The organism is Salibacterium aidingense DSM 18341, from assembly GCF_000429685.1.
Classification (GTDB): Bacteria; Bacillota; Bacilli; order Bacillales; family Marinococcaceae; genus Salibacterium; species Salibacterium aidingense.
This window is the reverse complement of record NZ_AUCI01000025.1, coordinates 1-47,981: the sequence shown is the minus strand read 5'-3', so window position 1 is coordinate 47,981 and position 47,981 is coordinate 1. Positions and strand designations below refer to the sequence as shown.

The window sequence follows — 47,981 nt, the reverse complement described above, 5'->3', positions numbered from 1 at the left end:
GTCTGGAAGTGATTCTCCCGGTCTCTTGGAACCTGCAGATCCGAGATTCGCCCGTATTTCGTATCCAGGTTGCGGTTATAATACCCATTTTTTTGATACGTTTGTTCCGGATGCTCCACCTCAAAATATTGTTCCATTTCCTCTCTCATGATCATTTCCATTTTTTCTTTAACGAAAGGGCGTATCATATCATCCAGTTGATTTTCGATCCAATTCTGTCCTATACTATGACTCATAGGTAGGGTTCCTCCTTTTGATGAATTTTCGTGTTATTTCAAAGGGTACCCTACCTTTTTTTATGCTTTCAAGTCTTACACAAAATATTTTACGTCATCCTTCAGTCCCCTCATTCCTTACACAAAATATTTTACGTCATCCTTCAGTCCCCTCATTCGGCCATGTAACGGAACAGATGTCCGCAAGGCGCTCTTTCTGTATTATCCGCTTTGGCATGAGAGAAAAGCAGGAGTATGTGAAAGGACGGATTTTGGACGGTATTCTAAGGTCCGTTTTACTTAACAGAATAAAGCAGGATTGTCCTCAGCGTCAAAGCTGTAAAAATCCTGCTTTGTTATCGTGATGGCTTCCATTATATATTTAAATAATCAATATTCACTTCAATGATTTCTTCTACTTCATCCACGCCATATTCATCATCCACTTCTCCGGTAAAGGTCAGCTGAATACGATCTGCCTCCTCTGGAAACTCCACTCTATAATAATCCGTATTCTGTTCCTGTTCCCCCGGGGCCAGGGTGGTTTGAAGCATTTCTTCTGAGTTTGTTTCTTCTTCCGGCATTGTTACAGAATTTTCAAGAACTTCGCCGTTTTTATTCAGCACACATACTTTTATAAAATTTCGGCTGTGTGTCAGGGTAAGATCGGACGAAGGATTCGGATTTTCAATATAGGGGTGAAAATATACCGTATTTTCCTCCGGGTTTGTATATTTCAACCCAACTTCTACTCGTTCTGTCAACTGTTTATAGTCATGACTGAATGTAGGAGTAACGAAAAAATATACCACTGCAGCAGCAAACCCAATGATGAACAAAGGTACCAGCCATTTTAATAATTTATAGAAAAACATTGTTCCCAACACCTTTTTTAGAAAAATCCTAGTCTATTCAGCGTTCCAATATCTGTCTTTTTTTATTATAAAGCAGTGAAAAACAAGCGGGAAGGTAATTGTTAAACCGTTAAACAGTTTTAATATCACTGTCACAAGGGTGAAAAATAATTAATAATAAAGGAAAATTCTCTCTTCTTATAAGACGAGGGGAAATGAATTTTCGTTTCAGAAAATAAAAAAGTTTCACATGAAACATTTACCTGTTATTAAATGGAAATCAATTTTTTTAAAAGAAATCTAAAATAAAGGGTTGAAAAATGTATACGCTTTCTTTTACACTGAGGTCAAATTGGTTAGTAAAACGATTTACAAAAACGATTTACTGAATAGAAGGAGGGGGTCGTCATAAAAAAACCAACACTCCAGGATGTCGCGAAGCTCGCTTCGGTTTCTCAAAGTACTGTCTCCCAATTTCTGAACGGCCGCTACAAACATATGGGAAAGGACACAAAGAAAAGAATAGAAGAAGCAATTATTTCTTTGGAATATCAGCCAAATGCTGTGGCGAGGGGGTTAAAGCAGAAAAAAACAACGACCATCGGTATTATCGTGGCGAACATTTTACATCGATTTTCCACACAGGTGTCCCGGGGCATTGAAGATATCTGCCATCAATATGAATACCATACGATTATTTGTAATGCGGACGACGACCCGGAAAAGGAAAAAAAGTATGTAGACATGTTGAAAGCGAAGCAGGTAGACGGATTTATTATTATTCCTACCGGTTTAAATGAGGGACTGTATAAGGACCTGGTAAAAGAGCGGTATCCCTTAATCTTTTTGGACAGAAAAGTGGAAACGCTTTCGGTTCCGACGGTGACTCTGCGTAATGTAAAAGCCGGTTATGAAGCGACGCTGCATTTACTGGATCAAAATCATGAAAATATAGCATTTATCAGCTCTCCTCTTACCGTAAGTACAAGAAAAGAGCGGTATCAGGGCTATGTCAAAGCGTTAGAAGACAAAGGTGCCGGCATAAAGGAAAACTATGTATTCGGTGGTGATATGAACCATTTAAAGGATAAATTTTCGGCTATGCTGGAGGCAAAAGACCCGCCTACAGCTGTAATTTGCGGGAATGACAGAGTGCTGAAAAGCGTTCTGCCGGTTTTAAAACAGCAAAATATCTCGATGCCAGATGAACTGGCCCTTATCACGTTTGATGAGGTGGAGTTCTCAGAGTTCTTTACGCCGGCGATTACGACAGTGGAACAGCCTGCATATGAGATGGGAGAGAAAGCAGCAGACCTATTACTTCAGCGGATTAATGGAAAAGCAGAACAGGCTGTAGGAGAAACGCAGGAATTTGAACCGAAACTTAAAATACGTGAATCTTCTCTATATAAAAGATGAAGGAGGTAACATGATGAATACAAAGTGGTTGGCAGTATCCTTTTTAACAGTAAGTGTCCTGTTGTTTGGAGCATGCGGCAATGAAAACAGTAGCGGTGGATCAGAAGGAGAAGCAGAGGGCGGAAACGGCACAGAAGATCAGGTTAACTTAATTGCAGCGACACAGCTGGATTCTGAGAGTGCATTTGCTGCCGGCTTTGAGAAATTCAAAGAAGTAGTGGAAGAGGAAAGTGACGGATCCGTTACTGTAGAAGTGCATACGAATGGCGATTTGGGAGGAAATGAAGACGAGCTTGTACAGAATCTGGAAACTGGTTCTGTGGATTTAGTTGCCGCTGCACCGGGATTTATGGCGCAGTCCGTCCAGGAAGTAGACTTTTTCTCCATGCCTTATCTCTTTGAAAGCAGAGACCACTGGGAGTCCGTTATTGATGGAGAGGTGGGGGATACCTTAACGAACGAAATTGAAAGTAACACCAGTTTTGATGTGTTGGGCTACTGGACAGCGGGAGTCCGGAATTATTATGGGGCAGAACCCATTGAAACCCCATCGGATCTGGACGGCATGTCCCTGCGTACACAAGATTCCCCTGTAGTCACTAATACATGGGAGGCTCTCGGGGCACAGCCCACCAGCGTAGCATGGGACGAAATGTATCAGGCTCTGCAGAACAATGTGGTGGATGCGGCAGAAAATGATTTCACTAATATCTATTTAGCTAGTCATCATGAAGTGGCAAGCAATATATCATTAACGCAGCATGATTATACCACCCGTCTTTTCTTTACGTCTGACCAGGTGATGGATCAATTAAGTGAATCCCAGCAGGAAGCAGTCATGACAGCGGCGGAAGAAGCTACGCAGACAGAACGGGAAACGGATCAGGAACTGGCGGAAGAATCGAAAGCAGCGATGGAGGAAGCGGGAGTAGAGATTAATGAAGTAGAACAGGAAGCGTTTTTTGAACAAACCGAGGAGGTCCGGGAAAACGCTGCGGAATCTCTTGATCTGGTAGAAGAATATGAACAAGTCGTGGAAATGAAAGAGAACTAGGCGGAAGTGGAAATGGGAAAAGGCGGATTGCGATGGATTGCCTTTTCCCTTATGTTTCTCTTTAGAAATGAAGGCAGGTAGGAGGGTGAAAAACGTGTTGAAGATTGTTTCCCTGGTAGAAGGGCTATATTTACGATTGGCTGCCTTATTTTTCTTCCTTTTTTTTGCGTGTGTCACGATGCAGGTGGCATCCCGATATATTCCCGGTATTGAAGTACTGTGGGCTTCTGAAATAGCGACCTACGCTTTTATCTGGATGGTATTTTTGGGCACGGCCGTCATGGTCCGGGAAAAAGGGCATTTTACGGTAGAATTGTTGATCGATAACATGAAAGGGCTGCCCCTTGTGATGGTTCAATCCTTGATTCATGTTCTGATAATAGGTTTTGGAATCGTCATGATCACCGATGGATACACGTTAACCACACAATTTTGGGGATGGACGCTGAATAACCTTCCGCAGGTAAGGCAGGGGTATACATGGCTCGCCATCCCAGCTGCTGGAGTAAGTGTTATCCTTTTTGCTCTTCAAAATTGGCTGGAGGACATTCAGGCGTATCGGAAAAACAAGAAGGAGGAACCATCATGACCGGCTTATTTTTGGTTTTATTATTTTTCGGGTTAATGTTCCTAGGTGTTCCCATAGCATTTGTGATTGGCATTGTCAGCTATATAGGTTTTTTTCTGTTGGATGCCATTCCCCTTCAAGCTGTAGTCCAGCAAATGTTTTCCGGACTGGAATCTTTTATTCTGCTCGCTGTACCGCTCTTTATCTTTGCAGCTAATATTATGAACCGCGGGGAAATTTCTGAGAAGCTCGTTCAGTTTGCCGTAGCCCTTGTCGGCCACATAAGAGGCGGGCTGGCTCATGCCAATATCGTGGTTTCCATGTTTTTCGGGGGAATCTCCGGAGCTTCTACAGCCGACACAGCCGGTATCGGGAAAATTATGATTCCCAGCATGCATAAGGAAAACTATCATAAAGAAACCGCTGCAGCGGTAACAGCAGCTTCCTCTACGATGGGGATGATCATCCCCCCGAGTATTCCGATGGTCATCTATGGGAGCCTGGCCGGAGTGTCTGTAGGAAAGATGTTCTTAGGAGGCATTATACCAGGAGCAGCTATTGCCCTTGGGCTGATGGCCTTAGTCGGGGTTATTTCCCATCGCCGGAATTATCCAAAATACCAGCGTTTGAAAGTAAAAGAGGTTTTGGTAAAGGGTCTTCAGAGTATTCCACCTCTTCTCACCCCATTTATTATACTGGGAGGTATTGTTGGAGGCATTGTGACACCGACAGAAGCAGCCGTTTTGGCCTGTCTGTATGCCTTTGTTCTCTCTTTTTTTATTTACCGAACTATTTCATTGAAAGAGATTCCAGGCATTGTCTACGATACTTTGAAATTGAGTTCCCTTACTCTGTTCGCCCTTGCAACGGCTACATCGCTCGGACGACTGATCAGTTATTATAGTGTACCAAGAACGATTGAAAACTTTTTTGCCAATGCGCTGCCGTTCGACTGGATGTTTGTCATTGCTGTTATATTGCTGTTTCTACTCGTAGGAATGTTTATGGATACGATTCCTTCCATTGTTTTATTCGTCCCGATTGTCCTGCCTACAGCGACGCAGTTAGGGATGGACCCGATACATTTTGGCTTAATTGTCATGATGTGTCTGGCTGTTGGATTAGTAACACCACCGTATGGATTGTGTCTGCTGCTGGCCAGTAAAATAGCTGAAATTTCCATTGGACGCTCGTTTTACGCCACCATTCCGTATATTACGGTGATTCTCCTTGTTATAGGCATCATTGCCTTTATCCCGGAGATTGCAATGTGGCTCCCTGAGTCATTTAATTTGTAGAAAATGTTGTAATGATAAAAATAAGGATGGATCAATCATGCTCGATGTTATTTCAATTGGTGATGGAATGATAACAATGAACCCGAAATCCAAAGGCCCTCTCATGTTCTCTCATGAATTTGAAAGAAAAATAGGAGGGGCCGAATTAAATCTTGCCATCGGCTGTGCACGACTCGGACTGCGGTCTGGCTGGATCAGCCGTCTGGGAAACGATGGATTCGGACAGTATGTGTTGAACTATATGAGGGGTGAAGGAGTCGATCTTTCTCATACAAAATTACTGGAAAACTACCGTACTCCATTAAATGTAAAAGAGATTATGGAGGATGGCTCTGGCAGCACCTTTTATTATCGATTCCCTTCCCCGACAGAAGCTATCACGGCAGATGATATGCAGGAAAGTTATATTAAACAGGCTCGAGTCTTATATATCAGCGGGGTTTTTTTATCCCTGGCTCCAAAGAATCCTAGTATTATCAGGCGGGCTATTGAACTGGCTAAAAAGCACAATGTCCTGATCGCGCTGGACCCCAATATCCGTTTGAAACTGTGGAGGGAAGAAGAAGGAAGAGACACACTGCTTTCCATTCTTCCGGAAGTGGATATCATCATGAGTGGAAAAGAAGAGGCAGATCTGTTATTTGGGGAACAGTCTGATGAAGAGCATCTTCAAACGTTTCAGCAATACGGTATTTCCTATATCGCCTTGAAAAAAGGCGGAAACGGAGCCACCGGACTCTTCCCGGCAGAGCCGGTTACTCATGTGGAAGCTGAGTCAGTGAAGGTGGTGGACACCGTCGGAGCAGGTGACGGATTTGATGCTGGATTGTTATATTCCCTCCTGAAGGGTTTTGACGTAGAACACTCCCTGCGGTTTGCGAACACGGTAGGGGCTCTCGTAGTAGGAGTATCCGGGGACAATGAGGGGCTCCCCTATCTGGAGGCAGTCGAGACCGCCATGGGCGAACGAAAACATATTGAAAGATAGAGGATGATCAGCATGAAACTTCAATTAGCATTAGACCGTTTATCCAGAAATGAATGTTTTTCTTTGATGGAACAGGTGGAAAAACAGATGGACTGGATTGAAATGGGAACAGGAGTTATCAAGGAATACGGTATGCAGATCGTACGGGATATGAAGGAAGCCTACCCGGAAAAAACAATTGTGGCAGATATGAAAACCTGTGACGCGGCTGCTTCAGAGACAAGGCAGGCCCTGGATGCGGGAGCGGATATTACGACAGTGATGGCTTTTTCAGCTGATGCAGCGATCACCGCAGCTCTGGAGGAAGCTTCGGTCTCTGATAAAAAAGTGATGGTCGATTTGCTGGGAGTGAACGATTCCCGACGATTATCGGAGCTGGATGGTCTTGGCGCAGATCTTGTTTCTCTGCATATCGGCAAGGACATGCAAACAGAAGGCGGCGTCTCGGGGGAACATTTTTCCGTACTACAGGATTATTCCCACTGGGACGTGGCTGTCGCCGGCGGAATTAATGAAAAGACCATACCGGACCTTCTTCCATATCGCCCGGACGTATTTATTATCGGCGGAGCGATTACCAAGGCGGATCAGCCGGGAGAAGCTGCAGAAAATATAAAAAGGCTGGTGAAAGAATGAACTCCTTCTCGTCTATTTTGGACAAGGTAAGCACCGAAATACAGACTGTCTTAGGAAATATTAATACGGAGCAGTTGTCTTCTGCAGCAGAGAAGCTCAATAATAATGGAAGAATTTTTGTTCTGGGCGAAGGCCGTTCGGGCCTGGCTGGAAAAATGTTTGCCATGCGGCTGATGCATGGCGGATACGAGGTATACGTCGTTGGAGAAACGATTACTCCGAGTATTCAACAAGGAGACACGTTGATTGTTCTGTCGGGATCAGGAAAAACAGCCGGCTTGTTAAATGCTGCGGAGAAAGCGAAAGAAACGGGCGCCTATGTCCTGCTTTTTTCGACGGATCCTGCATCTCCATTAGCCCAGGTCAGTAACGAGACGATAAAAATCCCCGCCGCTACCAAATACAGAAAAAAAGAAGAACCAGATACGATACAGCCGCTTGGAAATCAATTTGACCAAAGCCTGCATCTGCTGCTGGATGCTTTTGTCATTTATGCCCAGGAACAGACGGGGACAGAAACAAATAACGATTATTTCGCCAGGCACTCCAATCTTGAATAAAGGCTGCCAACGACCGTTGAGTAACCCGCTTTTCCTCTGTTCTAAGACATCTGGCTGAGCTTTGATAATCCATTTGGCGCAGAGAAATATTTTTCGCCAGGTTTCGAGTGATATAACAAGCTGAGCCCCATACGGACATTTATTCCGTTAAATGGCAGAATGACTGGTCCGTGGCATTTTTTCGGACATTTATTCCGCTATCCGGGCTCCAGGCCCCTTTTTTCACGATGGAAAAGGGAAATAACGGCACAAATGTCCCTTTCCGCCTTCAAAAGAGAAAAAATCTAAGCAATAACGGAATAAATGTCCGCACACCGGGAACTAAGTCCGCTTCGATACTCGATCCCCGGTTTGGATTTTTTCGCAGAATTCAAAAAACCCGGGGACGCTTTCCATTTGAAACGCGTGAATGCTTTCGATACAGGATAATCTCAGCTCCTGGCGTAAATCTTCTCTGTCCTGTGGATTCGTCTGTTTGAGGGATTGCTGAATAAACGGTTCGAATTGCTCTACAATCTGAAATACAGCATCTTCATTGTGCTGTTTGGCCAGTGTAATCAGTTCCATGGTAATCATTAGGTTAGTCCTCCTTATCGTAAAAATGGCGGTGGGCTCGTTCTGCATTTCGATGAAACGCTTTTTCCATCTGTTCCAATCTTTTTTCAAACCGGAACAGCAGATAAAAAGTAATGACGATCGGAAATCCAAAATTGGCAAGCACCTGAACAAATCCAGCGGCATTCATGACATTCATCATTCGCATTCTCCCCTTTTCAGGTACGTTCTTAATTTATCCAGTGCAGCTTGTCTTGTTTTATAAACCGCCTGCTGCGAAACATGCCATTCTTTTGCTATTTCGGTGTCAGACCAGCCTTCTTTATATTTTTTTTGCAAAATCGCTTCCTGGTGATGGGTCAAATGATTAAAAGCCATATATAAAGAGGGGTGGGTAATAGAATGTCTTAAATCCAGGCTTTGTTCCAGCATATCTTCTTCCATATGAAGGGTATCCATCGAAACGATAGAATCCCTTCTTGAGCCGGCCTGTTCCCCTCCGGCGGGCTGGTCTAATATTAACGGCTGCCGGAAAGTCGTTTGCTGCTTTTTTTGGTCATAACGGACAGCGCGCCAATGCAGGGTTTTTATGATATAGGACGTTAATTTGGCTTCACCGTAAAAGGAATAAAAGGCTTGGTTTAACAACTCCCTGTTCTTTTTCGTTGGTGTACACACTGCGGCCGCAAGTAATGAGCGGCGGTGCGGGTCTTTGATGAATCGGCGGATCACAGAATGTTCCCATAATGAAGGATGGTCTTCCATAAACTGATCAAGCTGTCGGCAGCGTCCGCGCAATTCGGAAAGTTCTTTTTCCAAACATAAGACCCTCCTTTCGATCATTCTTATTATCAAAAGACAAAAGCCCCCGGTGAAAAACAACCAGGAAATCGAACGTTTGTTCTTATATTAAACCAAAAAAAGCTGTGGGATGCAAAAGGATAGAAAAAAATACAATATTTTCATGGCATGGTCCTATGAGAAAAGAACGAGAAAAAGCTGACCAGGAAAGGTCAGCTTTTTAGAGACTCTGCAGCATCGGCAGGTTTTTGAGATCGTTCTTTTTCCCGTTCGGAAATTACAAATATCGAAGCAAGCACAAGCAGGATCCCAAGAATCTGCCACCCGCCAAGAACGTCGCCAAAAACAGTGACACCAATGATAATGGCAACAACCGGTTCGATCGTGGTCAAAATAGAGGCACGACTTGATTCAATATATGTCAGCCCGCTTGTGTATAAGATATAGCCAAGCACGGTCGGCACAAACGCAAGGCCCACAGCATAAAGAATGACTGCCGGATCGGCGAACAACGGGAGCTGATGCATCAAACCGCCGGCAGGTATCATTAAACAGCTGGCGCAGATAAAGGAGTAGGCCGTGATGGTCAGCGGCGAATACCGGCGGCTGACATATTTTCCAAAAACGCTGTAAAGGGCATAGAAGAAACCTGAACCCAGTCCTGCCAGAATAACAAAGAAGGAGAGGCTGGTTTCAAAAGAGGGAAGCAGGCCGACGGTGAAGGCACAGCCGGTCATGGTTAGAAAAAGAGAAATCATTTTCCGATGTGTCAGCCACTCTCTAAAAAGAACACGGGAAAGAAGGGTGACAAATAAAGGGCCGGTGTATAAGAGAACCACGGCCAAAGATAAGGAAGCCTCCTCCATTACCGTGAAATAACACCAGTTAAAGAACACAATACTGATAATGCCGGTTCCGATAAAATAGGGGAGGTCTTTTATGTTTATTTTCAAGAGATGAGGGCGGCGAACAGCAAGAAAGCCAACGATTAATAAAGCGGAAAAAACAGCCCGTACCGCGACGGTCTGCCATGGAGTGAAGCCTGCGTGGTAAAGGGCCTGTACGAATAAGCCAATGAGGCCCCACATCGCTGCTCCCGCGGTAGCACATACATAAGCCTGCTGTCGTGACATCGTACCATCTTCCTTTTTCATCCTTTTTCTTCATTCATTTTCTCACAGAGGCAGAGAAAAAGAAACGCAAGAGAAAAACACTCCAAAAAGTGGAGTGTTTAAGATTATTCCTCTACGGTTACTTTTATGGGGGACCATTCGCCTGTGACGGTTTGGCCGTGAACGGATACGCTGCCTTCAGGGGTTAGGTCTTTTTCGGTCATAATGCCGAGAGCTACAGTGAATTGGTTGAATTTAAGGGGAACGTTTTCCTCCCGCCGTACTTCTTTCCCATTTACGCTGTAAATCACTTCATCGTTCCCGCGGTTATACGTAATCCTGTAGGTGTTAAAGGCCTGCTCTTCAAAATGGGCGGTGTCTTCCTTGAAAATACAAAAGTATTTGGTCTGACTGGTTTCCGGAACTTCTACATTTGGAAACGGAAGGACGCCGTAGACGGAGGAATACTGATCATTTGAAGCAAAGAAATCGAGCGCAGCTCCGGTCGTGAAATCAAGCAGGTTGACCGATACATAGCCGTCATACAAATCGCCGGGGACGGTGTCCTGGGTGCGGGCCCGGATCTGAAATTCAAAGCTGACTTCTCCGTTTTCGGGAACCTCTATTGGCTCTTTTGAATAGTACATATGTTTTGCATTGTCGAGTATTTGAATTTGGTCATGCTTTCGGCTGAGCGGGGCCCGGACATACAGCATTCCATTGCGCACAATAACGACGGCTTCCGGCTCTCTATATGTCCAGAAGGAACCGTCGGGCAGAGGAAAGCCGCCAATCTGCCACGGCCCTCCTTCCGAAAGAATCGTATCAAAATCACCAAGAGTTATTTCTTTTCCCATGTCTCTGCCTCCTTATTGTAAAAATCCATGAATGATTAAACAGATGATCTGCAGGCCGCCGCACCGGGTGGATGCTTTTAAGGCAGCCCCCATAAACGGCGGATAAGCGTCCGGTGGATTGGTTTCTTCCAATGTCCGAAGCATTTGGATTAATGGAATAAAACCGGCCAGACTGATGAGTCCGTACCACGGCAGGGCCTGTATAAGTATGCACAGAATAACGGCTGCAAACGCCAAAATGGTCAGCCATTTTGCAAGGATCAGGCCCTTTTTTTCTCCAAGCACAACAACAAGTGTTCGTTTCCCTGCCGCCTCATCGGCGCGGGGATGGAGAAAGTGGTGATTATACAATACCAGGGTGGTTAAAATTCCGACAGGAAAGGATAATACGAACGCCCGGATATCGAATGTCCCGGTCTGGACATAATAGGACCCCATTAATGGAAGTACCCCGAATGCCGCAAAAATCGCTGCTTCACTGTATCCTTTGCCACGGTATCCGAATTTAAGCGGAGGTGCTACGTAAAAATAGGCTATTAATCCGCCACTACCAGCAATAACAAGCACCGGCCAGCCCTTGAACCCTGTTATAATAACCCCGCAAAGTACGGCTGCAGCAAACAGCCCCCAGGTTACAGCAGCAAATGTCCTTTCAGAAAGTTGTCCGCTCGGCAGCAGCCTGGAATTAGTGGGGATGTCGGTTTCTACCTTTTCTGCTTCTTTATCTGCACCATTGCGGTAATCCCACAGATCATTAATCATATTGGAAAATAAGTGCGCCGAAATGGCTCCAATTAATGTGATGAGAAACCATCCTGGATAAAAGCTCCCCTTCCAGGCATAAGCGGCAGCTGCCCCTAAGAGTACCGGTACGATAATAACCGGAAGAGCAAAAGAACGCGTAGCCTTCATCCAGAACGATAATGTTGAGTTCACCACCAAGTCCCCCTTTCGTAGAAAATTGTCGAAAACTGTTCCACTTCCATCATTGTACGGAGCCAACACTATTTTATCAATGAAGGAGGGATGGGGAAGGAAATAATTACCTGTACGGAACTAGTTTTATGGTAAAAGAATGAAGGTATGGGTAATTGTCGGGCTGGATGAGAAAGAGGACTGAGAGGTTACATGAAATCAAAAGACGCACAAACATTTATTGAAACATTTAAAGATGAGGCATTGCGGGAGCAGCTGGAATGTATGATTGAAGCGGCGTACCGTAAAGGCTATGAAGAAGGGTACAATAAGGCAAAAGAAAAAGAAATGATGTAACGGCAGTAATCTCCCAGCTGCTGCCCAATCAGGAACGAAATCCATCCGCCCGATGAAAATGGAAGCTGTTCCGGCGGCTCTCCGTCCAGGAACAGCTTCTATCCACAGGATGTGCTCCCTGCCTGGAAAACGGTTGTTACGGCCCGCGGTGTGATATAATTAAGGATACAGTGACGGAAGGGAATTTGGTGAAAAAAACACCTGAGGGGGGTATCTGTTTGGCAGGAATACATACGTTTTTAACTGTTAGTCTTATTGGGTTTATAACGATAATGGCCGGCATCCTCTATAAAATGGTGCAAAAAGCTTCCCATTTTAATGATAAAAGATGAGCGTTCTTTCTTGATTTTTTTGAATTCTGTTATTAGAATTAAAAATACAGGGGATGGGTATAATAAATAATGAGGGGTGACGGGAATGGAAGAGCAGGTACATTCAGATAAGCGTACAGTGCAGCCAAATAAGCAGCAGATGCTCAACCGGTTAAAACGGATTGAAGGGCAGGTCCGCGGCGTTCACAATATGGTGGAGAATGACCGCTACTGCGTGGATATCCTGAATCAAATCGCGGCTATCCAATCTGCGGTGGATAAAGTTTCAATCAATTTAATGGAAGACCATACCCATCACTGTGTCTCCAATGCCATTAAGAGCGGAGAAGGAGAAGAATCCATCAATGAATTAATGGACGTAGTGAAACGGATGATAAAATAACAATTTTCATTCACGTTGTTTTTTTGATTTAAATATACAATACCAAGGTATAGTATAAAAAAGGAGGAATGAACCATGACAGCAGAAACACTGAATGTAAAAGGAATGTCTTGCGGCCATTGTGTGCAGGCGGTAGAAGGAAGTGTCGGCGGACTGAGAGGGGTATCGAATGTAAAGGTACACCTTGATCAGGGAAAAGTCGACGTCGAATATGATAAAGAGGTTACTTCCCATGAAGATATTGTAGAGGCGATTGATGATCAGGGCTATGATGTGGAAGAATAATTTCCCTGGGCCCCTGCTATGAAAGGAGGAAAAGGGAAATGAACAGACAAGCAGAAACGACGCTGCAGATATCAGGGATGACATGTGCAGCCTGTGCGAACCGGATTGAAAAAGGGTTGAACAAGATCGACGGCGTACAGGAAGCCAGCGTCAATCTGGCGATGGAACGTTCCAATGTAACGTACGATCCGGAACAGACCAATGCAGCGGAGTTTGAAGAAAAGATCAAAAAGCTCGGCTACCAGGTCGAGCATGATAAAGCGGAATTTGAAGTGGCCGGGATGACATGTGCGGCTTGTGCCGCCCGGGTGGAAAAAAGGCTGAATACACTTCCGGGTGTGACGGAAGCTAATGTCAATCTGGCGATGGAAACTGCTTCAGTTGAATATAACCCGGGGGCGGTATCTACGGAAGACATGTCCCGGGCCATAGATAAAATCGGCTATCAACTGCATGAAAAAACAGAGGACAGGGAGGGAGAAGACCACCGCGAAAAAGCCATCCGGAAGCAAACGGTAAAATTTATATCAGCCGCGGTTTTATCACTGCCGCTGTTATGGACGATGGTGACGCATTTTGAGTGGACCTCGTTTCTGTGGATGCCGGACGTTCTCATGAATCCGTGGGTACAATTTGCCCTCGCCACACCGGTACAGTTTGTTATCGGCTGGCAGTTTTATGAGGGTGCCTGGAAAGCGCTCCGTAATAAAAGTGCCAACATGGATGTGCTCGTGGCGATGGGGACATCGGCGGCATATTTTTACAGTATTTATTTGGGCTGGCAGTGGCTGAATAGCTCCCGGACTGGCATGCCGGAGCTTTATTTTGAAGCATCGGCGATCATTATTACCTTGATTCTGCTCGGAAAACTATTTGAAGCGCGGGCAAAAGGAAGAACATCACAGGCGATCCAAAAACTGCTCGGCATGCGTGCCAAGACAGCGGTAGTGTATCGTCAGGGTGAAGAAGTGGAAATTCCGGTCGAGCAGGTGCAGATTGGTGATACCGTCCTTGTGAAGCCGGGAGAAAAAATACCGGTCGACGGAGAGGTGCTGGAAGGCGCGTCCTCCGTGGATGAATCGATGCTGACCGGGGAGAGCATGCCCGTGGACAAGACGGCGGGGGATGATGTATTTGGTGCCACCATCAATAAAAACGGTGTGCTGCAGGTGAAAGCCTCCAAAGTCGGAAACGATACGGCGTTATCCCAAATCGTCAAAGTGGTGGAAGAGGCGCAAAGTTCCAAAGCCGCAGTCCAGCGCCTTGCCGATCGGGTTTCCGGCATCTTTGTCCCGGCGGTCATCGCGATTGCCCTGCTCACGTTTGTGGTTTGGATAACCCTGGTCCGTCCCGGAGATGTGGGCAGTGCACTAATTCCCACGATTTCTATTCTTGTGATTGCATGTCCTTGCGCGCTCGGGCTGGCCACCCCGACTTCTATCATGGCCGGATCAGGACGGGCCGCCGAAGCGGGAGTGCTGTTTAAAGGCGGCGAATACTTGGAAAATACGAAAAGCATTCAAACCGTAGTACTGGATAAGACCGGAACGGTAACGAAAGGGGAGCCAGAGCTCACCGATGTCGTGCCGGCATCCGGCTGGCAGGAGGACCATCTCCTGCAATATGCCGCGTCCGCAGAAAAAAATTCGGAGCATCCTCTGGCTCAGGCTGTAGTAAAAGGAGCAGAAGCTGGTACTATATCTCTACTTCATGCAGAAAATATGGAAGCTTTACCAGGAAGGGGGATTCAGGCGGTAGTTAACGAGCGGAAACTTCAGCTTGGCACAAGAAAAATGATGGACGAATCTGGTGTTAGCCGGGGAGAGGGAGCAGAAGAGGAGCTGCAGAAGCTTGAATCCGAAGGAAAAACAGTCATGCTTTGTGCTATAGATGGAAGCTATGCAGGGCTGATAGCGGTGGCGGATACGATAAAAGAAACGTCCAAACAGGCGGTAGAGCGGCTGCACCAATCTGGACTCGACGTGGTGCTGCTTACCGGGGATAACCAGCGGACCGCAAATGCAATTGCGGCCCAGGTCGGAATTGCTCGTGTTATCGCAGGGGTCCTCCCGGAGCAGAAAAGCGAAGAAATCCAAAAACTGCAGCAGGAAGGAAAGAAAACAGCGATGGTCGGCGACGGGATGAATGATGCCCCTGCGCTCGCCGCTGCCGATATCGGCATGGCGATCGGCACCGGCACCGATGTCGCCATTGAAGCCGCAGACATCACCTTAATGCGCGGTGACTTGAACAGTGTGGCCGATGCAGTCCTCATGAGCCGGACCACGATGAGAAATATCAAGCAGAATTTATTCTTTGCGTTTATTTATAACACGCTGGGAATCCCGATTGCCGCAGCCGGCCTGCTTGCCCCATGGGTTGCCGGTGCCGCAATGGCTTTCAGCTCTGTCTCTGTTGTTCTGAACGCCCTGCGCCTGCAGAAAATGAAAATATCGTAAGAAGGAGTCTTTAAACAAAGGCTCCTCTTTTTCTGTGCCCGGGAAGGATGATGGGACTCTCAGGATAAAGGACATTTTCGGTATCAAAATGTTCTTAATAGCAGAATGAGAGACAAAATCGGAACGAATTCAGCCAGGAATGTTCTTAATAGAAAGATACTGGACAACATTTTTTACTTGGAAGAAAATAATGTCTGTTTTCATGCCATGCAGCTTTATAATAAGAGAGAGATCCACTGAATTTGCTTTTTTCATTGCTTTCACGCCTTATCTCCGATATAATTTTCATGACATTAATAATCATTATCATTTAAAGCGGAGGTTCGTGAAAATGAGAAGAAGCAGCATATATATACTTTTTAGTTTTCTCCTTGCCGTGATGCTTCTGACTGCGTGCGGAGAAAGCTCCGGAGAAGAAGATCCTGATGAAAACGGAGGAGAAACACAAGAGACCCGTACATATACGGACAGCCTGGACCGGGAAGTGGAGATTCCGGAGAACCCGGAAGATGTGGTGGCGGTCAATTATTTCGGTGAACTGGCGGCGCTTGGCATCAAACCCGTCGGGGCCCTGGATTATGATTTAAATAAATACAGCGGCGAGTTAACAGAGGGGGTCGAAAGCGTAGGCTCTGAACAGTCGGATGTAGAAAAGATCATTTCCCTGGACCCCGATCTGATCATCGTCTCGGATTACCGGGAAGCGGAAGCGATTGAAAATATGCAGCAAATCGCTCCAACCGTAGCCCTCGAATTTGGAACTCCTGCGCTGGAGCAGCTGGAGAATGTAGCGGAAATTACTGGACGCGAAGAAGAACGGGAAACCTGGATGCAGGAATATGAACAAAAGGTAGAACAGGCGCGGGAAGACATGGACCCCTATATCGAAGAGGGAGAAACGGCAGCTGTCATGCAGTTCTATGAAAAGAACATTCACATGTTCCATACATCGGCGTTTCCGACCATTTATGATGCCGGTCAGTTTAAGCCGACAGAAAAAGCAGCAGAGATTTCCGATCCGGTTACACTGTCTGAAGAAGTGATCCCCGAATACAGCGCCGACCGAATTTTTGTTATGTTTTCCGGGAGGTCAGCTGAAGAAAATTATGAAGAACTGAAAGAAAAAGATATATGGAAGAACCTTCCTGCCGTTCAGAACGGCAAAGTTCATGTGGTGGACAATGACTATTGGAGTGAATACAATCCCATATTATTGGAAAGGCAGCTGGACGATCTAGTGAACAAAGTCACCGAGTCCGAATAATGGAAGTGAGCTATCGTGACAGAGAAAGAAAGAGAACAGGCGGCTGAAAATAAAATAAAACAAAAAGGACCGGCCGGGGCGGTCCTGATTCTTGTGCTGGGAACCGCAGCTCTGGTACTCGGGCTTGGTCTCTCGATTTCGTTTGGGGCTGCTTCTATCAACCTTGGAACCGTTTGGGAAGCGTTAGTTGCCTTTAATCCGGACGTCACGGACCATCAAATCATCCAGGAAGTTCGTCTGCCCCGGGTGCTAAGCGCTGTGTTTATCGGTTCGTTTTTAGCGGTGTCCGGTGCGATTATGCAGGGAATGACGAGAAATCCGCTGGCGTCTCCGGCCATTCTTGGTGTGACGGACGGCGCAGCGTTTGCCATCGCACTGGCTTTCGCTTTTTTCCCGGGTACCTCCTACATCGGGTTGCTGGTATGGTCCTTTGCAGGAGCAGGGCTGGGGGCCCTGCTTGTATTTGGAATCGGAATGTTTGCAAAGGGCGGTATCACTCCGGTGAAATTAGCATTAGCCGGAGTGGCGGTCGGAGCGATGCTGAGTTCTTTCTCTTCCGCTATTGGGATTCATTTCGATGTGGCACAGGATATGGCGTTCTGGTTTGCCGGCGGGCTGGCCGGTATGCAGTGGATCAGCATTCAAATGCTGATCCCGGTTGCTGTTATCGGACTGGGTCTTGCTTTTTTTATTTCACGGGCTATTACGATTCTCAGTCTGGGGGAAGAAGTGTCCAAAGGACTGGGACAGAAAACGGCATTAATAAAAACCTTGGGGATTATTACGGTGCTGCTTCTTACCGGTGCCGCAGTGGCGGTCGCGGGAAGAATTGGTTTTATTGGATTGGTTATACCGCATATTACCCGATTTTTAGCCGGAGTGGATTATCGCTGGATTATTCCCTGCTCTGCCGTATTAGGAGCGCTTCTTCTTGTCCTTGCTGATTTAGGGGCAAGAATGGTAAACGCCCCCTATGAAACACCGGTAGGAGCCATCACCGCCCTGATTGGCGTGCCTTTCTTTCTTTATCTGGCCCGCGGAGAAGGGAGGGGCCTCTAATGGATATCAACCGTATTCATCGAAAGCGGTTTGTAACCGTGGTGACGACGGCAGCGGTGCTTATTTTGGCTGTGTTTTTAATCAGCCTTAACCTGGGAAGCTATCCCCTCTCTCCCGCTGAAACACTTAAAACCCTTTTTGGCAGGGGGTCTGACGAGGCATCGCTCGTTTTATTCAGTTTCCGCCTGCCAAGAATGGTGCTGGCCTTATTGGTAGGAGCCGGCCTGGCCGTATCAGGGGCGATTCTGCAGGGAGTGGCCCAGAACGAATTGGCGGAACCGGGGATCATTGGGATAAACGCTGGAGCCGGCCTGGCGGTTGTCCTCTTCATTTACTTTTTTGAAGGGGCCATGGGCGAAATGGGCGCCTTTTCGATTTTTGCCATGCCCTTTTTTGCTCTAAGCGGTGCTCTGCTGGCTGCTTTCTTCATCTATATTCTGGCCTGGAAGCAGGGAATTTCACCGGTGCGGCTTATTCTGGTGGGAATAGCGGTGAACGCTGGATTTAATGCTATGCTGATTGTGTTTCAGCTCCGCATGGAACCCAATGATTTTATGCAGGCGATGGTGTGGCTGTCCGGCAGCATCTGGGGGGCGAATTGGAGTTTTGTCTTATCGGTGCTGCCCTGGATTGCTCTTCTCATTCCGGTTACACTGATCAAAGCCAAGCATTTAAATGTTCTTTCCCTCGGGGATTCAATTGCGACAGGGTTAGGTACAAGAGTGGAAAAAGAAAGAAGAGTGCTGCTTGTGGCAGCAGTCGCTCTCGCCGGGGCATGCGTTGCCGTCGCCGGAGGAATCGCCTTTCTCGGACTGGTAGCTCCCCACCTGGCGAGAAGACTCGTCGGCCCGATGCATCATTATCTTATTCCGACGAGCGTTGCAATTGGAGCGTTGTTATTGCTCTCAGCCGATACGATTGGAAAAAATCTGCTGGCGCCTTCTGAAATTCCGGTAGGCCTTGTAGTTTCTGCCCTGGGCGCTCCTTACTTTATTTATCTACTTATGAAAACAAATGGGTGAGCAGGAAACAGGAAAAAATCCATCTCTGGCAGGAACAAAAACCATCCTTTTTAGAGCCGCACTCTTTCAGGATGGTTTTTATGGTCTATATCAATGGTTTGCTTAACAGGAGATCCGCTGCATGTGGGGCCATGCCTTTAATTGTATAGGTAAACAGCTATTGGATTTAGGCCTGCCCGGTGTATGCTTCCTGATCTTCAAGCTTTTTCATTTTCGCCGTCACTACGGTAGTGATGCTTAAGATAAAAAAGGACCCATAGATGACGCCCTGCCAGCCAAAAGAGGACCACAACACTCCGTAATACAGACTTCCAAGACTGCCTCCTATATAATAGGCGGTAAGATAGAGACCGGAAGCACTCGCTTTAGCGTGTGTGGCAAACCTTGTCACCCAGGAGCTCGAATTGGAATGGGTGAAAAAGAAGCCAAAGCATAAAAGGAATAGGGCTGCAATGATATAGGGAAAGGAGGGAATGAATGTTAACACTAAACTGACCGCCATACATCCCATCCCGGCGAACATACAGATTGTCTGCTTCCATTGCTGCCCGGCTTTCCCGGCCAGCGTAGAGCTGATGGTTCCTGCACTGTAAGTAAGATAAAGGAGCCCGAGTACGGCAGTGGACACATGGAACGGATCGGTACTCAGGTAATACGTAATAAATGTAAAAATCCCCATAAAAAGTAAGAAATGAAGGCCGCCGATAATATATGCATTTCGCAGCAGCGGATTTGCCAGGTGGTCTTTATTGTCCTGCAGGATCGTTTTCAGTTTAAAGGGTCTTGCCTGAAATTCCTTTGAAGCGGGAAGGAGAAAATATACCATCAGAAAAAGGGCAAGACTCAGCCCTGCCATTACGAGAAATGCCCCTCTCCAATTCCATATGTCCGTTAATACACCGCTGAAGACACGTCCGCTCATTCCCCCGAGACTGTTACAGCTTATATAAACACCAACCGCGACCGTCATCGCCCGGGCTGTGTACTCTTCGCTGATATAAGCCATGCCTGCGACCGGAATACCGGCGAGCCCGGCCGCCTGAAACATCCGTCCTGTCAGCATGATTTCAAAGCCGGGAGCAGCACTGATGATCAGGGTTCCAACAGTGCCGAGCCCCATGGCAATAAATATAATGTTACGGCGCCCGAACGCATCGGATAACGCCGTATATATAAAGAAGCTGATGCCGAGTACGAAGAGGGGCACCGAAATTAAAAAGCTGGCGGTTGTTTCAGTTACCTCAAATTCTTTTGAAAATAAAGGCAGCAGCGGCTGCGGGAAATACAGATTGGCAAAGGTCATCAAAGCAGAAGCGCCAAGTGCCAGGGTCGCCTGCCAAAATTCTTTCGTTTTCACATCTATCATACATAACCCTCTTTATCAGGGAAGCGAAGAAAGCGCAGCTTGAGAAACAGCTTTTTCCTTTAACGCAATCATGGCGTTCAAACCAGGGTTTTTACTTCCCAGTTCGTCGTGATGCTCCCCGTATAGTCCATGAAAATCACTGCCTCCGGTTTCAATCAAATTATAAGTGGAAGCATAGTAATGTGCAAGCTGTTCGACATGGGCATCATGCAGCGGGTGCCATACTTCAATCCCCTCGAGGCCCAGCGCCACCCATTCCTGCACCGCATCAAAATTATTAAATTGGCCGGGATGGGCAAGCACAGGGATGCCGCCTGCCTGTTTAATCGTTTGGATCGCTTCTCTCACATCAATATATTCCACGGGAACATAAGCTTCTCCAGGTTTGTTTTTGACGCTGGAAAAAAGCTGTTTGTACAGGTCTGTATATATGCCGTTTGTGTACCCTTTATCCCACAGAGCATGCATAATATGCTGTTTATAGACCCCCGTTCCTCCTTGAGCGTAAGATTGAACGAGCGGCCAGTCAATGTTATAACCGAGATTCATAATTTTTTCTACCATCTTATAGCTGGCTTCATGCCTGCGGGCTACCATCGGATCGCATATTCTCTTCAGGGGTTCATGATAGGGGTCGATATAATACCCTAAGATATGCGCCCTTGTGTTTCTTTTAAAATCATAGGCAGACATTTCGATGCCGGGGATGATGGTAATTTCATATTTCTCTCCTATTTTTTTGGCTGGCTCCAGCCCTTCCATCGTGTCGTGATCCGTAAGAGCTAAATGAGTTATCCCTTTTTCCCTGGCGAGCTCCATGATATCCACAATATTCATAGAGTTATCTGATATTTTTGTATGACAATGTAATTCAATCATTTCTGTTCAACTCCAATGCTTCTTCTGTTCCGGTGAGCTTACCTTCCTTCATATGATATTTTTTATCTACTACGGTGTCCATAAATGTCAGGTCGTGAAATATGCCGATCATGGTAGTGCCTGCTTCTTTAAGCTGGTGGATCATATGCTTGACGTATGCTTTGGAATGCTCATCCAAGGAAGCTGTCGGTTCATCCAATAGTAATAATGCCGGTTGTTTCACCATAGCTTTTGCTAAATTCAATTTCAGCTTTTCTCCGCCGCTGAAAGTATCGGGATAGGTATCCCATAAATACTCCGGTAAATCGAACTGATACAGCATGGCGCTTCCTTCGCTCCGTGCTTCTCCGGGACTATATCCCATTTCAAGGAGGCTTTCCATCACAGTTTCTAATGCGGTGACCCGGGGCATTATTTTTAGAAACTGGGACACATAGCCGATTTCATTTTTCCTGAGGTAAAGGATTTCCTGCTCGGATGCTTGGGCCAGATCTATTGTTCCAGTGCTGTTGGAACGATAATACATATGACCGCTGGTGGGGAGATACGTACGGTAAAGTGTTTTTAGAATGGTCGATTTTCCTGCCCCGCTTTTGCCGGTTATTCCGGCAAATTCTCCAGGGTTGACAGTAAACGAAATATCTTCGCACCCACGCAGCGTTCTTGTTTCTTTTTGGTGGAGTTCAAATGTTTTGGTTACATGATGGCATTCTATTCGTGCACTCATATATATCTCTACTTTCTATATAAGAGATTGGACCAGTAATTGCGTATAAGGATGCTGGGGGTCTTCCAGGATTTGATCGGTTAACCCGGTTTCTATTATATCTCCGTCTTTTAGAACCATGGTACGGTCTGCGAGCATGCGGATGACACTTAAATCATGAGAAACGATAAGGATAGATACATGAAACTCCCGCTGCAGCATACGTATTAAATCCAGTACTTTGGCCTGCACCGATAAATCCAGGCCGGTAGTGACCTCATCTAAAAATAGAAGAGGAGGCTGATTGGCCAGGGCTTTTGAAATTTGGACGCGCTGCTGCATTCCGCCGCTGAAGTACCGGGGACATTCGCTCATGCGTTCGATGGGAATATCTACTTTTTCAAGCAGTTCTTCTGCTCTCTGGTCAATAGTACGGACATGTCGATAATCCGCAGCAATGAGTTTTTCTGCTATGTTTCCTCCACTGGAAAAATCCATTCTCAGCCCTTCCCATGGGTTCTGGTAAACCAACCCCAAAACATGATCTTTAATATATTGTTTTTCCTGGCGGGAAATGGTGAGCGTATCCGTGCTTCTCTGATCATAATCACGCATATAGACGGCACCGCGGGTGGCTTCCTGCTCAAAATGCAAACAGCGCATGAGGGTACTTTTCCCGGATCCACTTTCTCCAACAATGCCAAGGATCTCTCCTTGAAACAAATCAAAGGTCATATCTTTGCAGGCCCAGATGGTTCCGCAGGCTGCACAAATATTGGAAGGAAGTTTCTGTTCGTCACAACTACTGCATCCAGGACCAAAACGTTTGGATAGGTGTTGAACAGAGAGCACAGGTTCATGTTGGATCGTATCAAACATTACTGGATTCTCCTTTCGGCCATCCGCTGATGACAGTAACCAGTGTCTGAGCAGCTGTAGGTTTTTTGTCCAGTCTCGTCATCGATAAACTCGTCGAGATATACATTGTCGGCTCCACAATTTTTACAGCTCGCCTTCCCGAAGTTTTCCGTAGTAAAAGGAACATCGTCAAATGCCAACGGAGTAACCTGGGTATGCGGAGGAATCGCGTATATTTTTTTCTCCCGTCCGGCGCCCAGAAGACACAACGCCTCTGAATGGTTTAATTTAGGAACATCCCACCGCGGCAGGGGGCTCGGAGCAAATAAGTATCTTTCGTGGGCGGTACTCGGGTAATCGGCGCTGATGGAAATATCCCCCCATTGGCTGATATCTTCGTATAAATGCAGCCACATGCCTTTATAATCCTTGTCGGCGTGAAGCTGTTTCACTTTCTTCTCATGACTTTCCACTTTCTTCAGAGGATCCGGCTGCGGAACCTGTAGAATCAGGATTTGATCTTTTCGAAGTGGAATTTCCGGGATGCGGTGCCGGGATTGGATTAAACTGGCCGCTTGCGAATCCCTTGTCATCTCCACCTGTGTGCAGGATTGGATTAAATGACGGATGCTGACCGCGTTTACGCTGTCATCGTGGCCCTGATCGATCACTTTGATCGTGTCGCGGGAGCCGGCTAATGATAAGCTAAGCTGCATGCCCCCGGTCCCCCACCCTTTTCCAATGGGAAGCTCCCGGGAGGCAAAAGGGACCTGATAACCGGGAATAGCGACAGCTTTTAATGTAGAACGCCTGATTTCCCGTTTGGAACCTTCATCTAAAAAGCCGAAATTATAAGCGGAAACCCTGAATCGTTTACTGCTTTCGGGACTCATCTTCCGGCTTCCCTCCTTCCTCTTCCTGAAATTTTCTTAAGCGGTTTAACTGGGCCTGGAAGGTAACGTAATGAGGCATTTTCATATGAGAAATAAAGCCGGAGGAATCGACGCTGTCTATATGAAGCAGTACAAATTCTTCGTCGTGCACCGGAGCCTCTCCTTCTGTTGCCAGGCTGTGCTCTAACACAGCCATGGAGATTGCTTTTAATTCATTGTGCCCAAAGACAAGCCCGTATCCAAGATTAAGCCCGCCGGCTTGATTATTTATGGTCTCTGTAAAAGAGTTTACCGTTTCGACTTCGGTCAGCATCGTTTCCCCTATGTAAAGGCTCTCGTTTTCACGGCCGGGGTATTCGATTTCGATATCTGCATAGCCGACTCTTAATTCCCCAATCGTAGGATGGACTTTACCGTGACCCCGGACAGCGCTGTAAGCCAGGGCTGACATGGCTCCGGTTTCCCCGCGTGCCAAAGACTGCAGTCTTGCCGACCTGCTTAAAGGAAATGCAGGTTTCTCCCGTGTAATATCGACCGGCTCCTGTTCCTGCTCCATTTCTGAGTCTGCCAGTAAATTTTCTGCTTTCAGCAGTTCTGTTACTTTTTTGAACGAGGGGGTTTGCTCAACCTGTTCTGAATCAATATCTACAGCCTCCAGAAACTCAGAAAAGTCTTCTTCTGTTTCTTCTCGTAAGCTGAAGTTTAAGAGGCGGTGGGTATAATCATAGGTTGGGCCTAAAACTTGGCCGCCCGGAATATCTTTAAAAGTAGAGGAAATACGACGGATCAATCTCATCTCTCCCGGATCTACTGTTTTCGTATAAAAGTTACGGGAGAGCGTGGAGCGGTAGGCTCTTAATAAAAACGCGGCCTCTGCCGGATCTCCTTCCGCCTGTTTCAAGGCAAGAGAGGCATGGTCCGGTGCATAAAGCCCTCCTTCTCCCATAATCCGGTCCACAAGAAGGCGCATCTGTTTTTCGATTGTTTCGGGATGAAGAGGATGGCTGGACTGCCCTGTCCGGTAGTGGTGCAGCAGTTTCTCTGCTTCTTCAATGGCAGTTTGTCCTCCAGTGACGGTGACATATCCCACGCTGAATCACCCTTTCTCTAATAAAAACTCGCCCTCTCCTAAGCAGAAACTGAAGAGGAGGCAATACAAAAACCGTTTCGTCTAAAGCTGGTTTCCTCCCTTATACGGAGCCGGTCTAGAACCTGTCACGGCTTCCCGGGACGCTTATGCTTTTCTTATCCGCGTTGTCCTCGGAATGCTCAAGATCTCTGCCGCTTGAGAAACGAAAAAGAAGTCGATGCCTAATGGGAATTCCTTATTAGCGCGTTGCCGGGTTTTCTCCCAATTCTCCGGCAGCCCCTCGATAGGGACCTGGGATTCAGAAGCAATGCCGGGTCCGCTTAATATATAGGGAGCCCCGTTGGTGGCAGAAAAGCTCTTCACTTGTATCAGGAGAGTGGCACTGTCATGTGGATCGATCAACGTTCCTTTTTTTATCGTTTCGATCACCTCGGAAAATGAGGGAACGAGGGAGAGATCATGCATTAAAATATAGTCCGCCTGGTCCAGCGTTTCCACCCGGCTCCCCGTTTTTTGCTGGATATATGAGGAGAGCTTCGAGAACTCCGGCACCACAGCAAAACTGGTTTCGCCGTCCAAAATAGTGAGTGCCATGCCTATCAGGCCTGGATTCACTGGTGAATCAGGAAGCTTGGTTAAGACTGTTTTGATGTTGGAGATGGTGCCGGGGCGGGAAACAGCTTCCAGCATCTCCCGGTAAATGAGCTGGGAATCGTGAACAAGGTCAAATGCTTGGTCACCTTTCATCAAATCCCTCCATGGTGTCAAATTGAACCCGGCTGGCTTCGGCATTTTTTGTTTCGGAAAGTTTTTCTTTTTCTATTCGTGCTTCTTCCTGGATCAGTCTATCCTTCCAGGAAGAGATTTCCGGCAGCTCTGCATTAAACGCAGCATCGATGACAGCCATGTAAAAGGAACGATCCGGCTGTTCTCCCATGACAATACCAAAGCCATGAAAGTGGTGAATCGTTACTTTACATTCCGTAACAAGAATCTCGCCGTTATAAAAATTCAGGCCGGACACCGAGTCTTTTGTTTTCATAAGAACGAGACTTTTTTGTGGTTTTGTTTCCAAACTTATCTGATAGTTTTCTTCTATTTGATTAGAAAAATCTTCAATAAAATCTAATGATGCATGAACGAGGATTCTGGACAAGCGTGCTTTTTTCAAAAGGCCACCTCCGGTTAAGAATGTACGCTGTTGGCTGGATTCCGCACATTTCCTTTTCTCTGCACGAAATTCCACTCTCCATTTACCATGACATCTGTAACGGAAACACGGTCTTCAGGCGTATGTTCGACCAGGCAAAGGTCGGCTGTTTTTCCAGTTTCTAACGAGCCGAGCCAGGAATCTACCTGTAATGCCTGAGCAGGATGCAGCGTAGCAAGAGCCACAGCCTGATGGAGCTCCATCCCCTCGTTATGAAGATGGAAAATAGAGGGAAGCAGAGAATAAGGGTAGTAGTCTGAACAAATGATAGCGGCGAGTTCCTTTTCGACAGCCTCTTTCGCAGAGATACTGTTTTTATGAGATTTTCCACGGATAATATTAGGAGCTCCAAAAACGGTAAACATATCGTGGTCTACGGCATATTGAGCTGCTTCGGTGGTAAGAGGAAACTCGCTGATCGTAACGCCTAACTGCCGGAACTGTTCTACGTGTTCTTTTGTTTCGTCATCGTGAGAAGCCACTGAAATCCCCTGGTTTTGTGCGGTATTGATTAACTTCTTCCATTTAGAAGGATCAATCAACGCTTTTTTGGAACGTGCGTCTTCCGCTAACTGAAAGACTTCTTCTTCTGTTAATCCCACCGTTTTATCCAATTGATACGGACTGTCATATTGGGAAGAATGGTCCATGATAGAAAGAAGATAGACGAGTTTTTGTTCTATTAAATCGTTAAGGACGGTCAGCCCTTCTTCATTCGTGATTTCATAGCGGACGTGAAGGAAGTGCCGCAGGCTGGCATCCCTGCTGAGCTGAAGCTTTTCAATCTCACGTGCTATCTTCAGTCCATTCTCATTGGAACGCAGCCCTTCTTCTCCATTAAAGGATACCGCATGCAGCATCGTAGTTATCCCGCAGGAGAGCAGTTGGGGCTGCATAGCCTGGAAGCTGAAAGAGAAAGGGAACAGGGCGTTTTTACGAGGATTAATTATTTTTTCGAAAGCGTCACTGTGGGTATCAATCAGGCCCGGCAGGACGTATTTATCCTCAGCATTCACTGTCTCATAGTTATCAGATTGTAAATGAAGGGTGGAAGAACCGTCTGTTTTCTCGATGTCTTCAATGATTCCGTTGGAAAGGACAATGTTTCCTTTGAACGTTTCCCCAGGTGTGACGATTGTTCCGTTAGTAATAATAGTCTGATGCATGGTGGTTGAACCTCCTTATCTATACAGGCAGAAAAATTAAATAATTTTACTGCGGATCCAGGCAGAAAGCCTTTCTATCATAATGACGATCAGAAAGATAATTAAAATGATCGTTAACGCCTCATCGTAAAGCAGCATTTGCATGGAGGTTTGCAGCTCTACCCCAATACCGCCGGCACCGACAAGCCCTAATACGACGGCGGAACGTATAGCCTGTTCTAAAGCAAATAATGTAGTGGCGGTAAAAGAAGGAAGCGTGGCAGGAAGCAGAGCGCCGGTCACAATTGCAATAATCGGGGCTCCGCTTACTTTTAACGAATTGATCGGCCCCTCGTCGACTTCTTCAATGCGCTCGGAAAAGAAACGTCCGCAAAAACCAATAACGTCGACGGTTATGGCAAAAATCCCGGGGGCCGGACCAAGCCCGATGGCTACTACGAAAATCAGTCCCCAGACAAGGTCGGGAATAGCACGTAAAAAAGAAATAAAGGTCCGTGCTCCGACATATAAACTTTTATGAGGCGTTGTATTTTGAGCAGCAAGCAGGGCGATTGGTATACTTAGTAATGCACCGGTCAATGTACCGATTACAGCAATTTCCAGCGTTTCAAATGCAGCAATCAGGACTTCGTTTAATCTATTTACATTAGGAGGAAAAGCATGGGCTATAAATTCTGCCAGCCTTCCCGCTCCTTCAAAGAGTCTGGCCACTGTCAATTCACTTCGATCCAGACCATGGACGATAATAAGAATAAGAGCTATTCCTAATATCCATGTCAGTACGGAAGGCTTTCCCCATCTTTTAGGCATCTCTGCCCGTTGTTTATGTTCCATCCCATCACCCAATCATTTTTTACACAAGAACAGCAGATTTGTTGTATAACTCGTTTAAATGCTGTGTGTTCGTATCATAAGAAGAAGTATCCATCACCAGTTTTCCGCCTTTTAATCCGATCAGCCTGTCCGCATATTTCTTTGAAATCTCTAATTGATGCAGCACGGAAACCATGGTTACATGGTTTTGCTTGATAAGAGACGTTAATAAATGCATGATTTCTTCACCGGCCTGAGGATCCAGGCTGGCAATGGGTTCATCGGCAATAACAATATCAGGCTGCTGCATCATCATTTTGGCAATGGCCACTCTCTGCTGCTGGCCGCCGGATAACTGATCCACTCTTTTTTTGGCGCTGTGTTCCATCCCGACATCTTCCAGATAACTCATAGTCAGTTCCCGGTCATAACGCGAAGCCGTCTGCGGCCACCAGCTTAAAAAGTTTTTGGTCCGGCCCATGGTTCCAAATAGGACATTCTGAAAAACCGATAGATTTTGAACGAGATTTAGATTTTGAAAGACAAACCCGATACGCTTTCTCACTTGCTGTAACTTTTTAGTGGTAATATTGTTCAGCTCTGTGTCCCCGATCTTAATGCTCCCTGTTGTGGGTTTTTCCAAACCGACGATGGTTTTAATAAGCGTAGATTTGCCGGCTCCATTTGGGCCCAATATGGTGACATGTTCCCCCTCATTAACTGAAAACGAGACGTTCTCCAACGCGGCATGACCATCTGAAAACTTTTTGGACAAATGATTCACTGATATTTGCATAACGTCTCCCTCTTTCCTTTAGTCTCCGACGAATTCAGTCAGGTCGTTCACACCAATCGCTTCATACATTCCGCGGACATATTCATATTGGCTGTCGTCCGCTTCGATAATCTCCGACTCTTCGTATTTTTTGTTTTTACTGCCGTCGGCAATAGAATCAACCAGGGCCTGAGCGTTATTGCTCATGCTTTCCTGAATACGGTTGATCTGCTCTTCCGATAAGGTATTACTGTTTGCAATGAAAATATCGTTTGGCAGTTCCCGTCCTTCAAAGATACGAAGCTCGTCCATGGAAAGGTCATTTGAGTCGGATTCGGCAAAGCGCTGAAGATCATCGGGAAGGTTGCCTCCCCATGCCTCTACATCCCCGTTAGCAAAAGCGGTCAGATCGGCATCGCCCAGCATTTTTATATCAACATCTTCCTGCGGGTTTATCCCGTTATCCATGAGAATTTTGGATGGTCCCAGATGCCCGCTTGTGGATCCAATATCAGACATACCGATGGAGGCACCTTCTAAATCTTCAATAGATTCGTAATCACTGGATTTCTTCACAGCGATGGCAGACCGGTAACCGGGACGTGTTAACCCCACCAATGGAGCAATATTTGTGGTTTCGTTAATAATAATGTACTCTGCCGGCCCGGTTAGAACTAAGTCAGCTTGATCTGACTGGAGGGCGGAAACGGCAGCTGTCCGATCGGATACGGGAAAGAGCTCCACCTCTTGTTCCAGAATATTGCTTAATTCTTCCTGAAATGGTTCAAAGTTTCGTTTTAACTCTTCCATTCCTACTAAATCGGTCACAGCAAATGTTATTGTTTCATCCGCGCTGCTATTATTCTGCTCTCCAGATACATCATTTTCCCCGCCGCAGCCACTCATAAGGAAGATAATCGTAAAGACGGCGAAAAAAACATTCACACTTCTCAACATCGAGTCTTCCACTCCTTTGTAATATTTTTAGGGAATTCTGTCTTGGCACTAATTTCAGAGCTTTTCTTCTTCGGTTAAAATTCAATGAAACAGGTGGCCATGTCACTCCGAATTTTGGCATTGGCCAGTTCGACGGGCGCCCCGCCTGGGTGATTCATCACGCTTTCAATATGAATAATCGGCACGTTTTCCGGTGTTTCCAAATGCTGACCCTCTTCGATGGACGGAAATTCCGCAGCCACCGTAGAAAAAGACCGAAGAGGGGTGAAATGATACGTTTCTTCCAGCATTTGATAAAGGGAATAAAAGTGGTCCAACTGCTTTTCAAGGGCGGGGACTTCTTCGGCCGGCAGCACCGATGTGGTTAAAGCCATTGGATGTTCATCCGCACTGCGAAGTATATGAAGTCGGTATACTAAACTTTTCCCTCCCAGCTGCAGTCTGTCGGCTTCATATTCAGTAGGGGGTTCTTTGGACCATTTCATTAGTTTGCTTCCAAAACGTTTTCCAGTTTTCTCCACATTTTTAGAAAAACAGGTGCGGGAAGAAAGATGAAATGGGATTGGTTTTGGCCGTTCATTGACAAATGCTCCTTTACCTTGAACCGGGGTGACCCACCCGAGATTCGTCACACGCATCACTGCCTGCCGTATGACAGACCGGTTGGTTTGAAATGTTTCCGCAAGCGCATGTTCCGAAGGAATCTTCTGCCCGGGCTTGTAATGATCATGTTTAATCTGGCTGATAATATAATCGGAAACTTCAAGATGCAGGCTAGAAAAGCTTTCCAGCGCCATCCGTTATCACCTCCTGTCCAACTAGTTATACCGTAACTTGTTAACAAGTTGAGTTAGTTAAGAAGAGGTAAAGTTTTATAAAGAGTGTATTAAAAAGGGGAAGAAATAAAAAAACAAGCTGTGTGGTCGACCACAGCTTGTTTAGGAAATTAACGCATTAATAATTCGGGGAGGAATAAGGTAATCTGGGGAAAGATGGCCAGCACCATGACAAAAAGGATGATGGATAATATAAAAGGGACAGATTCTTTCATATAATCATATACAGAGACGTTCGATAATGAACAAACCGTATACATGGTTACTCCGATAGGAGGAGTCATGCCGCCCATCGTTACGATGGTCATCATTAATATGCCGAAATGAACCGGGTCTACGCCGATATTGGTCATGATCGGCAGAAGAATAGGGGTTAACAGCAAAGTATTTACTGTTGCTTCCATCACCATCCCGGCTATTAAGAGAAAGAATAAGACGACAAGAATAATTAGGAATGAGTTATCCGTGAATGCCAGTATGCCTTGAGTGGCCTGCTGGGGGATGCGCGCTGATGTAATGACATACCCTAAAATAGAGGCAGCAGCAATCATGAGCATAATGACGGCATTATCCTCTACCGTATTTTTCAGGACTTTGTTTAACTTTTTCCAATCCAATTCCCTATAAATAAACATTCCCACCAAGAAAGCATAAACGACCGCAAAGGCTCCGGCTTCTGAAGCGGTAAAAACGCCGAAGCGGATTCCGACTATAAGGATGACCGGAAAAAGCAGGCCCCAGAAGCTTTCTTTAAATGTCCGCAGTACGGTTTTGAAAGAAGCCCTTTCGATATTGGCCGGTTGATAGTTTCGTTTTTTGGAAATGATGGTGGACGTTATCATTAAGGTAATGGTCATTAAAATGCCTGGTACTACCCCCGCAATAAACAGCTGGCCGATCGATACTTCGCCTACGAATCCATATAAAATGAGACCGACACTTGGGGGAATCGTTGCTGTGATTAAGGCACTTAACGCAATAACAGAAACAGAAAACCCGCCCGAGTATCCTTTTGTGATCATTTGGGGTGCCATAATCCGGCTTTGCATGGCAGCATCCGCATTGGCTGAACCGGAAACCCCGCCCATCATGGCACTCAAAATGATAGAGACATGGGCAAGGCCGCCACCCATATGACCCGTTAATGCGTTAGCAAAATGAATTAAGCGTTCCGTTATCCCTGTGGCATTCAGAAGGTTCCCGGCCAATACAAAGAATGGCACTGCCAGTAAAGGGAAAGACTGGGTTCCGGATGCAAAGCGTTGGATAGCTAAATTAATAGGAAGATTTGGATCGAGTATAAAATAAATCAATCCAGATATACCAATAGAAAAAGCGATTGGAACATTAAGAATGATTAATAATACAAAGGAAAGAACAACCCAGATCACGATAGCATCCCCCTTGAATTGCCGTCTTCTTCATCGGTGATGGATGGATTTTTGTTTCTATTGAACCAAAAAGAGATCCATTTCATCAATAACGTTACCAGCATTAACGTACATCCTGCCGGGACCGAAGCTGTAATGTAGGAATAGCTGAGCGGCAGAATCTGCACGCTGCGCAATGCATGATCGGCAGCATGCTGTGTACCATAGAAAATAATAACAATCAAAAAACAGGCAATGAGACTGTCTGTAAATACGTTTACAGGCGTTTTTAATTTGTCCGGCAGCCTGTTTGTGAAAACATCTACACCGATGTGCCTGTTCTTGCGCATGGCTTGATTAGCTCCTAGAAATATCAGCCAGATAAATAATAATTGCCCCATTTCTACAGACCAGGCAACAGGGACTCCCAGCCATCTAACCATAGCGGAGTAAAAGACTAAGATGACAATGGATGCGAGCAGCAGCTTGGTGATGATATCTTCAATTCTTGTCAGAACAGTGGCTAGATGTTTCATGAAGAGCCCCTCCTGTTAAAAATTACTCGTTTTCAATGATTTCTATAATCTGCTCTCTCAGTTCCGGATACCCCTCGAATTCTTCGTAGACATCTTTAGTCGCTTCTTTGAAAGGAGCGGTGTCCGGTTCTGTAATGGTCATACCTTCTTCTTCCATCTTGCTTTCATACTCATCAGAACTATCCATCACGGTTTCAGATGCATATTGGCCGGCTGCCTTTGCTTCCTCGTTCACAATATCCTGGTATTCCTGCGGCAGGCTGTTAAACCAATCTGCTCCGACAACCAGGCCGGTGATGAGCTGAATATGATTTGTTTTGGAATAATTATCAGCCACTTCGTAAAGACTGGCTCCGTGGGTTGCAGAGTGCTGCGCTTCTGCTCCGTCAATAACTCCCTGCTGGATGCCGGAGTATACTTCCGCCCAATCCAGTCCGGTAGCATTTGCTCCCATGGATTCAATCGTCTTTGTGAAAATGTCAGCTCCAATTGTTCTTAAGTTCAAACCATCTAAATCTTCCGGGGTCTGTACCTCTTTGTTACTGATAACGTGTCTTGCACCTTGAAACCAATTGAACGAGAGAATCTGCAGATTATTTTCTGCTGCCAAGTTCTCTTTCCATCCAGCAAATAAATCAGAATTTGTAACTTTTTGAATTTGGTCATAATTCTCAAAAAGATAAGGTCCCTGCAATATACCAATTTCGTGTTTAAAGTCTGACATGATAGCAGCATCAGCGAGTGTTCCGACGTTCGCGCCGGACATCGCTTGTTCTTGTATTTCCGGCGTATCTCCCAGGGAAGAGTTCGGGAATAATTCGACGGTTAAATTACCATCCGTTTTTTCTTCTACGTTTTCTTTAAACTGTTCTAATCCTTCGTACATCGGATCGTTTTCAGAGACCACGATCCCTACTTGAAGTCGTAAGATTCTCCGCTGCTGCCGCCTTCCGATCCTTCCGCGTTTTCTCCGTTATTTTCCTCGGAGTTTCCCCCGCCGCAGGCAGCAAGAAATAGCAAACTACTTAAGATAAAAACAGAAAAATATTGTTTCATGATTTTTTCACTCCTTATTTTTCATTAACAAATGTCCAAAAATTATGTTGAAACATAGTATGAATATCATTTTCGATATCATGGCGGGTTACATGAACACCCTTTTTTTCCAGGGACAGATAGTGATCATACATCAATGCAGAAAACACTTCTTTAAAATGCTTCCATTTATAAATTAATTGTTCCATCACCCTGCAGTCGGAATGCTGGGGAATAAAGCGGAGACCCAGTTGACTTAACCGCATCTGCGTTATTTCTTTCATAAACTGGGGGGTGTTTAAATACCACCAACAGCCAAATACCATGACGTTTCTAAACTTTTGCGCCAGGACTGTAAGTTCGTATTGGTTTTCCCGGGAAAGCATAGTAATTAGAAACTTCTGATCCGGATAGTGAACACAGAGATTCTCCAAATATTGCATTTGAAATGCACCCGTGCCGTCTCCTGCGATTTGAAGCTCTGGATTCATTCCTCTTTTTGTCCCGATCATTAAAGACAATGGAAGCTGAAATTCCCGGCATACCGCCAGAATGCAATCTTTCAATAAAACGCTTTCAACATTCCTTTGAGGAAAATCCCAGGGCAGGGAAGCAGCAACATAGACCGGCTGCATCTCTTGGATCCAAGAGCGTAAAAATTGCTTTACCGATTCGATCGTTTCCATGTTTACGGTGTCTGATACTGGAAAACCGTCTTCTCTGATAATTTGAGCCGCTTCCGGCCAATGACTGAGTAACGGATCTACCCGAAGGGCCGGTATAAATGTTTCCGCGGGAAAAGACGTGTTGTTCTTCCAATACGCTCTTTCCTCTCGATCAAAAGGGTTATTGGTCATGAGAATAGAAGAAACGCCTGCCAGACTCATAAGATATTCGACATATCCTTCCTTCTCTATGGAAGCAAAATAATGGCGGATGTCTTCAAGGCTGGTGGAATAAGGAATACCAAGTCCATTCAGTATTGTAAGAATACCCTGGGCTGCTTCGCTTATTGGAGAACGTTTTACAAACAGGGTCTCCCAAACAATTTCTGCCTGCTCTTTTTTAGAGAGTTCGAAAAACGCGGAATAATCCATATCCAGCCATAAGAAAGATTCTGAGACTAAGTAGTGATAGGTAAGCAGTTCATCAATACCGGTTAAACAAAGAGTTTGTAACTCAGAAGGGAAGAGATGAGTATGCATGTCTATCACAGGCGTCTGTTGAATGACTTCGTTTACATTTTCCTGAAGACTCATAGAACGATCCTCCTTGTTTTAGCTTACTGCCTCTTAAAATAGTACGCATATTGATCTTTTAACTCTGCCAAATCGATATTCACCAGCGATAAATGCTCTCTCATAATGTGTTCCGCTTCTTCATGCTTCTGATTTTTCATTGCTTCATAAATCTTCTGGTGCTGGCCTAAAATCATTTCCCAGTTATATTCCGAAGCAAGACTCAGCATCCTAGTACGGTTTAAATTGACCATCATGCTTTGCACGGACTGCCATGTTCGCTGTTTTTTGCATCCCGCAAAGATGATTCGGTGAAAATCTTCATCCAGCTGGAAAATTCTTTGATAGTTTTTCTCCTTCACACTCATTTCCTGTAACACCAGGTTTTCTGAGAGAGCCTGCAGGGCCGTGGCAGAGAGTTTCTCACAGGCCTGTTTTACGACAGCTATTTCCATATGCTCTCTCATAAATCGTCCTTCTTCGACGTGATCTTCATCAATGAGGGATACAAAAGTTCCTCTTTGAGGGTACACGTCAATCAACCCTTCCTGAGATAAACGGAAAATAGCCTCGCGAATAGGTGTCCTACTTACTTGAAACCGTTCCGCCAATTCATTTTCTGTAATTTTCTGGCCGGGAGGGAGTTCGAGGTTAATGATTTGGTCTTTGATGGCACTGTAACCATTACTTCTCATCGATTGTTGTGCTATTTCCTTCCGCCCCCTTTTTCAGAAGTTTGTTTATTAACATATTTGTATACTAGCATACTGAAATTTTCTAAACAACCTACAATTTTAAAAGCTGACATCATTCTACTATTGGCAAAAATTTCATAGTTGGTTTAAACTTATATATTAGTATACTGCATTTTAGAAAACAGAATTTTGAGTTTCACACATTTAATCTTCTAGCCTTAATTTCACAAGAATAAAAAAGTTTACTTGTAATTCCCTTAATAAATTTAGGAATTGACAAGAAAATAATGGGGTGCTAGTATACAAGTATATTAGTATTCTGAAAGCGCTTTAACTTCATAGTAGGTGGTGGAAGAAACATTATACAAAATATATATGGAGGGGTTTAGCTTGTACAAAGAAAAATCTATTTTTTGCTTTTTGTTGGTTGTTTTTTCTACTTTAATGATTGCTGGATGTAGTCCGGGAGGAGAAACGAATGAAGAAAATGCTGGAAATGCTCAAAATTCAGACAGTGCGGTGAATCTTAGAGTTTTACACAGCTTTTCGGGCAGTCAACCACAAGCTCCCGTGATTGAACCGGCATTGGAAGAGTTTGATGAAGAACACTCTGATGTCACTTTAGATATTCAGACAGCCCCTGGGAATGACATACTTGAGCAACTTAGAACGGAAATGTCTGCCGGTGACCCACCTGATGTGTTTACGCACTGGGGGATGAGACGCGTTCAAAATTACATTGAAAATGGCCTGCTTCCGGATTTATCAGAATCGATTGAAGCCGACAGTGATATGGAGGATCGGTATATTGAAGATGCTTACAATCCTGTTGAGTATCAAGGAGGTATTTATGGACTTCCATTTCAGGGTTACAGCTATTATCTGTTGATTAACCCAGAACTTTTTGAAGAGCACGGCGTAGAGGTTCCTACCACCTACGAGGAGCTGGTTACGGCAGTAGAGCAATTTAATGACGCAGGATTAATTCCATTTGCTGCGAATAACCATAGTGCTCGCTATATGATGTTGACCTGGTTTGCCCAAAAGAACGATACAGACAGCTTGATTAAATATGCTACTGCAGAAGAACCTTTTGGGGAAGATCTACGTGACGCTGCGGATAAAGTAGCTGAATTATCTGCAATGGGGGCTTTTCCCGAAGGGTATCAATCATTAGAGACAGCTCAATCCTTTGAACTTTTTAGACAAGGGCAAGCCCCGATGTTTTATCAACACAGCTGGACCGCTGGAGAAATTGACCCGGAGATGGAAGACCAGTATGAAGTAATACCTTTCCCGCTTGGGGATCAGGCATCAACCCCAACCACAATAGCCGGAACAGGACATTTTATCTATATGAGCAAAGAAGCGTATGAAGATCCTGAAAAACGAGAAGCGGCATGGGAATTGATGAAAAAAATAGCTGGACCAGAAGTGGGTAGAAAATTTGTAGAAGAAATTCCGAACCCTACCGCGTTGAATGTAGAATATGATCCGGCTGAGGTTAGCCCCGTCATGAATCAAATCATGGATTTCATTGAAAATGACGAAAATGTGGTGCCTTCCTATGATGAACAGCTCTTCTCTCAAGACGTGGAAGATGATTATTGGTCTATGACGGATCAATTGTTACAACAAGATCTTACGCCGGAACAATATGTAGAAGAAATGAATGCTTTGATAGAAGAGTACCCAAGTGTTCAATTTGAATAAGTGATTATTTGGTACGAAGGGTTGTTTGACCCTTTGTACCAAAACAAAGTGAGGGATTAACCAGATGGTGCAGCAACGTTGGGTCCTATTAGCGTTTATTTTACCTACGTTACTATTTTATACTTATTTTTTCTTAATGCCGGTAACAAGCACACTGATAGATAGTTTTCATGAATGGGATGGGATTTCGGATAAAGTATTTATTTTTCTAGAAAATTACATAACTTTGCTGCAGGATCCGATTTTTTATAAGTCATTAGTCAATACCCTGTATTGGGTCGTCCTTGTCATCGTTTTGCAAATCCCCATAGGTTTTTTTCTGGCTTATTTTATATATCAAAAGATAAAAGGGTTTAAATTTTTAAGGACGGTCTATTTTATCCCTGTCATTACATCTTCGGTTGCCATTTCGCTAGCGTTTTCGTTTATTTACGAAGCGAATTTCGGGATATTAAATTCCCTCTTGAAATTAGTAGGATTGGATCATTTAACGACTGCTTGGCTGACAGATCCTATTACTGCGATGACTGCTGTATCACTGCCCTTTGTCTTTAATTATATTGGTTTGATGATGGTAATATTATTTGCCGGTTTGCAATCGATTCCCGATGAGTTAATCGAAGCCGGAGAAATAGATGGAGTAAATGCACTGCAAAAAATCATTTATATTATTTTGCCTTCTGTTCGTAACGTTCTTTTCATTTGTTTGGTATTGGGTATTTCCTATGCTTTCAAACAGTTTGATTATGTTTTACTGCTTACGAATGGAGGACCGGTGCATTTAACAGAAGTAACAGGGACTTATATGTACAAACAAGGGTTTTCACAAAGCAATTATGGTTATGGAAATGCTATCGCGGTTACTATGATGGGGATTGTTATCGTAATAACACTTGTCATCAACAAAGTCTTGAAGCCTAAGGATTAAAAGAGGTGTTAAACATGAATGATGACAATGGATTAGCTGCAAAAAATGTAAACAATCGCCTGCCAATCAGCAGTGGATTAGGGAAATTTTTCAAATATTTATTAGTGTGGGGATACTTTTTCATTACGTTCGGTTTATTTTTATGGGTGCTGATGACATCATTTAAAGATAACAGTGAAATATTTTCTTCCCCCTTTGGCTTGCCCAGTTCTTTCGATTTTTCTAATTACATTTTTGCATTAACCAATGTCAATATGGGGTTGTATTTATGGAATAGCACCGTTGTTACTGTCGCTACAGTATTGTTATGTTTAGCATTTGGTGCGACGATTTCCTATGCGTTAGCCAGATTTGAATTTCGTGGAAACATGCTTGTCTATATTTTGTTTGTGATTGGGTTAACCATTCCACTGCAGTCATTAATTTTTCCGATGTTTTTTAAAATGGACGATATCGGAATAAGAGATAGTCTGCTTGGACTCATTACTGTATACACGGCCTTGAACTTACCAAAAACGGTTTTTTTACTAGTTGGTTTTATGAAAGGTTTACCTAAAGAAATGGAAGAAGCGGCCATTATTGATGGATGTAGTTATTGGTCGGTATTTTTTAGAGTCATACTGCCTATAAGCAAGCCAGGGTTGGCAACTGCAGGAATTCTGGTTTTCATAGCAGCCTGGAATGAATATGTGTTCGCCAGTGTTTTGATTTCTTCGGATATTGCTAAAACGCTGCCTTTAGGATTGGCGAGCTTTCAGTCTTCCCAATTAAGTGAGTACGGACTCATTGCTTCAGGGGTTATATTATCTATTATTCCTGTATTAATTGTTTATGTGATTTTTCAAGAGCAAATCATTAAAGGGATGGCTGATGGTGCAGTGAAGGGATAACATTAGCACGATAAGAGAATTTATTTATAGAAAAGGAGAGAAATATATGATTAATGTTGCAATTGTTGGAATGGGAGCAATTAGTCCTTCGCACATTAAAAGTTATTTACAGTTTTCTGACAGGTGCCGTTTGCAGGCGTTATGTGACATCACGCCAGAAAAGGCGGAGAAAAGGGCAGACGAATTTAACCTTGAAGTAGACATAGTGAACGATTATAAAAAATTACTGGAGCGTGAAGATATTCACCTGGTTTCTGTATGTACGCCTCCTTACACTCATGCAGATATCTCTATCGATTTATTAAAAGCCGGCAAGCATGTGCTGGTAGAAAAACCAATGGCTTCTTCTTTAAAAGAATGCGATGCAATGAATCAGGCAGCGCGTGAAAGCGGCAGGCAATTATCTGTTGTGGCACAAAATCGTTTCAAAACGGAAATGATGAGCCTTAAGCATGTGCTTGAAACAAAATTAATGGGACCGATTGTACACACTCAGGTCGATTCTTTTTGGTGGAGAGGGTATAGCTATTATGACTTGTGGTGGAGAGGAACCTGGGAAAAAGAAGGAGGCGGATGCACCTTAAACCATGCTGTTCACCATATCGATATTTTTCAGTGGATGAATGGCATGCCTGCAGAGATAACAGCAGTGACAGCTAATACTACTCATGACAATGCAGAAATAGAAGATTTATCTGTAGCGATAGGACGTTATGAAAATGGAAGTCTCGCCCAAATAACAAGTTCAGTTGTCCATCATGGAGAAGAGCAGCAATTGATATTTCAGGGGAAAAATGCTCGCGTATCTGTTCCCTGGAAGTTAAAAGCGTCCAAGTCAAAAGAAAATGGATTTCCAGAAGAGGATGAGGAATTAACTGCTAAAATTAAGAAAGAATATGAAGCACAGCCAGTTCTTTCTTATGAAGGACATCCCGGCCAAATTGACGACGTATTAGAAGCAGTGGAAAACGATTCGGAAGTGCTTGTTGATGGAGAAGAAGGACGTAAAACACTTGAACTTATTACTGCGATTTATCAATCTTCAACATTTAAAGAATCAGTAAAGCTTCCTTTAGATAATAACAGCCCTTTTTATACCCGTGAAAACATGTTAAAAAATGCTCCACATTTTTATGAAAAGAAAAATGTCGTACAAGATTTTGATGAGAATGAAATTACAACGGGAGGAAATTATCAATCTTAATTCGCTCTTAAAAGAAAGGATATTTTTAATATGAGTAAACACGATGGCATGAATTATGCTCCAAAAGGTAAAGTCAATAAAGTGGTGGAAGAGGGAGAGTTTCTATTTGCTGCTATTGGTCTGGACCATGGACATATTTACGGAATGTGCAATGGGTTAATAGAAGCTGGTGGTGAGCTTGTTGCTGTATATGATCCTGATGGAGAGAAAGTAACTACATTTTGTGAGAAATTTCCAGGTGTAAAAAGAGCGGAGTCTGAAGGCGAAATTCTGAACGATCCAACAATAACCCTTGTAGCAGGCGCCAACATTCCCTCCCATCGCTACGAGTTAGGTGCAAGAGTACTTGAGGCAGGTAAACATTACTTTGTTGACAAACCTGCATTTACAAAAATGGAACAAATAGATAAAGCGAAGAGGCTGACAACTAAAACTGGTTTGAAATGGGGAATCTATTACAGTGAAAGATTACACGTCGAAAGTGCCGTGTTTGCCGGTCAATTAATCCAAGAGGATGCCATTGGCAGAGTTGTTCAAGTTATTGGTACAGGACCTCACCGGGCCAATCCAGAGAAACGTCCGGAATGGTTTTTTGATCCTGAAAAATTTGGCGGCATTCTATGTGATATAGGCAGTCATCAAATTGAACAATTTCTCTATTACAGCGGAGCATCGGATGCTGAGGTCGTTCATAGCAAAGTTGCAAATTATTCTTTAAAAGAATACCCAGAATTCCAGGATTTTGGAGATGCCACATTGGTGGCGGATAATGGAGCATCTTTCTATTTTCGAGTGGATTGGCTGACGCCGGATGGTCTTGGAACGTGGGGGGATGGCCGTGTGTTTATACAGGGAACCAAAGGATATATAGAGGTTCGAAAGTATATTGATATAGCTCGAGAAAGCACCTCCGATCATTTATATTTAGTCAATCAAGAAGGGGAAAAACATTATTCTTTAGCTGGAGAAGTCGGGTACCCGTTTTTTGGAGCATTTATTTTAGACTGCTTGAATGGGACGGAACATGCGATGACACAGGAGCATGCGTTTAAGGCGGCTTCCTTATGTATAAACGCACAGGATATGGCGGTGAAAATAGAGTCATAAGATTCTCTTAAGAGGGGGAGATCTCGTGTATGTAAACAAGGAATATGTAGAGGAAAAACGCAAAGTCATCCAAATTCTTGAACAACAGCGTATTATTTTATCAGCATCTGAAAAAGAGAATGTCGAGATTGCTGATTTCGGTTTGAAGGAACTGGAAAAGCAAGGTTTACAGCTAATTGTTTACATTAACAATGATTTTTATTGTGCCAAAGAACTAATATTATTTCCAGGGCAAACCTGTCCGGAACATAGGCATCCTCCTGTAAATGGGAAGAAAGGCAAATTAGAAACATTTCGGTGCCGGCAAGGAGAAGTATTCCTTTATGTAGAAGGAGAGAGATCTTCTAGTATTGATGCTCGGCTGCCTATAGGGAGTGAGCATTATTACACAGTCTTTCAAGAAGTGAAGTTAAAACCTGGGCAGTCCTATACCATCCCTCCTAATACATTGCATTGGTTTCAAGCTGGAAGGGAAGGGGCCATTGTTTCAGAATTCTCTACAACAAGTATGGATGAATATGATGTCTTTACTGATCCACGTATTATCAGAAAACAAAAGCCCCTATAATACAAAGGAGAATAAATAAAGAATTTTTGGAAGACAATTTCATGCAAAAAACTAATTCAGCCCCACGCCTATATTGTCAATACGCTAATGACATGTAAATTTTTTGACTATCATTGCCCTGCAATTGCATATTGGAAGCTTAAGAAACGTCCATACAAGAAAGGGTTAGGAGATTGGATTGAATAGTGGTTTTGATTCCATTGCGGATTTTAACTATGCAGAAGAGCTATCTAGTGTTTTAAATGATTTAGAGAAAAGAAATAAATTACCCATTTTGTGTTGTTTGAACCCTCGTGATAATTATAGGGTACCGCTACGGCAGGTAATTTTCCTGGAACCATTCTAGAAAAAGATTCGTTTGGGGCAGCATGGTAACGATCAAAAAGACGGGATAGAAGGAAAGGTTAAAACACTAACCAATGTCGGAGTATTATCTAATTTTATAGGCAAGTGACAAGTTCTTGAAGCCTATTATCCTATACAAGACATGAATACTTTCAGAAAGTCTTATGCCACATTAGTGGACGATGGGTAGAAAAGGGAGAGAATCCCATGAAATGGGAAGACTGGTAGCGATAGTTCAAAGGATTACTACAATATACATTCTTACTTGAATGCTGAAAAATCTAATAAGAAAGGCGGGGAGGGGAAGCTAATCATCTTTATTATAATCATTTTGTACTGTGATTGATATGATTGCTTCCTTTCCATCTGAATACCCGTCAGTTATTTTTCTATTTATTTATACTCTGCTTCTGAAAATAACCGGCATAACGTTCTTTTAATTCGGCTAAATCAATATTAACGAGGGATAAATGCTCTTGCATAATATATTCAGCTTTTTCCGGTTGCCACTGTTTAATAGCTTCATAAATCTTTTTATGCTGGTCTAAAATCATTTCCCAGTTATACTCCGAAGCCAGGCTGAGCATTCTCGTTCGATTTAAGTTAACCATCATGCTTTGAACAGATTGCCATGTTCGTTGTTTTTTGCATCCCGCAAAGATAATACGGTGAAAATCCTCATCAAGCTGAAATATTCTTTGATAGTTCTTTTCTTTTACACTCATTTCCTGCAATAACAGATTTTCTGAAAGATCCTGTAATTCGGTCGCAGAAAGCTTTTTACATGCTAGCTTCACGACGGCGATTTCCATATGCTCTCTCATAAAACGTCCTTCTTCGACGTGCTCTTCATCAATTAAGGAAACAAATGTCCCTCTCTGAGGATATACATCAATCAGTCCTTCTTGAGATAAACGGCTAATAGCTTCACGAATGGGAGTTCTGCTGACTTGAAAACGTTCTGCCAATTCGTTCTCTGTAATTTTTTGACCAGGTCTCAGCTCTAGTTTAATAATTTGGTCTTTAATGGCGCTGTAGCCATTACTTCTCATGGATTGTTGTGTTATTTTCTTTTCCTCCTTTTGTTTGTTTATTAACGTATTTGTATACTAGCATACTGAATGTAGCGAAACAACCTTCAAATGAATAGGTTATTCATAGTTGATTTTAATAGATTATTCTTATATACTAGTATACAATAACTTTGTTGAATTGGAGTTAGCTGCTATGAAAATGATTTTTCGTTGGTACGGGAAAAATAATGATAGCGTTTTATTAAACCATATTAATCAGATACCGGGAACGGATGGGGTTGCATGGGCTCTCCATGATAAACAGCCGGGCGAAGTCTGGAATCAGCCTGAGATTCAGGAAACCGTAGAAGGGATTCGTTCTTACGGTTTACACGCGGAGGTAGTAGAAAGCGTGAACATCCATGAAGATATTAAGCTCGGACTGCCTTCCCGAGTAGAATACATAGAAAAATATGTACAGACAATACGAAACTTGGCTTCTGCCGGAGTGAAAGTAATATGTTACAACTTTATGCCGGTATTTGACTGGATAAGAACCGATCTTCATAAAGAATTGGAAGATGGCTCTACCGCTTTGTTCTATGAAAATAACAAGATTCAACATATCACACCGGAAGCATTAATCAAAAAAATAACTAAAAATCCTGAATTCACGATGCCGGGGTGGGAGCCGGAAAGACTGGATCAGATTCAAACATTGATAGATCAATATAAAAATATAACGGAGGAGGATCTTTGGGAGCATTTACGATACTTTCTGGAAAAAGTGATTCCAGTATGTGAAGAATGTGACATTCGTATGGCGATACATCCGGATGATCCTCCGTGGTCTGTATTTGGACTGCCCAGGATTATTTCCAGCCGTAAGGACTTGCAAAGACTAGTCGGCCTGGTTGATAGTGAGTACAATGGCCTTACGTTATGCAGCGGGGCACTCGGGGCGCATCCGGAGAATAATATTCCCGCAATGATCCATGAATTTAAAGACCGCATTCATTTTGCCCACGTCCGGAATGTGCGGCGGTATGACAATGGAGATTTTATTGAAACGTCTCATCGTGCCGCAGACGGTTCCGTGGATATTGTGAAAGTGATACAGGCTTATCATGAGATTGGGTATGAAGGCTATATCCGGCCGGACCACGGTCGTCATTTGTGGGGGGAAAACTGCAGGCCGGGCTACGGGCTGTATGACAGAGCCCTTGGAATAATGTATATGCTGGGAATTTGGGATACTTTAGAAAAAGGTGGTTATAAACAATGAGTAAGGAAAATCAGGGATTAAAAGGAAAAGTCGCCGTTGTAACGGGCGGCGGCGGTGTGTTGTGCGGCGAAATGGCCCGTGAATTGGGGAGACAGGGAGTTAAAGTCGCCGTACTAAGCAGGAAAAAAGAGAATGCAGAGACCGTGGCAGAAGAAATTATACAGGAAGGCGGCGAAGCCATCGCCGTGGCCTGCGATGTCCTTCAGCTGGAAAGTATTCAGGAAGCCGACCGCGAAATACGGAAGCATTATGATGGCTACGATATTTTGATTAATGGGGCCGGCGGCAATCATCCGGACGCCGCCACGTCGGAAGAATATTTCAAAAAAGAACATCTTCAAAACGAAGAGGTCAAAACTTTTTTTGACTTGACCGAAGAAGGGCTGAAGCATGTATTTCATTTGAATTATATTGGAGCCGTGCTGTCTACACAGGTATTCATGAAAGGAATGCTTGAAAGAGCAAACCCCGTTGTTATTAATATTTCATCCATGAGTGCTCCGAGTCCTATGACGAAAGTATTGTCTTACAGCTCAGCCAAAGCAGGCATTGATAATTTTACACAGTGGCTAGCTGTGCATATGGCCAAAGAAAACATACGCTGCAACGCGATTGCCCCCGGCTTTTTCCTAACCTCCCAAAACCGAAATTTGCTGCTGGATGAGGAAGGAAACTATACCGAAAGATCCCGTAAAATCATCGATCATACCCCGATGGAGCGCTTTGGGAAGGCAGAAGATTTAACCGGAACGCTGTTATGGCTGACCGATCAACGGATGTCAGGATTCGTAACGGGTGTAACAGTGCCGGTAGATGGCGGATTCATGGCATACTCAGGCGTGTAGAGAGAATAGGAAAACCTGTTGCAGATCGAAGGCAGCAGGTTTTTTATTTGCTGGAAGAGACTTCCTCATTTTCGTTAAAAGCATTTGGTTTTTAATTTTGTATAAAAAAGGAATAGAGAATAGTGGTATGGAAGAAGTAATTAATACCATAAGGAGGAGGCAGGTTCTCTAATGAAAAAACTCATCAATGATCCGGATCATGTCGTAGATGAGATGTTGGACGGCATAGCGGCAGCGCACGCCGATGTTATAAGGCGTCTGCCCGGCTGGAATGTGCTTGTACGTAAAGATGCACCGATGATTGGAAAAGTCGGCCTGGTGAGCGGAGGGGGAAGCGGCCACGAACCCGCCCATGCCGGGTTTATTGGAGAAAATATGCTGGATGCGGCGGTAGCGGGAGAAGTTTTCACCTCGCCGGCGCCGGATCAAATACTGGAAGCAATCAAAGCCGTAGACAGCGGCAATGGGGTCCTTTTGATCGTGAAAAATTACAGCGGGGACGTCATGAATTTTGATATGGCTGCGGAGATGGCAGCCGCGGAAGGCATAGATACGGAACAGGTGGTGGTAAAAGATGATGTCGCCGTGGAAAACGAAGAGGACCGCCGTGGCGTGGCAGGAACTATTTTAGTTCATAAAATCGTAGGGACCGCTGTGGAAGAAGGGTTGAATCTGCAGGAAGCGGCGGAGCTTGCCCATCAAGTATCAGGCAGCATGAAATCAATGGGAGTATCCCTGCAGCCAAGTACCGTCCCGGCTTCCGGAAAACCTGGATTCACGCTGGCCGAAGATGAGATGGAGCTTGGTACTGGTATTCACGGGGAACCTGGAATGGAAAGGAAGAAACTGAAATCGGCTGATGCCATTACCGAAGAGCTCTTGGAAAAAGTGATGGCAGAGCTGGAGGTGAGCAGCGGCGATGAGACGGCCGTTCTTGTGAATGGACAGGGTTCCACCCCGCTGATGGAACTGTATATCATGTACCGTAAAGCAGAAGAAATTCTCACGGAAAATAACATCTCTGTGAAAAAGGCAATGGTAGGGGAATATATGACTTCTCTCGAAATGGCAGGATGTTCTTTTACTCTTCTGAAACTCGATTCGACGCTGAATAAATACTTACCATAATCAGAAAGGAAGGCTGAACAGTGGAAATAACATCTGCAGAAATCAAGCGCTGGCTTTTTATGGCTAATGAGAAAATGCAGTACAATAAAGACTATTTATCCGAACTGGACCAGGCGATCGGAGACGGCGACCACGGGCATAACATGGCCCGGGGTTTTCAGGAAACAGTGGAGAGTCTGAAAGATGATAATGAGGAGGACATGGGAGCTGTGATGAAATCGGCAGCGATGACCCTCATTTCAAAGGTAGGCGGAGCTTCCGGCCCCTTATACGGAACGGCTTTTCTAAAAGCATCGGATGAATGGAAAGGAAAGCAGGTCGTGACGGCAGGGGAATTTGCCAAAGGAATCGAAGCCGCGGTGGAGGGAATCAAGACCCGGGGGAAGGCAGAACGCGGAGGAAAAACGCTTCTGGATGTTTGGATTCCTGTTCTGGAATATGTGCAGAACCAAGAGCTTGTGCCAACGGAGCTCACAAAAACGGCGAAAGAAGCTATGGAAGGTACGGCAGACATGACAGCAAAAAAAGGCAGAGCCTCGTACTATGGGGAAAAATCAACCTCCCACCTCGATCCCGGGGCCTATTCTTCTTATCTCTTGTTTGAAGCGTTGGCTGAAGCGGTCACCAAGGAGGAAGAAGGATGAATAAAGCGGCCGTTGTTGTTATTTCCCACAGTGCAAAAATTGCAGAAGGAATCGTCGACCTTGTTTCCCAGACAAAACAGCCGGATGTCCAGGTATTTTCTGCGGGAGGCACAGAAGCAGGAGAAATTGGTACCAGCGCAGATAAGATAAAAGCTGTCCTGGAACAGGCAGACGGGGAGGGCGGCGTCCTCGTGTTTTATGATATCGGCAGCGCTGTGATGAACGCGGAACTCGCTCTCGATATGCTTCCCGATCTGGAAGGAGGGGTGGAAATTATGGATGCTCCGATTGTGGAAGGCACCTATGTCGCGGTAGTGGAAGCCGGAATGGGGAAAGCGCTCGAAGAAGTGGCCGAAGCTGTCCGGCGTCAGGAATTTGTGAAATAAGTATGGGATACGAGAAGGCAGGGGCGGTAGACGGACATTTGTCCGCTATCGTCTTGATTTTGTTCATGTTAAAGGGCCAAACGGACATATAGTGCGTTATTTCTCTTTTTCAACGTAAACGAAGATGTTCTAACGCCAAATAGCGGAATGGATGGATCTATGTCAAGAAAGTAGACACCCTTTTTTATGATTTGTCCGTTATAAAACGGAACGGACGCAGGTTTTTTCCCACCTGTCAGGATAGATGATGCCGCGGAAGCGTCAAGCTCAAACCGCTTGACCCATCCGCTCTATCATCTAGAGCGGTGGTTAAGGAAAAAAGTACTCTCCTGCCTGCATTAGGAGGTTTCTACGGGCGCTCGACTCCGCAGAACCTGCTGTTTATAATACTGCACCGGGGTCAAATAGTTCAGGGTACTGTGGATACGCTTGCGGTTGTAAATCAGTTCAATATAGCGAAAAATCTTGTCATGCGCCTGTTGATGGGACGGAAACCGTCGTCCCCGCATG

The 47,981-nt window shown here is 44.7% G+C and carries 55 protein-coding genes and 1 pseudogene; 27 read left to right on the top strand and 29 right to left on the bottom strand.

Annotated elements, in window-relative coordinates; all coding sequences use genetic code 11:
* Positions 1-236: transposase (locus G475_RS0118545; RefSeq protein ID WP_026702556.1), on the bottom strand; the 236-nt coding region annotated here is incomplete at its 3' end.
* A 353-nt stretch (positions 237-589) separates the two neighbouring features.
* Positions 590-1,090 (bottom strand): hypothetical protein, encoded by a 501-nt coding sequence (locus G475_RS0118540; RefSeq protein WP_026702555.1) that lies wholly within the window; start codon positions 1,088-1,090, stop codon positions 590-592.
* 387 nt (positions 1,091-1,477) lie between these two features.
* On the opposite strand from G475_RS0118540, the gene G475_RS0118535 reads away from it, so the two are divergent.
* The 7 genes from G475_RS0118535 to hxlB all read left to right on the top strand — a co-directional run bounded on the left by G475_RS0118535 (position 1,478) and on the right by hxlB (position 7,592).
* Entirely contained in the window at positions 1,478-2,488 is a 1,011-nt protein-coding gene (locus tag G475_RS0118535; protein ID WP_026702554.1) for a LacI family DNA-binding transcriptional regulator, read from the top strand.
* A 13-nt stretch (positions 2,489-2,501) separates the two neighbouring features.
* Positions 2,502-3,542, top strand: coding sequence for a TRAP transporter substrate-binding protein (locus G475_RS0118530; RefSeq protein WP_051302695.1), 1,041 nt, complete (start codon positions 2,502-2,504; stop codon positions 3,540-3,542).
* 94 nt (positions 3,543-3,636) lie between these two features.
* Positions 3,637-4,131 (top strand): TRAP transporter small permease, encoded by a 495-nt coding sequence (locus G475_RS0118525; protein WP_026702552.1) that lies wholly within the window; start codon positions 3,637-3,639, stop codon positions 4,129-4,131.
* Entirely contained in the window at positions 4,128-5,408 is a 1,281-nt protein-coding gene (locus tag G475_RS0118520) for a TRAP transporter large permease (RefSeq protein ID WP_026702551.1), read from the top strand. The genes G475_RS0118525 and G475_RS0118520 overlap by 4 nt, the downstream gene beginning before the upstream one ends.
* Positions 5,409-5,445: 37 nt before the next feature.
* Positions 5,446-6,396: a sugar kinase gene (locus G475_RS0118515; protein ID WP_026702550.1), complete on the top strand. Its 951-nt coding sequence runs from the start codon at positions 5,446-5,448 to the stop codon at positions 6,394-6,396.
* A 12-nt stretch (positions 6,397-6,408) separates the two neighbouring features.
* Positions 6,409-7,032 carry a 3-hexulose-6-phosphate synthase gene (hxlA, locus tag G475_RS0118510; protein WP_026702549.1) on the top strand — a complete coding sequence of 208 codons (624 nt, stop codon included), beginning with the start codon at positions 6,409-6,411 and terminating at the stop codon, positions 7,030-7,032.
* A complete protein-coding gene (hxlB, locus tag G475_RS0118505; protein WP_026702548.1) occupies positions 7,029-7,592 on the top strand; it encodes a 6-phospho-3-hexuloisomerase in 564 nt (187 codons plus the stop codon). The genes hxlA and hxlB overlap by 4 nt, the downstream gene beginning before the upstream one ends.
* A gap of 321 nt (positions 7,593-7,913) precedes the next feature.
* On the opposite strand, the gene G475_RS27580 is transcribed toward hxlB, so the two are convergent.
* The 6 genes from G475_RS27580 to G475_RS0118470 all read right to left on the bottom strand — a co-directional run bounded on the left by G475_RS27580 (position 7,914) and on the right by G475_RS0118470 (position 11,853).
* Positions 7,914-8,168, bottom strand: coding sequence for a helix-turn-helix domain-containing protein (locus G475_RS27580; RefSeq protein WP_035711862.1), 255 nt, complete (start codon positions 8,166-8,168; stop codon positions 7,914-7,916).
* Positions 8,169-8,172: 4 nt separating this feature from the next.
* Positions 8,173-8,349: a YvrJ family protein gene (locus tag G475_RS26920; protein ID WP_233275814.1), complete on the bottom strand. Its 177-nt coding sequence runs from the start codon at positions 8,347-8,349 to the stop codon at positions 8,173-8,175.
* Positions 8,346-8,966: a sigma-70 family RNA polymerase sigma factor gene (locus G475_RS0118485; RefSeq protein WP_026702547.1), complete on the bottom strand. Its 621-nt coding sequence runs from the start codon at positions 8,964-8,966 to the stop codon at positions 8,346-8,348. The genes G475_RS26920 and G475_RS0118485 overlap by 4 nt, the downstream gene beginning before the upstream one ends.
* Positions 8,967-9,160: 194 nt before the next feature.
* Positions 9,161-10,081 (bottom strand): DMT family transporter, encoded by a 921-nt coding sequence (locus G475_RS0118480; protein ID WP_026702546.1) that lies wholly within the window; start codon positions 10,079-10,081, stop codon positions 9,161-9,163.
* Between the two features lie 104 nt (positions 10,082-10,185).
* Positions 10,186-10,917 carry a DUF6081 family protein gene (locus G475_RS0118475; RefSeq protein WP_026702545.1) on the bottom strand — a complete coding sequence of 244 codons (732 nt, stop codon included), beginning with the start codon at positions 10,915-10,917 and terminating at the stop codon, positions 10,186-10,188.
* A gap of 12 nt (positions 10,918-10,929) precedes the next feature.
* Positions 10,930-11,853 carry a prenyltransferase gene (locus tag G475_RS0118470; RefSeq protein WP_026702544.1) on the bottom strand — a complete coding sequence of 308 codons (924 nt, stop codon included), beginning with the start codon at positions 11,851-11,853 and terminating at the stop codon, positions 10,930-10,932.
* A gap of 192 nt (positions 11,854-12,045) precedes the next feature.
* Between G475_RS0118470 and G475_RS27370 the strand changes: the two genes are divergently transcribed.
* The 7 genes from G475_RS27370 (at position 12,046) to G475_RS0118425 (ending at position 18,992) form a co-directional block, all read left to right on the top strand.
* Entirely contained in the window at positions 12,046-12,189 is a 144-nt protein-coding gene (locus G475_RS27370) for a hypothetical protein (protein ID WP_156911790.1), read from the top strand.
* 417 nt (positions 12,190-12,606) lie between these two features.
* Positions 12,607-12,903, top strand: coding sequence for a metal-sensitive transcriptional regulator (locus G475_RS0118455; RefSeq protein WP_026702543.1), 297 nt, complete (start codon positions 12,607-12,609; stop codon positions 12,901-12,903).
* A 75-nt stretch (positions 12,904-12,978) separates the two neighbouring features.
* Positions 12,979-13,188, top strand: a complete 210-nt coding sequence (gene copZ / locus G475_RS0118450; RefSeq protein WP_026702542.1) for a copper chaperone CopZ — start codon at positions 12,979-12,981, stop codon at positions 13,186-13,188.
* Positions 13,189-13,226: 38 nt separating this feature from the next.
* Complete coding sequence (locus G475_RS0118445; protein WP_026702541.1) at positions 13,227-15,647, top strand: heavy metal translocating P-type ATPase; 2,421 nt, start codon at positions 13,227-13,229, stop codon at positions 15,645-15,647.
* A gap of 331 nt (positions 15,648-15,978) precedes the next feature.
* Positions 15,979-16,911, top strand: coding sequence for an ABC transporter substrate-binding protein (locus tag G475_RS0118435; protein ID WP_026702540.1), 933 nt, complete (start codon positions 15,979-15,981; stop codon positions 16,909-16,911).
* Positions 16,912-16,965: 54 nt separating this feature from the next.
* The gene (locus G475_RS0118430; protein ID WP_233275815.1) at positions 16,966-17,970 is read left to right on the top strand and encodes a FecCD family ABC transporter permease; all 1,005 of its coding nucleotides are present in this window, start codon (positions 16,966-16,968) and stop codon (positions 17,968-17,970) included.
* Complete coding sequence (locus G475_RS0118425) at positions 17,970-18,992, top strand: FecCD family ABC transporter permease (RefSeq protein WP_035711856.1); 1,023 nt, start codon at positions 17,970-17,972, stop codon at positions 18,990-18,992. Before G475_RS0118430 ends, G475_RS0118425 begins: the two co-directional genes overlap by 1 nt.
* A 166-nt stretch (positions 18,993-19,158) precedes the next feature.
* Here the strand turns inward: G475_RS0118425 and G475_RS0118420 are convergent, their stop codons facing one another.
* The 19 genes from G475_RS0118420 to G475_RS0118330 all read right to left on the bottom strand — a co-directional run bounded on the left by G475_RS0118420 (position 19,159) and on the right by G475_RS0118330 (position 35,415).
* Positions 19,159-20,358, bottom strand: coding sequence for an MFS transporter (locus tag G475_RS0118420; protein WP_026702537.1), 1,200 nt, complete (start codon positions 20,356-20,358; stop codon positions 19,159-19,161).
* A 15-nt stretch (positions 20,359-20,373) separates the two neighbouring features.
* Positions 20,374-21,237, bottom strand: a complete 864-nt coding sequence (locus tag G475_RS0118415; RefSeq protein ID WP_026702536.1) for a PHP domain-containing protein — start codon at positions 21,235-21,237, stop codon at positions 20,374-20,376.
* Entirely contained in the window at positions 21,230-21,964 is a 735-nt protein-coding gene (locus G475_RS0118410; protein ID WP_026702535.1) for a phosphonate C-P lyase system protein PhnL, read from the bottom strand. Before G475_RS0118410 ends, G475_RS0118415 begins: the two co-directional genes overlap by 8 nt.
* 15 nt (positions 21,965-21,979) lie before the next feature.
* A complete protein-coding gene (locus G475_RS0118405; RefSeq protein WP_026702534.1) occupies positions 21,980-22,822 on the bottom strand; it encodes an ATP-binding cassette domain-containing protein in 843 nt (280 codons plus the stop codon).
* On the bottom strand, positions 22,822-23,694 hold the full coding sequence (locus G475_RS0118400; protein ID WP_026702533.1) for an alpha-D-ribose 1-methylphosphonate 5-phosphate C-P-lyase PhnJ: 873 nt from the start codon (positions 23,692-23,694) through the stop codon (positions 22,822-22,824). Before G475_RS0118400 ends, G475_RS0118405 begins: the two co-directional genes overlap by 1 nt.
* Positions 23,675-24,784, bottom strand: a complete 1,110-nt coding sequence (locus G475_RS0118395) for a carbon-phosphorus lyase complex subunit PhnI (protein ID WP_026702532.1) — start codon at positions 24,782-24,784, stop codon at positions 23,675-23,677. The genes G475_RS0118400 and G475_RS0118395 overlap by 20 nt, the downstream gene beginning before the upstream one ends.
* Before the next feature lie 144 nt (positions 24,785-24,928).
* Entirely contained in the window at positions 24,929-25,531 is a 603-nt protein-coding gene (phnH, locus tag G475_RS0118390; RefSeq protein ID WP_026702531.1) for a phosphonate C-P lyase system protein PhnH, read from the bottom strand.
* Entirely contained in the window at positions 25,521-25,955 is a 435-nt protein-coding gene (gene phnG / locus G475_RS0118385) for a phosphonate C-P lyase system protein PhnG (protein ID WP_026702530.1), read from the bottom strand. Before phnG ends, phnH begins: the two co-directional genes overlap by 11 nt.
* A 14-nt stretch (positions 25,956-25,969) precedes the next feature.
* Positions 25,970-27,160 carry an alpha-D-ribose 1-methylphosphonate 5-triphosphate diphosphatase gene (locus G475_RS25605; RefSeq protein ID WP_051302693.1) on the bottom strand — a complete coding sequence of 397 codons (1,191 nt, stop codon included), beginning with the start codon at positions 27,158-27,160 and terminating at the stop codon, positions 25,970-25,972.
* 36 nt (positions 27,161-27,196) lie between these two features.
* The gene (phnE, locus tag G475_RS0118375; protein WP_026702529.1) at positions 27,197-27,994 is read right to left on the bottom strand and encodes a phosphonate ABC transporter, permease protein PhnE; all 798 of its coding nucleotides are present in this window, start codon (positions 27,992-27,994) and stop codon (positions 27,197-27,199) included.
* Positions 27,995-28,013: 19 nt separating this feature from the next.
* Complete coding sequence (gene phnC / locus G475_RS0118370) at positions 28,014-28,769, bottom strand: phosphonate ABC transporter ATP-binding protein (protein ID WP_026702528.1); 756 nt, start codon at positions 28,767-28,769, stop codon at positions 28,014-28,016.
* Positions 28,770-28,787: 18 nt separating this feature from the next.
* A complete protein-coding gene (locus G475_RS0118365; protein ID WP_051302691.1) occupies positions 28,788-29,705 on the bottom strand; it encodes a PhnD/SsuA/transferrin family substrate-binding protein in 918 nt (305 codons plus the stop codon).
* Positions 29,706-29,779: 74 nt separating this feature from the next.
* Positions 29,780-30,502: a GntR family transcriptional regulator gene (locus G475_RS0118360; RefSeq protein WP_026702526.1), complete on the bottom strand. Its 723-nt coding sequence runs from the start codon at positions 30,500-30,502 to the stop codon at positions 29,780-29,782.
* Between the two features lie 149 nt (positions 30,503-30,651).
* Complete coding sequence (locus G475_RS0118355; RefSeq protein ID WP_026702525.1) at positions 30,652-31,932, bottom strand: TRAP transporter large permease; 1,281 nt, start codon at positions 31,930-31,932, stop codon at positions 30,652-30,654.
* Positions 31,929-32,447 carry a TRAP transporter small permease gene (locus G475_RS25600; RefSeq protein WP_051302689.1) on the bottom strand — a complete coding sequence of 173 codons (519 nt, stop codon included), beginning with the start codon at positions 32,445-32,447 and terminating at the stop codon, positions 31,929-31,931. The genes G475_RS0118355 and G475_RS25600 overlap by 4 nt, the downstream gene beginning before the upstream one ends.
* A 22-nt stretch (positions 32,448-32,469) precedes the next feature.
* Positions 32,470-33,354 (bottom strand): C4-dicarboxylate TRAP transporter substrate-binding protein, encoded by an 885-nt coding sequence (locus G475_RS25595; RefSeq protein WP_051302688.1) that lies wholly within the window; start codon positions 33,352-33,354, stop codon positions 32,470-32,472.
* Between the two features lie 5 nt (positions 33,355-33,359).
* Complete coding sequence (locus tag G475_RS27575) at positions 33,360-33,503, bottom strand: hypothetical protein (RefSeq protein WP_169728537.1); 144 nt, start codon at positions 33,501-33,503, stop codon at positions 33,360-33,362.
* A gap of 14 nt (positions 33,504-33,517) precedes the next feature.
* On the bottom strand, positions 33,518-34,741 hold the full coding sequence (locus G475_RS0118335; RefSeq protein ID WP_026702524.1) for a hypothetical protein: 1,224 nt from the start codon (positions 34,739-34,741) through the stop codon (positions 33,518-33,520).
* Between the two features lie 23 nt (positions 34,742-34,764).
* A complete protein-coding gene (locus tag G475_RS0118330) occupies positions 34,765-35,415 on the bottom strand; it encodes a GntR family transcriptional regulator (protein WP_026702523.1) in 651 nt (216 codons plus the stop codon).
* A gap of 390 nt (positions 35,416-35,805) precedes the next feature.
* Between G475_RS0118330 and G475_RS0118325 the strand changes: the two genes are divergently transcribed.
* The 8 genes and pseudogenes from G475_RS0118325 to G475_RS28110 all read left to right on the top strand — a co-directional run.
* Positions 35,806-37,128, top strand: coding sequence for an ABC transporter substrate-binding protein (locus tag G475_RS0118325; RefSeq protein WP_026702522.1), 1,323 nt, complete (start codon positions 35,806-35,808; stop codon positions 37,126-37,128).
* A gap of 64 nt (positions 37,129-37,192) precedes the next feature.
* A complete protein-coding gene (locus G475_RS0118320) occupies positions 37,193-38,056 on the top strand; it encodes a carbohydrate ABC transporter permease (RefSeq protein WP_035711851.1) in 864 nt (287 codons plus the stop codon).
* A 14-nt stretch (positions 38,057-38,070) separates the two neighbouring features.
* The gene (locus G475_RS0118315) at positions 38,071-38,946 is read left to right on the top strand and encodes a carbohydrate ABC transporter permease (RefSeq protein ID WP_035711848.1); all 876 of its coding nucleotides are present in this window, start codon (positions 38,071-38,073) and stop codon (positions 38,944-38,946) included.
* A gap of 46 nt (positions 38,947-38,992) precedes the next feature.
* Complete coding sequence (locus tag G475_RS0118310) at positions 38,993-40,150, top strand: Gfo/Idh/MocA family protein (protein WP_026702519.1); 1,158 nt, start codon at positions 38,993-38,995, stop codon at positions 40,148-40,150.
* Between the two features lie 30 nt (positions 40,151-40,180).
* Positions 40,181-41,257: a Gfo/Idh/MocA family protein gene (locus G475_RS0118305; protein WP_026702518.1), complete on the top strand. Its 1,077-nt coding sequence runs from the start codon at positions 40,181-40,183 to the stop codon at positions 41,255-41,257.
* Between the two features lie 25 nt (positions 41,258-41,282).
* Entirely contained in the window at positions 41,283-41,825 is a 543-nt protein-coding gene (locus G475_RS0118300) for a D-lyxose/D-mannose family sugar isomerase (protein ID WP_026702517.1), read from the top strand.
* Positions 41,826-42,003: 178 nt separating this feature from the next.
* The gene (locus G475_RS28115; protein ID WP_169728536.1) at positions 42,004-42,171 is read left to right on the top strand and encodes a glucuronate isomerase; all 168 of its coding nucleotides are present in this window, start codon (positions 42,004-42,006) and stop codon (positions 42,169-42,171) included.
* A gap of 131 nt (positions 42,172-42,302) precedes the next feature.
* Positions 42,303-42,398, top strand: a pseudogene (locus G475_RS28110) (glucuronate isomerase); the annotation flags it as partial.
* A gap of 161 nt (positions 42,399-42,559) precedes the next feature.
* Here G475_RS28110 and G475_RS0118295 read toward each other — a convergent pair.
* Positions 42,560-43,222 (bottom strand): GntR family transcriptional regulator, encoded by a 663-nt coding sequence (locus G475_RS0118295; protein WP_026702516.1) that lies wholly within the window; start codon positions 43,220-43,222, stop codon positions 42,560-42,562.
* 175 nt (positions 43,223-43,397) lie between these two features.
* Between G475_RS0118295 and uxuA the strand changes: the two genes are divergently transcribed.
* From uxuA to dhaM, 5 genes are all read left to right on the top strand, one after another.
* Complete coding sequence (uxuA, locus tag G475_RS0118290; protein WP_026702515.1) at positions 43,398-44,468, top strand: mannonate dehydratase; 1,071 nt, start codon at positions 43,398-43,400, stop codon at positions 44,466-44,468.
* Positions 44,465-45,313: an SDR family oxidoreductase gene (locus G475_RS0118285; protein ID WP_026702514.1), complete on the top strand. Its 849-nt coding sequence runs from the start codon at positions 44,465-44,467 to the stop codon at positions 45,311-45,313. The genes uxuA and G475_RS0118285 overlap by 4 nt, the downstream gene beginning before the upstream one ends.
* A 171-nt stretch (positions 45,314-45,484) precedes the next feature.
* Entirely contained in the window at positions 45,485-46,441 is a 957-nt protein-coding gene (gene dhaK / locus G475_RS0118280; protein WP_026702513.1) for a dihydroxyacetone kinase subunit DhaK, read from the top strand.
* A 20-nt stretch (positions 46,442-46,461) separates the two neighbouring features.
* Positions 46,462-47,085: a dihydroxyacetone kinase subunit DhaL gene (gene dhaL / locus G475_RS0118275; RefSeq protein WP_026702512.1), complete on the top strand. Its 624-nt coding sequence runs from the start codon at positions 46,462-46,464 to the stop codon at positions 47,083-47,085.
* Positions 47,082-47,471, top strand: coding sequence for a dihydroxyacetone kinase phosphoryl donor subunit DhaM (gene dhaM, locus G475_RS0118270; protein ID WP_026702511.1), 390 nt, complete (start codon positions 47,082-47,084; stop codon positions 47,469-47,471). Before dhaL ends, dhaM begins: the two co-directional genes overlap by 4 nt.
* Before the next feature lie 338 nt (positions 47,472-47,809).
* Here dhaM and G475_RS28105 read toward each other — a convergent pair whose 3' ends face one another.
* Positions 47,810-47,980, bottom strand: coding sequence for an IS3 family transposase (locus G475_RS28105; RefSeq protein ID WP_084414186.1), 171 nt, complete (start codon positions 47,978-47,980; stop codon positions 47,810-47,812).
* Between the last annotated feature and the right edge of the window lies 1 nt (position 47,981).

Excerpts from the sequence above, each read along its gene's own strand:
- G475_RS0118425 (WP_035711856.1), top strand. The coding sequence starts at position 17,970 with ATGGATATCAACCGTATTCATCGAAAGCGGTTTGTAACCGTGGTGACG.
- G475_RS0118445 (WP_026702541.1), top strand. The coding sequence starts at position 13,227 with ATGAACAGACAAGCAGAAACGACGCTGCAGATATCAGGGATGACATGT.
- G475_RS25600 (WP_051302689.1), bottom strand. The coding sequence starts at position 32,447 with ATGAAACATCTAGCCACTGTTCTGACAAGAATTGAAGATATCATCACC.
- G475_RS0118520 (WP_026702551.1), top strand. The coding sequence starts at position 4,128 with ATGACCGGCTTATTTTTGGTTTTATTATTTTTCGGGTTAATGTTCCTA.
- phnH (WP_026702531.1), bottom strand. The coding sequence starts at position 25,531 with ATGAAAGGTGACCAAGCATTTGACCTTGTTCACGATTCCCAGCTCATT.
- G475_RS0118415 (WP_026702536.1), bottom strand. The coding sequence starts at position 21,237 with ATGATTGAATTACATTGTCATACAAAAATATCAGATAACTCTATGAAT.
- G475_RS0118310 (WP_026702519.1), top strand. The coding sequence starts at position 38,993 with ATGATTAATGTTGCAATTGTTGGAATGGGAGCAATTAGTCCTTCGCAC.
- G475_RS0118315 (WP_035711848.1), top strand. The coding sequence starts at position 38,071 with ATGAATGATGACAATGGATTAGCTGCAAAAAATGTAAACAATCGCCTG.
- G475_RS0118540 (WP_026702555.1), bottom strand. The coding sequence starts at position 1,090 with ATGTTTTTCTATAAATTATTAAAATGGCTGGTACCTTTGTTCATCATT.
- G475_RS28105 (WP_084414186.1), bottom strand. The coding sequence starts at position 47,980 with ATGCGGGGACGACGGTTTCCGTCCCATCAACAGGCGCATGACAAGATT.
- uxuA (WP_026702515.1), top strand. The coding sequence starts at position 43,398 with ATGAAAATGATTTTTCGTTGGTACGGGAAAAATAATGATAGCGTTTTA.
- G475_RS0118405 (WP_026702534.1), bottom strand. The coding sequence starts at position 22,822 with ATGTTTGATACGATCCAACATGAACCTGTGCTCTCTGTTCAACACCTA.
- G475_RS0118335 (WP_026702524.1), bottom strand. The coding sequence starts at position 34,741 with ATGAGTCTTCAGGAAAATGTAAACGAAGTCATTCAACAGACGCCTGTG.
- G475_RS25605 (WP_051302693.1), bottom strand. The coding sequence starts at position 27,160 with ATGCATCAGACTATTATTACTAACGGAACAATCGTCACACCTGGGGAA.
- dhaK (WP_026702513.1), top strand. The coding sequence starts at position 45,485 with ATGAAAAAACTCATCAATGATCCGGATCATGTCGTAGATGAGATGTTG.
- G475_RS0118305 (WP_026702518.1), top strand. The coding sequence starts at position 40,181 with ATGAGTAAACACGATGGCATGAATTATGCTCCAAAAGGTAAAGTCAAT.
- hxlB (WP_026702548.1), top strand. The coding sequence starts at position 7,029 with ATGAACTCCTTCTCGTCTATTTTGGACAAGGTAAGCACCGAAATACAG.
- G475_RS0118435 (WP_026702540.1), top strand. The coding sequence starts at position 15,979 with ATGAGAAGAAGCAGCATATATATACTTTTTAGTTTTCTCCTTGCCGTG.
- G475_RS0118285 (WP_026702514.1), top strand. The coding sequence starts at position 44,465 with ATGAGTAAGGAAAATCAGGGATTAAAAGGAAAAGTCGCCGTTGTAACG.
- copZ (WP_026702542.1), top strand. The coding sequence starts at position 12,979 with ATGACAGCAGAAACACTGAATGTAAAAGGAATGTCTTGCGGCCATTGT.
- G475_RS0118475 (WP_026702545.1), bottom strand. The coding sequence starts at position 10,917 with ATGGGAAAAGAAATAACTCTTGGTGATTTTGATACGATTCTTTCGGAA.
- G475_RS27370 (WP_156911790.1), top strand. The coding sequence starts at position 12,046 with ATGAAATCAAAAGACGCACAAACATTTATTGAAACATTTAAAGATGAG.
- G475_RS0118320 (WP_035711851.1), top strand. The coding sequence starts at position 37,193 with ATGGTGCAGCAACGTTGGGTCCTATTAGCGTTTATTTTACCTACGTTA.
- phnE (WP_026702529.1), bottom strand. The coding sequence starts at position 27,994 with ATGGAACATAAACAACGGGCAGAGATGCCTAAAAGATGGGGAAAGCCT.
- G475_RS0118295 (WP_026702516.1), bottom strand. The coding sequence starts at position 43,222 with ATGAGAAGTAATGGCTACAGCGCCATTAAAGACCAAATTATTAAACTA.
- G475_RS27575 (WP_169728537.1), bottom strand. The coding sequence starts at position 33,503 with ATGAAACAATATTTTTCTGTTTTTATCTTAAGTAGTTTGCTATTTCTT.
- G475_RS26920 (WP_233275814.1), bottom strand. The coding sequence starts at position 8,349 with ATGATGAATGTCATGAATGCCGCTGGATTTGTTCAGGTGCTTGCCAAT.
- G475_RS0118530 (WP_051302695.1), top strand. The coding sequence starts at position 2,502 with ATGAATACAAAGTGGTTGGCAGTATCCTTTTTAACAGTAAGTGTCCTG.
- G475_RS0118420 (WP_026702537.1), bottom strand. The coding sequence starts at position 20,358 with ATGATAGATGTGAAAACGAAAGAATTTTGGCAGGCGACCCTGGCACTT.
- hxlA (WP_026702549.1), top strand. The coding sequence starts at position 6,409 with ATGAAACTTCAATTAGCATTAGACCGTTTATCCAGAAATGAATGTTTT.
- G475_RS0118515 (WP_026702550.1), top strand. The coding sequence starts at position 5,446 with ATGCTCGATGTTATTTCAATTGGTGATGGAATGATAACAATGAACCCG.
- G475_RS0118410 (WP_026702535.1), bottom strand. The coding sequence starts at position 21,964 with ATGAGTGCACGAATAGAATGCCATCATGTAACCAAAACATTTGAACTC.
- G475_RS27580 (WP_035711862.1), bottom strand. The coding sequence starts at position 8,168 with ATGATTACCATGGAACTGATTACACTGGCCAAACAGCACAATGAAGAT.
- G475_RS0118360 (WP_026702526.1), bottom strand. The coding sequence starts at position 30,502 with ATGGCGCTGGAAAGCTTTTCTAGCCTGCATCTTGAAGTTTCCGATTAT.
- phnC (WP_026702528.1), bottom strand. The coding sequence starts at position 28,769 with ATGCAAATATCAGTGAATCATTTGTCCAAAAAGTTTTCAGATGGTCAT.
- G475_RS0118455 (WP_026702543.1), top strand. The coding sequence starts at position 12,607 with ATGGAAGAGCAGGTACATTCAGATAAGCGTACAGTGCAGCCAAATAAG.
- dhaM (WP_026702511.1), top strand. The coding sequence starts at position 47,082 with ATGAATAAAGCGGCCGTTGTTGTTATTTCCCACAGTGCAAAAATTGCA.
- G475_RS0118400 (WP_026702533.1), bottom strand. The coding sequence starts at position 23,694 with ATGAGTCCCGAAAGCAGTAAACGATTCAGGGTTTCCGCTTATAATTTC.
- G475_RS0118330 (WP_026702523.1), bottom strand. The coding sequence starts at position 35,415 with ATGAGAAGTAATGGTTACAGTGCCATCAAAGACCAAATCATTAACCTC.
- G475_RS0118480 (WP_026702546.1), bottom strand. The coding sequence starts at position 10,081 with ATGTCACGACAGCAGGCTTATGTATGTGCTACCGCGGGAGCAGCGATG.
- G475_RS0118365 (WP_051302691.1), bottom strand. The coding sequence starts at position 29,705 with ATGTTGAGAAGTGTGAATGTTTTTTTCGCCGTCTTTACGATTATCTTC.